Here is a 57671-nt window from a genome sequence, read left to right on the forward strand (position 1 = left end):
TGGCGGAAGCGCATGGCCGCCAGGGTATTCAGCTCGCCGGCTGGAGAAACCCCCAGCAAGTGCCCGATGCCGACCAGGTCGAGGTGGGCTTCGGCGTGCTGCGAGGTGGGATTGCCGAAATAGGTGGGCAGGTTGTCCATGCGGGCGGCGCGGATGTTTTCCCAGCTCGAATCAGTCAGCAGCACGCGGCTGCCGAGGCTCTTCAGGGCCTTGCCGATGGCGCGCCCGACCGGATTGGCGCCGACGATCAGGTAGCCGCTGGGCGAGGGCTCGGCGACCTTCAGCAGGCGCGCCAGGGGGCGGGCGGTGGCGCTTTGCAGGACCACCGTGCCGATGATCACCAGAAAGGTCAGCGGCACCAGCAGCGCCGCCTGGGCATGGCCTTCGGCGCTCAGGCGGATGGCGAAGATCGCCGAGACCGCCGCGGCGACGATCCCGCGCGGGGCGATCCAGCTGAGCAGGGCGCGCTCGCGCCAGCTCAGCGGCGAACCCCAGGTCGACAGCGCCACGTTCAGCGGCCGGGCGACGAACTGGATCAGCAGCAGCACCAGCAGCGCCGCCGGGCCCAGGCCGAGCAGGGCATTGATGTCCAGGCGCGCGGCCAGGAGGATGAACAGGCCGGAAATCAGCAGGACGCTGAGGTTTTCCTTGAAGTGCAGGATCTGCCGTACGTCGACGCCCTTCATGTTGGCCAGGCCCATTCCCATCAGGGTGACGGCGAGCAGTCCGGATTCGTGCATCACCCGGTTCGAGGCGATGAATACGCCCAGCACCGCGGCCAGCGTCGCCAGGTTGTGCAGGTAGTCCGGCAGCCAGTGGCGGCGCAGGACGATGCCCAGCGCCCAGCCGCCGAGGATGCCGAACAGGCTGCCGCAGAGGATCACTCCACCGAAGGTCTGCAGGCTGTGTAGCCAGCCATCGCCTTCGCCGCTGGAGATGATGAAGCTGTACACCACTACCGCCAGCAGGGCGCCGATGGGATCGATGACGATGCCTTCCCAGCGCAGGATGTTCGCCACCGCGACCTTGGGCCGGACCACCCGCAGCATCGGAACGATCACCGTGGGCCCGGTGACCAGGGTCAGGGTGCCGAACAGCAGGGCCATTTCCCAGCTGAAGTCGAGCAGGTAGTGGGCGGCCAGGGCGATCACGCCCCAGGTCGAGAGCGCGCCGATGGTCACCATTCGGTGCACCACGGTGCCGATTTCCTTCCATTCGCTGAAATGCAGGGTCAGGCTGCCCTCGAAGAGGATCAGCGCCACTGCCAGGGATACCAGTGGGAACAGCAGGGGGCCGAACATCTCGTCCGGATCGAGCCAGCCGAGTAGCGGGCCGGCGACGATCCCGGATAGCAGCAGGAAAAGAATGGCTGGCAGGCGCAGGCGCCAGGCCAGCCATTGACTGAGCAGGGCGGCGGCACCGATGCCGCCGAGGGCGAGCAGGATAGCGTTCTGGTCCATCGAGGATTCCTTGTCAGCGTCGCTCCGCTCGTCCTGAGCCGGGGCGAACCATCGAGCCACATGGCTCCGCTTTTTCCCGCGGGCACGGGAAGCCGGCCGACCTCCTGTCGACCGGCCTGACTAACCATTACGTGGCGATGACGGCCAACGCTCGCGATAGCGCCCAGGCTATGAAAGACTAGCCGCGCTTTCATTTGGTTCGCAGCCTTCATCCATGAGTACCCTCGAACATCCCCTGATCGACCGTTTCCTCGATGCCCTGTGGCTGGAAAAAGGCCTTGCCGACAACACCCGCGAGTCTTATCGCAACGACCTCCAGCAGTTCAACGCCTGGCTCGATGGTCGCGGGCTGCGCCTGGAGGGCATCGGCCGCGACGCGATCCTCGATCACCTGGCCTGGCGCCTGGAGCAGGGCTACAAGGCCCGCTCGACCGCGCGCTTCCTCTCCGGCCTGCGTGGCTTCTATCGCTATTGCCTGCGCGACGGCCTGATCGCCGAGGATCCCACCTTGCAGGTGGACCTGCCGCAACTGGGCAAGCCGTTGCCGAAATCCCTCTCCGAAGCGGACGTCGAGGCATTGCTGGCGGCGCCGGAAGTCGACGACCCGCTGGGCCTGCGCGATCGCACCATGCTCGAAGTGCTGTATGCCTGCGGCCTGCGGGTCAGCGAACTGGTCGGCCTGACCCTGGAGCAGGTCAACCTGCGCCAGGGCGTGGTCAAGGTGTTCGGCAAGGGCAGCAAGGAGCGCCTGGTGCCGCTCGGCGAGGAAGCCATCGGCTGGCTCGAACGCTACCTGCGCGAGGCCCGCGGCGACCTGCTCGGCGGGCGGCCCAGCGACGTGCTGTTCCCCAGCCTGCGCGGCGAACAGATGACCCGCCAGACCTTCTGGCATCGCATCAAGCATCACGCGCAGGTGGCGGCGATCGGCACGTCGATTTCGCCGCACACCCTGCGCCACGCCTTCGCCACCCACCTGCTCAACCATGGCGCCGACCTGCGGGTGGTGCAGATGCTGCTCGGCCACAGCGACCTGTCGACCACCCAGATCTATACCCATATCGCCCGGGCCCGCCTCCAGGATCTGCACGCACGCCACCACCCGCGAGGCTGACGCTTTGTCCGAAAAATCCGTACCTACCCGAAAAGAGGCGCTTTCGTAGCGTTCTGCGACAAGCGTCGGGCCCGTCGGGATAGCGGTCTATGGTAGGCTTCGCCGACCGCACGACAGGAGTGACACATGCGCGTGACCCGTTTTCTGGCTGCTGCCGCCCTCGGCCTGATGAGTACCCTGGCCCTGGCAGACAATGCCGATCAGAACATCCGCAAGACCCTGCAGGCCCTGCAACCGGACCTGCCCATCGACTCCATCGCCAGCAGCCCGCTGCAGGGGCTCTACCAGGTGCAGCTGAAGGGCGGCCGGGTGCTCTACGCCAGCGCCGACGGCCAGTTCGTCATGCAGGGCTACCTCTACCAGGTGAAGGACGGCAAGCCGGTCAACCTGACCGAGAAGGCCGAGAGCCAGGCGATCGCCAAGGCGATCAACGGCGTGCCCGCCAGCGAGATGGTGGTGTATCCGGCCAAGGGCCAGGCCAAGGCGCACATCACGGTGTTCACCGATACCACCTGCCCGTACTGCCAGAAGCTGCATGCCGAGGTGCCGGACCTGACCGAGCAGGGGATCGAGGTGCGCTACATGGCGTTCCCGCGCCAGGGGCTGCAGTCGGCGGGCGACAAGCAACTGCAGGCGGTCTGGTGTGCGAAGGAGCCGACCAAGGCGATGGACGCCATGATGAACGGCAAGGAGATCAAGTCTTCCGAGTGCAAGAACCCGGTCGACAAGCAGTTCCAGATGGGCCAGATGGTCGGGGTGCAGGGAACGCCGGCGATCGTCCTTGCCAACGGCCAGTTGCTCCCCGGCTACCAGCCGGCCAAGCAGTTGGCCAAGCTGGCGCTGGAGGCCAAATAGCGCCGGGTCTGCCGAACAATTGACTAATAAAGAGCCGCTTCGTAATGTGCGGCTCTTTTGTTTTCATCATTGGCGATTTCCGCCGCCCGCTGGCGGAATCCATCGCCAGGATGTGTCGTGGCCCGTACAGTGGTCGCGTCAACCTCGATTCGCTCGGGGAACCATAGCAGGCCGGCGCGTCCGGCCGTCGTAGGTGAGATGGGGAGTTCCAGCGTGAAACCGGTCAAAGTAGGCATCTGTGGGTTGGGGACCGTCGGTGGCGGTACCTTCAATGTACTCAAACGCAACGCCGAGGAGATTGCCCGCCGTGCCGGGCGCGGTATCGAGGTTGCGCAGATCGCCGCCCGCCGGCCGAACCCGAAGTGCGATACCGGTGCGACCCCCATCACCGCCGATATCTTCGACGTAGCGTGCAATCCCGAGATCGACGTGGTCGTCGAGTTGATCGGCGGCTACACCCTGGCCCACGAGCTGGTGCTCAAGGCCATCGAGAACGGCAAGCACGTGGTCACCGCGAACAAGGCGCTGATCGCCGTGCACGGCAACGAGATCTTCGCCAAGGCCCGCGAGAAGGGCGTGATCGTCGCCTTCGAGGCCGCTGTCGCCGGCGGCATCCCGGTGATCAAGGCGATCCGCGAGGGGCTGTCGGCCAACCGCATCAACTGGCTGGCCGGGATCATCAACGGTACCGGCAACTTCATCCTCAGCGAAATGCGCGAGAAGGGCCGTACCTTCCCCGACGTGCTCGCCGAGGCCCAGGCCCTGGGCTATGCCGAGGCCGACCCGACCTTCGACGTGGAAGGCATCGACGCCGCCCACAAGCTGACCATCCTCGCCTCGATCGCCTTCGGCATTCCGCTGCAGTTCGACAAGGCCTACACCGAAGGCATCTCGAAACTGACCAGCGCCGACGTCAACTACGCCGACGCCCTCGGCTATCGCATCAAGCACCTGGGCGTGGCGCGTCGCACCGAGAGCGGCTTCGAGCTGCGCGTGCACCCGACCCTGATTCCCTCGGATCGCCTGATCGCCAACGTCAACGGCGTGATGAACGCGGTGATGGTCAACGGCGACGCCGTCGGCTCGACCCTCTACTACGGCGCCGGTGCCGGAATGGAGCCGACCGCTTCCTCGGTGGTGGCCGACCTCGTCGACGTGGTCCGCGCCATGACCTCCGATCCGGAGAACCGCGTACCGCACCTGGCGTTCCAGCCGGACGCGCTGTCCGACCACCCGATCCTGCCGATCGAAGCCTGCGAAAGCGCCTACTACCTGCGCATCCAGGCCAAGGACCACCCGGGCGTACTGGCCCAGGTGGCCACCATCCTGTCCGAGCGCGGCATCAACATCGAATCGATCATGCAGAAGGAGGCCGAGGAACAGGACGGCCTGGTGCCGATGATCCTGGTTACCCACCGGGTCATCGAACAACGCATCAACGATGCCATCGCCGCCCTGGAAGCGCTGGAAGGCGTGTCCGGGCCGGTGGTCCGCATCCGTGTCGAACAACTGAATTGATCGAACGCCGGGCGCCGCTCGCGGGCCCGCGTCAACAGCGAAGGTTTTGAACATGCGTTACATCAGCACCCGCGGCCAAGCGCCCGCCCTGAACTTCGAAGATGTCCTCCTCGCCGGCCTGGCCAGCGACGGCGGCCTCTACGTCCCGGAAAACCTGCCACGCTTCACCCTCGAGGAGATCGCCTCCTGGGTCGGCCTGCCCTACCACGAGCTGGCCTTCCGGGTGATGCGCCCGTTCGTCGCCGGCAGCATCGCCGATGCCGACTTCAAGAAGATCCTCGAGGAAACCTATGGCGTCTTCGCCCATGACGCAGTGGCGCCGCTGCGCCAGTTGAACGGCAACGAATGGGTGCTGGAGCTGTTCCACGGCCCGACCCTGGCCTTCAAGGACTTCGCCCTGCAACTGCTCGGCCGCCTGCTCGACCATGTGCTGGCCAAGCGCGGCGAGCGCGTGGTGATCATGGGGGCCACCTCCGGCGATACCGGCTCCGCGGCCATCGAAGGCTGCCGCCGTTGCGACAACGTCGACATCTTCATCATGCACCCGCACAACCGCGTGTCCGAGGTGCAGCGCCGGCAGATGACCACCATCCTCGGCGACAACATCCACAACATCGCCATCGAAGGCAACTTCGACGACTGCCAGGAGATGGTCAAGGCCAGCTTCGCCGACCAGGGCTTCCTCAAGGGTACCCGCCTGGTAGCGGTGAACTCGATCAACTGGGCGCGGATCATGGCCCAGATCGTCTACTACTTCCATGCCGCGCTGCAGCTCGGCGCGCCGCATCGCTCGGTGGCGTTCTCGGTGCCGACCGGCAACTTCGGCGACATCTTCGCCGGCTACCTGGCGCGCAACATGGGCCTGCCGGTCAGCCAGCTGATCGTCGCGACCAACCGCAACGACATCCTGCACCGCTTCATGAGCGGTAATCGCTACGACAAGGACACCCTGCATCCCTCGCTGTCGCCGTCGATGGATATCATGGTCTCGTCCAACTTCGAACGCCTGCTGTTCGACCTGCACGGCCGCAACGGCAAGGCCGTCGCCGAACTGCTGGATGCCTTCAAGGCCAGCGGCAAGCTGTCGGTGGAAGACCAGCGCTGGACCGAGGCGCGCAAGCTGTTCGACTCCCTGGCGGTCAGCGACGAGCAGACCTGCGAGACCATCGCCGAGGTATACCGCTCCAGTGGCGAGTTGCTCGACCCGCACACCGCCATTGGCGTGCGTGCCGCCCGCGAATGCCGGCGCAGCCTGAGCGTGCCGATGGTGACCCTGGGTACTGCGCATCCGGTCAAGTTCCCCGAAGCGGTGGAGAAGGCCGGCATCGGCCAGGCACCGGCGCTGCCTGCGCACCTCGCCGACCTGTTCGAGCGCGAGGAGCGCTGCACCGTATTGCCGAACGAGCTGGCCAAGGTACAGGCCTTCGTCAGCCAGCACGGCAATCGCGGCAAGCCGCTCTGAGCCTGTCGTGAAAGGAAGAAGCCCGCCTTGATGGCGGGCTTTTTCATGTCTTCTCAAAGGGCAGCGGCGAGTTTGTTGCGCGAGGGGCGGAGCAGCCTCAGTGGATCGTTGAACTGGATGTCGCTGGCCAGCTTGTAGTAGCGCCCGACGAAATAGTCGCGGGCCTGGGCATCGTTCTTTCCCTGGTACAGCACCCAGGCGACGCTGATGCCGGCGAACTCGTTGTACTCGATCTGTCGCAGCGGGCTGAAGTGGGTCGCCGTGGTGGCCGTGGCGCCCCAGGCGGGCACGTCGCGGATCAACGGGCCCTGCCAGAGGATCGGCCAACTGAGCGGCGGCACGACCACATCGGCCAGTCCGGTCAGCAGCAGGGTCGGGGTCTTTACCGTGGAACCGATGGCCAGGGGGCCTGGCTCGATCGGCAGGGCGCCGACCAGCTTCAACCGTGGCTCGATGAATTGCAGGGCTTGGGCAGAGAGGCTGGCGCTCTGCAGTGTGGCCTGGCCGCCGGCGGAGTGCCCGGCGACCAGCGTCCGGGAAAAGTCGGCCCGGTCATGCAGGGCCGAGCTCGGGTCCCTGTCCAGTTTCGCGACCTCAAGGATGCCGAGGGCGTGCATCAGCGGGAAGGAATTGATGAAGTCGGAGGAGATCACCACGATGAAGCCGTGGCTGGCCCACAGTTTCATCAGTTCGTGATAGTTGCCGGCGTTGGAAAGTATGCCGCCGACGAAAGTGATGACCGGAAGCTTGGCGTCGGACGCGGCGATGTCCGCCGGATAGTAGACGCTGGTACTGATCGGGCTGGCGAAGCCATAGGGAAAAGCCTCGTTGCAGCGGATCGAGCCGTCCAGCAGGACGATCCTGGCGATGGTCCCGACGAAGCCACGACAATCGGCGAGCACGGCGGTGCTGGCGATCTCGGTGTCGGCGACCGGACGCGCGTACTGGTCGTTGGCCAGGCCCACGGCGCCGAACAGCAGCGAGCCCTGTGCCGTGCCGGCGGCGAATGCCAGCGCGAGGATGAAGGCGCGCCAGGCGCCGCGGGGGGATGCGAAGGCAGTCATGAGATCCTCGCTGTTCGATGCGCAGGGGGAAGTCTCGTTGTTACTGCCTGACGGACGCGCCGGATACTGCAATTTCAAGCAGGTGAAGGTGTTGCGCGAGGGTGGGATGGTTGGAGTTTTTCCCGGTGCTTCCCTTATAGCGGGCTGATCGTTGCGTTGGCCTGGTTCGGCTCGAATGGCTATTTGCGCCGGCACGTGGCCTTTCGCCAGATGCTGCCGTTAGTCCGGTAAATGCTTGCATCGACGAACCCTATTCGCGTTTTTTCGGTCTTTGACGAGTCTTATTCGTCGAAACAGGAGACCTGATTTGGACAGCCTGAAGCAACGACTGGCCGATGCCTTCGCTCCCCATCCCTTCACCCTCAGCCAGCCCCGGCCCGATGGCGGACGGGTGGTCACGCTGGTCGATCCGCAGGGGGAAACCCTGTTGCAGCGGGTCATCGCCAAGGTGCAGTTGAACGACGAAAGCTATCTCGAGGATGCCGTGCAGACCATTCGCCGGGAATTGCAGGTGCTGGTCGGGCGGATGGAGGAAGACGTGCTGGCGACCTTCCGCGAGCGGGATCACGTGCTGCTGTATTCGTCGCGCTAGCACCGTCTCGTTCGAGGGCGCGTTGCGCATCGGGCGGTCAGGCCGAAGGCGCGCGCCGGTGCAGCGGCTCTTGCCGGATGGCGCCATGCTCGTGGAAGCGTGCGGATAACCCCCTCTCCCTGGCTGGATAGGGGAGAGGGGCCGCCCTGTCCGCGGAGCACCGATGAAGGGCTCCGCGTACCGTTCAGATGGCGCCTTCCCGGCGCAGGGCGGCGATGCCCTCGCTGTCGTAGCCCAGCTCGGCGAGCAGGGCATCGGTATGCTCGCCCAGTTCCGGGCCTACCCAATCCGCCGAGCCTGGCGTGGCGGACAGCTTGGGCACGATGCCAGGCATGCGGAATGGCTTGCCGTCCGGCAAGCGTGCCGAGAGGAACATCTCGCGGGCAAGGAATTGCGGATCGCGGAACATGTCTTCGGCGGAGTAGATGCGGCTGGCCGGGACTTCGGCTCGCGCCAGCACCGCCAGCACTTCCTCCAGGGACTGCGAGGCGACCCAGCGGTCGATAACCCCATAGAGTTCGTCGCGGCGCGCATCGCGCCCGTCGTTGCTGGCCAGTTGCGGGTCGCTGGCCAGGTCGTCGCGGCCGATGGCCTGCATGAAGCGGCGGAAGATCGCGTCGCCGTTGGCGCCGATCTGTACGTGGCGGCCATCGGCGCTGGTGTGGATGGAGGAGGGGGTGATGCCCGGCATGATGTTGCCGGTGCGCTCGCGGATGAAACCGAACACGTCGAATTCCGGAACCATGCTTTCCATCATGGCGAAGATCGCCTCGTAGAGGGCGACGTCGACCATCTGTCCCTCGCCGCCGTTGACCTCGCGGTGTCGCAGCGCCATCAGCGCGCCGATCACGCCCCACAGGGCGGCGATCGAGTCGCCGATGGAAATCCCGGTGCGAACCGGCGGGCGGTCCTCGAAGCCGGTAATGTAGCGCAGTCCGCCCATCGACTCGCCGACCGCGCCGAAGCCCGGCTGGTCCTTGTAGGGGCCGGTCTGGCCGAAGCCCGACAGGCGCACCATCACCAGGCGCGGGTTCAGCGCGTGGAGGACATCCCAGCCCAGGCCGAGCTTTTCCAGTACGCCGGGGCGGAAGTTCTCGATCAGGATGTCGGCATCGCCGAGCAGGCGTTTCAGGATCGCCTGGCCTTCGGCGTGCTTGAGATTGAGGGTCAGGGATTTCTTGTTGCGTGCCTGAACGAGCCACCACAGCGAGGTGCCTTCGTAGAGCTTGCGCCACTTGCGCAGTGGATCGCCGCCGTCGGGCGACTCGATCTTGATCACTTCGGCGCCGAACTCGGCGCAGATCCGCGAGGCGAAAGGGCCGGCGATCAGGGTGCCGAGCTCGACCACCTTCAGGCCGGCCAGCGGTTTGGGCGAATGTTCCATGCGGTGTCCGTCAGGCTGCAGTGTGCGCATAGCCTAGAGCATTTGCCGGCGGTGCGGGCGGGTGCCGCGGTAGGGTGAGACGTTTCCCGTTTTTTCCCGATATGCCCGGCGGTCCTTCAATTCCTTTTGCATAGAGGGTTTAATGCGGGAGTCGATACAGGATGTAGCGCGCCAGACACCGAGCCAGGGAGGCCCCTCGTGCCATTTCTTTCTCTCTTTCCTCCCCGTGTTTCTTTTCCATGCTCCGGCCGGCCCGGCGTAGATATGCGCGTGCGTTGGTTTTTATTACATGTGATCTGTTGAAATCTTACATGTGATCTCGTAGTGTGAGTCCATGCAACGGAAATCATCAGCCCATTATCAGCGTGTCTTTCGCCAGCGCCTGCGCGAGCAGGGCCTGGTGAAGAAGGAAGTCTGGATCTTGCCGGAGAACGCCGCGGCGCTCGCCGGCATCGAGCGGATGCTGCGTCGCCCGGCTGCCGGAGCGGCTCATTTGGAGAAGGAGGAAGACATGACGGAAGCCCGGGTATGGAACGCTCGCTCGCTGGCCGAGGCCCTGAGCGGCACCGAGCTGTTCAGCAGCGGCGAGGCCCAGATCGAGCTGATCGAGGGGGCGGAAGCGAGTCTCTACGTGATCATGCGCGAATACGGCGACCTGCCGGTGTTCGTCGCGCCCCAGGGCGAGCAGATCATCGTCGAGGCGCTGCTCTGGCCGGAAAGCGACGTTACCGACGCGACCGCCTTCAACGAAGAGGTCCTGCTCAGCCGGCAACTGTTCCCGCTGTCGAGCATCGGCCTGCTCAACCTGCCGGGCGAGGAGCGCTGCTACAGCATGTTCGGCGCGTTGAGCACGACTTCGTCGCTGGCCAGCGTGCTGCACGAAATCGAAACCCTGGCCGGCAACGTGATCCGCGCCACGGAAGTCTACGCCGGCTACCTGAAAGCCCGGGCCTGAGGGAGGACACCATCATGACGGTATGGAGCAAGCTGCTGAGCGCCCTGCGCGGCGGAGCCAACGAGGTTGGCGAGGCGATCGTCGACAGCCAGGCGCTGCGCATCCTCGACCAGGAGATCCGCGACGCCGACGTCGAACTGCGCAAGTCGCGGGAAGCGCTGGCCTCGATCATGGCCCGCCACCGCCTGGCCCAGGAGCGCGTCGAGAAGGGCGCGGCCCAGGTCGCCGAGTACGAGCAATACGCGATCAAGGCACTGGAGGCCGGCAACGAGGAGCTGGCCCGGGAGGTCGCGGAGAAGATCGCGACCCTGGAGAACCAGCTCGAGGGCGAGCGTGCCCAGGTCGCGGAATTCGCCGCCAGCGTAGCCCAGTTGCGCAAGTCGGTGAGCCAGGCCGAAGGCAACATCCGCCAACTCAAGCAACAGGTGGATACGGTCAAGGCCACCGAGAGCGTGCAGAAGGCGCAGATGGCCGTTGCCCAGCGCTACGGCAACTCGAAGAGCAAGCTGCAGACCGCGGTGGACTCCCTGGAGCGGATCAAGCAGCGCCAGGCCGAACGCGCGGCGACCATGGATGCCGCGGCCGAACTGGCCAGCGCGGCGGCGCCGGACGATGCGCTGGACGCCAAGCTGCGCGCGGCCGGGATCAAGGCCTCGGGCAACAGCGTGGATGGCGTGCTGGCGCGCCTGAAGGAAAAGGGCAAGGCCTGATAGGCCCGCGGCCCGGCGAAGGCGTCCGGGCCCGTTTTTCAGGGATAGAGCGACAATGGAAGGTTTCCTGCAGACGGCGCTGTCGTTCCCGACCGTGCTGTTCAGCTTTCTTCTGATCCTCGCGATCATCTACTGGGGCATCGTCGCCCTGGGCATGGTCGAGATCGATGTGCTCGATCTCGACGCCGAGTCGGTCGTCGATGGCGCCGGCCAGGCCGAAGGCCTCGCCGCGCTGCTGGCGAAGCTGAAACTCAACGGCGTACCGGTCACCCTGGTGCTGACCCTGCTGTCCTTCTTCGCCTGGTTCCTCTGCTACTTCGTCCAGCTGTGGCTGCTCAGCGCATTGCCGCTCGGCTGGCTGCGCTACCCGTTGGGCGCCGTGGTGGCGGTGGGCGCGCTGTTCCTGGCGGCGCCGCTGGCGGCCACGCTGTGCCGGCCGTTGCGGCCGCTGTTCCGCAAGCTGGAAAGCACCAGCAGCAAGTCGGTGCTGGGCCAGGTCGCGGTGGTGCGCAGCGGGCGGGTCACCCTGCAACATGGCGAGGCGTTGCTGGAAGACGGCGGCGCCGGGCTGATCCTGAAAGTTCGTGCGGAAGAAAACAAAGGCTTCAAGCGCGGCGATCGCGTCGTGCTGCTGGAGTACCTGGAGGCGGAGCACGCCTATCGGGTCGTTACCGAGGAAGAGTTCCGCGGTATCTGACCCGGGCTCGGTGAGAATCAAGGAGAACTGCTGCTATGGATATGACGTCGCTGATGCCCCTCCTGCTGGGAGTGGGCCTGGTTGTTCTGCTGGTCGTGGGCCTGCTGGCCCTGTTCAAGGCCTTCTACATCAAGGTCCCGCAAGGCACCGCGCTGATCGTCAACGACATGTCGTCGACGCCCAAGGTGCATTTCACCGGTGCGCTGGTCTATCCGGTGATCCACCTGAAGGAGTTCATGCGCATCTCGCTGATCACCCTGGAGGTCGACCGGCGCGGCAAGGACGGCCTGATCTGCCGCGACAACATGCGCGCGGACATCACCGTTGCCTTCTACCTGCGGGTCAACGAGACCCAGGACGACGTGCTCAAGGTGGCCAAGGCCATCGGCGTCGACCGTGCTTCCGACCGTTCGGCGGTGAACGAGCTGTTCAATGCCAAGTTCTCCGAGGCGCTGAAGACCGTCGGCAAGCAGTTCGACTTCGTCCAGCTGTTCGAGAATCGCCAGGACTTCCGTGACCGCATCATCGAGGTGATCGGCAACGACCTGAACGGCTACGTCCTGGAAGACGTCGCCATCGACTACCTGGAGCAGACCGCGAAGAACTCGCTGGACCCGAGCAACATCCTTGATGCCGAGGGCATCCGCAAGATCACCGAGCTGACCGCCACCCAGAACGTCATCACCAACGAACTGGAGCGCAACGAAGAGCTGGCGATCAAGAAGAAGAACGTCGAGACCCGCGAGGCGGCCCTGGCCCTGGAGCGCCAGCAGGCTGACGCCGAGGCCCGGCAGAAGCGCGAGATCGAGACCATCCGTGCCCGCGAGGAAGCGGAAACCGCGCGGGTCAAGGAAGAGGAGCGGCTGAAGGCCGAGCAGGCGCGGATCCAGGCGCAGCAGGAAATCGACGTGCGCACCGAGAACCACCAGCGCGAGGTCGAGGTGGCGCAGCAGAACCGCCAGCGCGCGGTGGTCATCGAGGTGGAGAAGGTCACCCGCGCCAAGGACCTGGAGATCGTCGCCCGCGAGCGTGAGGTGGAGCTGCAGAAGATCGAGAAGGAAAAGGCGCTGGAAGAGCAGCGCAAGAACATTGCCAATGTGATTCGCGAGCGCGTCGCGGTGGAAAAGACCGTGGCCCAGGAGGAGGAGCGGATCAAGGAGGTGCGCGAGGTTTCCGAGGCCGAGCGGGTCAAGCAGGTGATACTGCTGCAGGCCCAGGCGGAAGCCGAGCAGGAGCTGGTACGCCAGGTCAAGCAGGCGGAAGCCGACGAGGCCCGCTCCAAGCACAAGGCGGTGGAAATCAACACCATGGCGCAGGCCGAGCTGGAGGCGGCGTCGAAGCAGGCCGAGGCGAAGAAGCGTCTGGCCGAGGGCATCGAGGCCGAGCGCGCAGCGCCGGGCCTGGCCGATGCGCGGGTGCTGGAAGTCACCGCCGCGGCGAAGGAAAAGGATGGCTTGGCAGCGGCGCGGGTACGTGCCGAACAACTGATCGCCGAAGCCAGGGGCGACGAAGAGCGCGGCCTGGCCGACGCCCGGGTGCTCGAGGCGCAGGCCGCGGCCAAGGAGAAGGACGGCCTGGCCGAAGCCAAGGTGCTGGCCGAGAAGCTCGGCGCCCAGGCGCGCGGCGAGGAGCAGCTCGGCGCGGCCAAGGCCAAGGCCACCAAGGACCAGGGCAGCGCGGAAGCGGAAGTACTGCTGCAGCGCCTGAATGCCGAGGCCGAGGGGCTTGGCAAGAAGTTCGGCGCCCTGGATGCCCTCAGCGACAGCGCTCGCCAGCACGAAGAGTTCCGCATGCAGCTGGAGAAGAGCTTCGAGGAGGCCATGGCGGCCATCGCCGCGAACAAGGACATCGCCAAGGACCAGGCCGAGGTGCTCGCCACCGCGCTGGGCAAGGCGAACATCGAGATCGTCGGCGGCGAGGGCGACTTCTTCAACTCCTTCGCCAAGTCGCTGTCGGTGGGCAAGGCCATCGAAGGTGTGGTCGGCAAGAGCCCGGTGGTGCAGGACGTCCTCGCCCGCCTGCTCAACGGCCGTGGCGCAGCCGCTGCGGTGATGCCGGAACGCAAGAGCGGCCACGAGAACGAGCCGGCGGCGGAAGTCTGAGTCGACCCGCAGCCTCCTCCGCCAACTGCGGAGGCGTTCCGCCCGCGCCCTGAGCGGCGCAGCCCCTGGCGTGGCCTGTTGGCTGCGCCCGGGGCAGGCCGCTCGGGCCGGTTTCCATCGATGACCGCCGTAGACCCAGGAAGACCAGGATGTCGGACACTCAAGCCGCAACTCCCGCGCAGGACGTATTGGACAAGGCCGTTGCCGAGGGCGGCGCCTACGAGGTGCTGCACAAGCGCCTGCTGGAGCAGGGCCTGCGCCTGCGGCAGACCGCCGAAAGGCTCAACGCCAGTCGCCTGGAGGAGTTCGGCGACAGCCAGATGGATGTGATCGGCCGGGTCCGCATCCGTACCGAGAACAACTGCATCGCCCGCGATATCGTCCAGGTCGGCGATTGCCTGCTGTTCGGCTACAACGTGTTCATCGGCCTGCGCAAGGAAACCGGCGTGGCCGACGTGTTCTCCCTCTACCGCCTGGTGGAGGGCAGCGAAGGCTACGAGGCGGAGCCTGTGCCACTGGGGGACAGCTTTCTCGCCGCGCCGGGCTTCGTCAACGACTTCAACGAGCTTTACACCTACTACAAGAACACCCGCCTGCTGCAACTGGCGATCCGCGACGGCAAGCTGCTGGCCAGCTTCCAGATCGGCGAGCGGATCACCGACATCCGCGTGTTCCGCTGGTCGATCTCCAGCGACGGCAGCGAAGTCCGCTACATCGACAACCGCGGCGAGCGCGACATCGCCTTGCCGGCACCGTTCGACTTCGAATGGCAGCGGGCTACCCGCGAGATGGTGGTGGAGGGCCGCTTCCCGCATCTGAACATCCTCGACACCCTGTTCGTCGAGACCATTGGCGGCGACCTGACCATCAAGGTCGAGAACAACACCGAGGTCGGCCTGGGCATCTATCGCGAAGAGGTGATGGACAAGACCCAGTCGCTGGACGACGCGCAGGTTGAGTTCGCCCGCCTCGGCAGCCTGCTGCTGCTCAAGGTCCTGCCCTATCGCGAGGAGCAGTGGCGCTACCTGGTGTTCAACAGCCTGACCGGCAAGGTCGAGCGCATCGACGCCATCGGCCTGGCCTGCATCCAGTTGCCGGAGGACCACGGGATCATCTTCCCCGGCGGCTACTACCTGCAGAACGGCGAGTACCGCACCTTCGAGCAATCCATGGAAGGCATGCGCTTCAAGCGCTCGGTACGCTCGCCCAACGGCGAGGACGTGCAGTACGTTTTCTACCATCCCGAGCAGGGGCGGAACGTGCTGCTCACCTACAACCTGATCAACCGCCAGTTGCAGAATCCGCTGTTCGGCCACGGCTACGCGCGCTTGGAGGACGGGCGCATGGTGATCTTCGCCGCCGAAGGCGAGGAACCGACCCGCATCCATCCGATGCAGGTCTGGCAGACGCCGTTCTGCACCGAGGAGTACGCGGCCCGCCAACCGGCGCGTAGCGGTTTTCTCGGGCGGATCGGCAATGCCGAGCTGGTGCGCGGCGTCTCCGACCTCTACGACCTGTGCCGGGAGATCGAGACCCCGGCGGTTTCGATCCAGCGCTACTCGCTGCTGTGCCAGAACACCCAGCGCCTGTTCGACGTCTACCACTGGCTCGGCAGCGACCAACTGGACGGCTTGGCGCCGCTGTTGCGCGAAGTGGCGGCGACCGCCGAGCTGGTGCTCGACGAGTACGAGAAGGTCGAAAGTATCCGCCGCCAGTCGGCCCAGGCGATGATCGACGCGGAGGAGCGGCACAAGGCGCTGCTCTCCGGCTTGCTGCCCGACGGCTGGGACCGGGTGCAGCAGTTCGTCGACGGGCTCAATGGCATCACCGCCCAGCGTGGGTTGCTGCTGACCATCCGCGAGTACCGCTACATCGACGTGGCGCGACTCGACGCCATGGAGGCCGAACTGCTCGCGGCCCACGAGCGGGTGGCCGCCGCCACCGCGACCTTCCTCGCCAGCGAACAGGCCCTGCAGCCCTTGCTGGAGCGCCTGCAGAGCCTCGATGGCGAGGCGCAGAAAGCCGAGACCGTGGCCCAGCTCGGCGAGCCGCTGGCGGCCTTGGAGGCGATGGCCGGCGACCTCGACATGCTGTCCTCGCTGATGGCTTCGCTGCGCATCGACGACGCGACCCAGCGGACCCGCATCATCGAGTCGATCTCGGAGATCTACGCCCGCCTGAACCAGGCCAAGGCGCGCGCCGAGCAGCGGCGCAAGGGACTCGGTTCGAGCGAGACCGTGGCCCAGTTCGGCGCCCAGTTCAAACTGTTTGGCCAGGGCATCACCAACGCCCTGGCCCAGGCCCAGGACCCCGAGCGCTGCGACGAGCAACTGTCGCGCCTGCTGGTGCAACTGGAGGAACTGGAAAGCCAGTTCGGCGACCATGAGCAGTTCCTCGGCGACATCCTGGCCAAGCGCGAGGAGCTGCTGGAAACCTTCGAAGCGCACAAGCAGACCCTGCTCGACGAGCGCCAGCGCAAGGCCCAGGGACTGCTCGACGCCGCCCGGCGAATTCTCGACAGCCTGCAACGACGCACCGCGCGCTTCACCCAGGCGGAGGAACTGAACGCGTTCTTCGCCGCCGACCCGCTGATCCTCAAGTTGCGCGAACTGGCCGAACGTCTTCGCGAATTGAAGGACAGCGTCAAGGCCGACGACGTCGAGGCGCGCCTGAAGGCCGCGCGCGACCAGGCGGTCCGCGCATTGCGCGACAAGAGCGAGCTGTTCGAGGAGGGCGGCGACGTCATCCGCCTGGGCCCGCGCCACCGCTTCAGCGTCAACACCCAGGAACTCGACCTGACCCTGATGCCGCGCGGCGACGCGCTGTACCTGCACCTGACCGGCACCGATTTCCTCGAACCGCTGCAGGACCCGCGGCTCAATGAGTTGCGCGAGTTCTGGCAGGTGAACCTGGAATCCGAATCGGAGACGCTGTACCGCGCCGAATATCTCGCCGGCGAAGTGCTCGCCGCCGCCGACGCGGGCTGCGATGGCTTCAGCCTGGAGCGCTTGCAGGCGCTGCTGGCGCAGCCGGACGAGCTGGCGCGGGCGATCCGCGATTTCGCCGCACCGCGCTACAAGGAGGGCTACGAGAAAGGCATTCACGACCACGATGCGGCGGCGATCCTGGTTCGCCTGCTGCCGTTGCGCGAGAGCGCCGGACTGCTACGCTACGCACCCTCGGCGCGGGCCTTCGCCAGCCTGTTCTGGAGCCGCCGGCGCGAGGAGCGGGAAGTCGCCGGCTGGCCCGAGCGGGCACGCAGCAGCCGCAGCATCCAGCAGATGTTCGGTCGTGACGACGGCCTGCTCGCCCTTCGCGGCGAAGTGGCCGTGGCGATGCGTGCGCTGCTCGCCGAACAGCCCATCGCGCTGGACCCGCAGCATATCGACGAGGCGGCCGAGTACCTGGTCTGGGAATTGTCCGCCGAGCGTCCCGAATTCACCTTCAGCAAATATGCCCGGCAATTGCAGGAAGGACTCAAGCTGCGCCTGCAAGGCGCGCGTCTATGGGACGACTACCGGCAGACCCTGGAGCGTCTCGGCGAGCGGCCCGCCGCCCAGTGGGAATTGGCCGGCAACTGGCTGCGCGGACTATGTGGCGACGCCGAGTTCCAGCCGCTGGCGGCCTACCTGGACGAGGCGGTGGCGCTCTCGTTGCTGGACGAGGAGATGCCACGACGGATCACCGAGGTCGACCTGCGCTTCCAGGTCGACGGCCTGATGGGCGAGCATCCGCGCATCTTCGAACGCGGCCTGGCGCTGGCGGTGGACGACTTCTTCGGCCGCCTGCGTCGCCATCGCCAGCAATTCCTGCCGGGGCTGCGGCGCTACCAGGCGCTGCGCCAGGAGATCGTCGAACACGAGCGCGAGGCATTGCGCCTGGCCGAGTTCAAGCCGCGACCGCTGTCCTCGTTCGTTCGCAACAAGCTGATCAATGACGTCTACCTGGGTGTCATCGGCGACAACCTGGCCAAGCAGATGGGGACGGTGGGCGAGAACAAGCGCACCGACCTGATGGGCCTGCTGATGCTGATCTCCCCGCCAGGCTACGGCAAGACCACCCTGATGGAGTACGTGGCGCACCGCCTGGGGCTGATCTTCATGAAGATCAACGGTCCTGCCCTCGGCCACGAGGTGCGCTCGCTCGACCCCGGGCAGGCGCCGGACGCGACTTCGCGGCAGGAACTGGAGAAGCTCAACCTGGCGCTGGAGATGGGCAACAACGTGATGCTCTATGTCGACGACATCCAGCACACCCATCCGGAGTTCCTGCAGAAGTTCATCTCCCTCTGCGACGGCACGCGCCGGGTGGAAGGGGTGTGGAAGGGCCGGACCAAGACCTACGACATGCGTGGGCGGAAGTTCTGCGTGGTGATGGCGGGCAACCCCTACACCGAGTCCGGCGAGGTCTTCCGCATTCCCGACATGCTCGCCAACCGCGCCGACATCTACAACCTCGGCGACACCCTCAGCGGCATGCAGGAGGCGTTCTCCCTCAGCTACATCGAGAACGCCCTGACCTCCAACCCGGTTCTCGCGCCGCTGGCCACCCGCGACATGGCCGACGTCTATCGCTTCGTCGCCAAGGCCGAGGGCAAGCCGTTCTCCAGCAACGAGCTGGCCCACGGCTACAGCGGTGCCGAGATCAACGAGATCAGCAGCACCCTGCAACGCCTCATGCAGGTGCGCGACGTGGTGCTCAAGGTCAACCAGCAGTACATCGCCAGCGCCGCCCAGGCCGACCAGTACCGCAGCGAGCCGCCGTTCAAGCTGCAGGGCAGCTACCGCAACATGAACAAGATGGCGGAGAAGATCTCCGCGGTGATGAACGATGCCGAGCTGCTGCAACTGATCGCCGACCACTACCAGGGCGAGTCGCAACTGCTGACCACCGGAGCCGAGGAGAACCTGCTGAAGCTCGCCGAACTGCGCGGCAACCAGAGCCCCGAGCAGGCCGAGCGCTGGGCGCAGATCAAGCGTGACTTCCTGCGCAACAAGTCCATGGGCGGCAGCGACGCCGACGTCGGCGGACGGCTGGTTGCGCAGCTCAACGACCTTGTGGAAAGCGTCCGTGGCCTGGCTCGCGAACCCCAGCCGGTACAACCGGCGCCCTGGGACGAGTTGTTGGCTGGATTGCGCCAGCTCGGCCAGGGTGCGCCGGCGCTGAACGTCGAGGTGACGGCGCCTGCGCAGCCGGGCGTGCAGCAGGTGCTGGAGAGCCTTGCCGCCTGCCTGCAGGACAGTTTCCTGCCGCTGATCAAGGTGATGGACCGCAAGATCGACGTCGACCTGCGCACGCACAACCGCATCAACGAGATATCCAGCCGCCTCGACGAACTGGGCCGGTTGCTGGGCGGCGAGCAGAGGCCGCTGGAGAACGATCAACCCTGAGGACACGAGGAGCGGGAAATGGACTTCGACGGATTGGACCGCCAGCTGCGCGACAGCCTGGCCGATCTGAAACTGAGCAACGAGGAGCGGGACGAACTGCGCCAACTGGGCAGCGAGCTGGCACCCGACCAAGTGCGTTTCCTGCGCAACCGTGCCTTCGACCTGGTGCGTGAGCTGGTCCTCCTGGAGGAGCAGGGCGAACGGATAGCCGCTCTGAAGTGGCTGGAGCAGGTGGTGCGCACCCTGGAGGTTACCGCGGCGCCGCCGCGCAGCCGCGCCAGCGCCTATTTCAGTCCCGGCGAGGAGTGTCGGCGGAAGATCCGCGAACTGTGCCGGCAGGCCAGGCAGAGCCTGGACATCTGCGTGTTCACCATCTCCGACGACCAGCTCAGTGCGGAAATCCTGGCCTGCCATCGGCGCGGCGTTCCGGTGCGGATCATCAGCGACGATGACAAGCAGTTCGACGAAGGCAGCGACATCCATGCGCTGCGCGAGGCCGGCGTGCCGCTGCGAATCGACGACAGTCCCTTCCACATGCACCACAAGTTCGCCCTGGTGGATGGCGCCTGGCTGCTCAACGGCAGTTTCAACTGGACCCGCAGCGCCAGCGTCAACAACGAAGAGAACCTGCTGGTAACCGACGACGCCGTGCTGATCGGCGCCTATCGGCGCGAGTTCGAGGAACTCTGGGGCCGCTACGCCCCGCGCTGAGCGGCAGCGACGCGAGAAAGGCAGGGCAGGCGGTCGGCCGGCGGACCGCACGCGGGCGGGTTTCAGGTTAGACTTGCGCCCTTTCGCTTCCCACGCCGGTATTCCCATGGCCCTGCAATCCACGCCCTATAAAGCCGATATTTCCCTCACCGACCTGGACCGCGGGGTCTACGAGACGTTGCGCCTGACCGTGGCCCGGCACCCCTCCGAGACCGAGGAGCGCCTGGCCGTGCGCTTGCTGGCCTATGTGCTGTGGTACGGCGAGCAGATCGCCTTCGGGCGTGGCCTGTCGGACGTGGACGAACCGGCGCTCTGGGAAAAGAGCCTGGACGGCCGGGTCCTGCACTGGATCGAAGTCGGCCAGCCGGACGCCGAGCGCATCACCTGGTGCTCGCGTCGCTGCGAGCGCTTCAGCCTGCTCGCCTATGGCAACCTGCGGGTCTGGCAGACCAAGGTGCTGGACAGCGTGCGCAGCCTGAAGAACATCAACGTCGCGGCAGTGCCCCAGGAACCCCTGGAGAGCCTGTCCCGCGACCTGCCGCGTTCGATCAACTGGACCGTGATGATCAGCGAGGGCACCCTGTTCGTCACCGACGAGAACGGCCAGCACGAGTTGCAGCTGGAGTGGCTGCAGGGCGAGCGTTGATCGCCGCCGCCGTTTCCTTCCGTCGAGCCGAACGAGTGACCTGATGCGTATCGAACCCCGCCCCCTGCCCGAAACCCTGCCCGATCTCGGCGACCTTCCGCCATTGCTGGCGCGCCTGTACGCGGCTCGTGGCGTGCGTTGCGCCGAGGAGCTGGACAAGGGCCTGGCGCGGCTGATTCCCTACCAGCGGCTGAAAGGCATCGAGGAGGGCGTGGCGCTGCTGGTGGACGCCCTGGAGGGCGGCCAGCGGATTCTCATCGTCGGCGACTTCGACGCCGACGGCGCCACCGCCAGCAGCGTCGGCGTGCTGGCCCTGCGCATGCTCGGCGCGGCCTGGGTCGATTACCTGGTGCCGAACCGCTTCGAGTACGGCTACGGCCTGACCCCGGAGATCGTCGGCGTGGCCCTGGAGAAGCGTCCCGACCTGCTGGTGACGGTGGACAACGGCATCTCCAGCGTGGACGGCGTCCAGGCGGCGAAAGCCGCGGGGCTCAAGGTGCTGGTCACCGACCACCACCTGCCTGGCCCGGAACTGCCGGCGGCGGATGCGATCATCAACCCCAACCAGCCGGGCTGCGAATTCCCCAGCAAGGCCATGGCCGGGGTCGGGGTGATCTTCTATGTGATGCTGGCGTTGCGGGCGCGCCTGCGCGAGCTGGACTGGTTCGCCCGGCGCGGGCTGAAGGAACCGAACCTCGCCGAGCTGCTCGACCTGGTGGCGCTGGGCAGCGTCGCCGATGTGGTGCCGCTCGATGCCAACAACCGCATCCTGGTCCACCAGGGCCTCGCGCGCATCCGCGCCGGCCGCGCCCGGCCGGGCTTGCGCGCGCTGCTGGAGGTGGCCGGGCGGCCTCCGGTACGGATCACCTCCACCGACCTGGGTTTCATCCTCGGTCCGCGCCTGAACGCGGCGGGTCGGCTCGACGACATGTCCCTCGGCATCGAATGCCTGCTCTGCGACGACGAAGCGCTGGCCCGCGACATGGCGGTGCAGCTCGACCAGTTGAACCAGGACCGCAAGGCCATCGAGCAGGGTATGCAGCGCGAGGCGCTGGCGCAGCTCAAGGAGCTGAGCCTGGAGCAACTGCCGTTCGGCTTGTGCCTGTTCGACGCCGACTGGCACCAGGGCGTGATCGGAATCCTCGCCTCGCGCCTGAAGGAGCGCTACCACCGGCCGACCATCGCCTTCGCCGATGCCGGCGACGGCAGCCTGAAAGGCTCGGCACGGTCGATTCCCGGCTTCCACATCCGCGACGCGCTGGACGCGGTAGCCGCCCGTCATCCCGGGCTGATCAGCAAGTTCGGCGGCCACGCGATGGCTGCCGGACTATCGTTGCCGCAGGAAAACTTCGGCGCTTTCTCCGCCGCCTTCGATGCCGAAGTACGCCGCCAACTGGCCGAGGAGGACCTGGCCGGGCGCCTGCTCTCCGATGGCCAGTTGAGCATCCAGGAGTTCCACCTGGAGCTGGCGCGCGCGTTGCGCCAGGCCGGTCCCTGGGGCCAGCACTTTCCCGAGCCGATGTTCCACGGGGTGTTCCAGCTGGTGCAGCAGCGGATCGTCGGCGAGCGTCACCTGAAGCTGGTGCTGAAAAGCGAATGCGGCTCGCTGCAACTGGATGGCATTGCCTTCAACATCGACCGCGAGCAGTGGCCCAACCCTACCGTGCGCTGGGCCGAGCTGGCCTACAAGCTCGACGTCAACGAATTCCGCGGCCAGGAAAGCGTGCAACTGATGATCGTCCACATGGCCCCTCGCTGAGCGCGTCCCGGAGCTGGGGGCAACCTAGCTGCCACCTGCTTTTCTGCTAGCTATTCCAGCGAAAACATACAGATTTCCGGCGAAATCAAGGCTACCTGCCAGTTCTGGCAGGTTTGGCCGCGGGTTCTTTTTGGTACACGAAAGCACCGTCGAAAACGGGACCGAGCCAGGGGAGTGCAGTTCCTTCTACCCGAAGGACTGATACGGCTGTTCCGATCAGCCCACAAGGCGGCGGTAAGCGTCGGCCGAGTACTTCGGCCTGAAAAAACCAGGAGAACTGAACAAGATGAAGAAGGTTTCTACGCTTGACCTGTTGTTCGTTGCGATCATGGGTGTTTCGCCGGCCGCTTTTGCCGCCGACCTGATCGACGTGTCCAAACTCCCCAGCAAGGCTGCCCAGGGCGCGCCCGGCCCGGTCACCTTGCAAGCCGCGGTCGGCGCTGGCGGTGCCGACGAACTGAAAGCGATCCGCAGCACGACCCTGCCCAACGGCAAGCAGGTCACCCGCTACGAGCAATTCCACAACGGCGTACGGGTGGTCGGCGAAGCCATCACCGAAGTCAAGGGTCCCGGCAAGAGCGTGGCGGCGCAGCGCAGCGGCCATTTCGTCGCCAACATCGCTGCCGACCTGCCGGGCAGCACCACCGCGGCGGTATCCGCCGAGCAGGTGCTGGCCCAGGCCAAGAGCCTGAAGGCCCAGGGCCGCAAGACCGAGAATGACAAAGTGGAACTGGTGATCCGCCTGGGCGAGAACAACATCGCCCAACTGGTCTACAACGTCTCCTACCTGATTCCCGGCGAGGGACTGTCGCGGCCGCATTTCGTCATCGACGCCAAGACCGGCGAAGTGCTCGATCAGTGGGAAGGCCTGGCCCACGCCGAGGCGGGCGGCCCCGGCGGCAACCAGAAGATCGGCAAGTACACCTACGGTAGCGACTACGGTCCGCTGATCGTCAACGACCGCTGCGAGATGGACGACGGCAACGTCATCACCGTCGACATGAACGGCAGCACCGACGACAGCAAGACCACGCCGTTCCGCTTCGCCTGCCCGACCAACACCTACAAGCAGGTCAACGGCGCCTATTCGCCGCTGAACGACGCGCATTTCTTCGGCGGCGTGGTGTTCAAACTGTACCGGGACTGGTTCGGCACCAGCCCGCTGACCCACAAGCTGTACATGAAGGTGCACTACGGGCGCAGCGTGGAGAACGCCTACTGGGACGGCACGGCGATGCTCTTCGGCGACGGCGCCACCATGTTCTATCCGCTGGTGTCGCTGGACGTGGCGGCCCACGAGGTCAGCCACGGCTTTACCGAGCAGAACTCCGGGCTGATCTACCGCGGGCAATCAGGCGGAATGAACGAAGCGTTCTCCGACATGGCCGGCGAGGCAGCCGAGTTCTACATGCGCGGCAAGAACGACTTCCTGATCGGCTACGACATCAAGAAGGGCAGCGGTGCGCTGCGCTACATGGACCAGCCCAGCCGCGACGGGCGATCCATCGACAACGCGTCGCAGTACTACAACGGCATCGACGTGCACCACTCCAGCGGCGTGTACAACCGTGCGTTCTACCTGTTGGCCAATTCGCCGGGCTGGGATACCCGCAAGGCCTTCGAGGTGTTCGTCGACGCCAACCGCTACTACTGGACCGCCACCAGCAACTACAACAGCGGCGCCTGCGGGGTGATTCGCTCGGCGCAGAACCGCAACTACTCGGCGGCTGACGTCACCCGGGCGTTCAGCACCGTCGGCGTGACCTGCCCGAGCGCGTTGTAAGCTCGGTGGTCCCGGCCGGCACTCCAGGAAGGAATGCCGGTCGGGGTCGCTCAAGCCGTCTTCCGCCAGGAGGGCGGCTGCTTTATGTCGCTTGGGCCGTTGGCCTCCGCGAACCCGGTCTAAAGTTCAGGTGTGAGCACTTATTCCAAGACCGACCGGGAGTCCTGCCATGAGTCTGCTGTTCGAGCCTCTTAGCCTGCGTCAAATCACCTTGCCCAACCGCATCGCCGTATCGCCCATGTGCCAGTACTCGGCGCAGGAGGGCCTGGCCAACGACTGGCATCTCGTGCACCTGGGCAGCCGCGCGGTGGGCGGCGCCGGCCTGGTGATAGTCGAAGCCACCGCGGTGTTGCCCGAGGGGCGCATCACCGCTGACGACCTCGGCATCTGGAGCGACGCGCATGTCGAGCCGTTGCATCGCATCACCCGTTTCATCGAGTCCCAGGGCGCGGTCGCCGGGGTCCAGCTGGCCCACGCCGGGCGCAAGGCGAGTACCTGGCGGCCGTGGCTGGGCAAGCACGGCAGCGTGCCGATCGGCGACGGCGGCTGGATACCGGTGGCGCCGTCGGCGATCCCGTTCGATCCCCAGCACACGACCCCCGAGGCCCTGAGCGAGGCGCAGATCGAGGCGCTGGTGCAGGCCTTCGTACGCGCCGCCGAGCGCTCCCTGGCTGCCGGCTTCAAGGTCGCGGAGGTGCATGCGGCCCACGGCTACCTGTTGCATCAGTTCCTCTCGCCGCTGTCGAACCAGCGTCGCGACCAGTACGGCGGCTGCTTCGAGAACCGCATCCGCCTGCTTCTGCAGGTCACCGCCGCGGTGCGCAAGGCCTGGCCGCAAGAGTTGCCGCTATTCGTGCGGCTGTCCGCCACCGACTGGGTGGAGGATGGCTGGAACCCCGACGAGACCGTGGAACTGGCCCGGCACCTGAAGGACCTGGGCGTGGACCTGATCGACGTGTCTTCCGGCGGTACCGCGGCAAATGCGGAAATCCCGGTAGGACCGGGCTACCAGACCGAGTTCGCCGAACGGGTGAAGAAGGAGGCCGGCATCGCCAGCGGCACGGTGGGCATGATCACCGAGCCGGTGCAGGCCGAGCATATCCTGCGCACCGGTCAGGCCGACCTGATCCTGCTTGCCCGTGAACTGCTGCGCGATCCGTACTGGCCGTTGCACGCCGCCGACGAACTGCGCAACGAGCAGATGCCCTGGCCGCCGCAGTACCTGCGAGCCGCTCATCGCAGCACGCCGCCGCGCAAATCCCTGGAAATGCAGTGAGCCGTCGGGGCCGTCGGCGCGGCGAGGCGCTGGCGGCCCACCTGATGGAAACCTTTGCCGACCTTGGCGGTCTGCCTGGCATCAGGAAATCAACCTGAGCGTTTCGTGGGAGATATTGCGTAATGGCAATATGATGTTATTCTCCCGCGACGTTCGCTCCGGACCGCACTTCGAGAAAGGATGCTCGCATGCACGCCAACGCCGGTTCTCCCCACGCCTCCCTGCCTGACAGCGATGTCGCCCTGCTGGCCAATATCCTGGTCCTGGCGACACGCAACATGAACAACATGACCACCATGCTGGCGCACCTTTCGGTGGAGCTCAGCCAGAGCGAAGAGCCACGCCTGCAACGGGTCGGTCATCGGGTCCTGAACGAACTCTCGGAGCTGGGGGCCGCCCTGGAGACCCAGTGGGACCTGATCGGCGCGCTGGCGCGTTTCTCACCCCTGCTCGAACGTACCCTGCCGCGCCAGGAACCCCTGGTCACCGAGATCCACCTCACCGAACTGCCGGGCCAGGCGCTGCCGCCCTCCGCCTGATCGGCGCGTCGCTCAGCCCTGCGCGGGGCGCTGCGACAGGTGTTCCAGGTAGCAGGCGATGATGTCCACCGACAGCTTGAGGCGGGTTTCCAGCAGCGCCATGGTCGGCTGGAAGTCGGCCACGCTGAGGGCCTTGAGGAACAGGTCGGCCTTGAGCATCTCGAGAAACTGGCAGGCCACCGCGTAGAGCGTTTCCTCGTCCATGTGGGGAGCGACCGCGGCCAGTCGCTCGCTGAGCAGCAGATAGCTCTGCTGCGGCCCCTGCTCGTAGAAGGACTTGCCGATCGCCGGAAACCGCGGGGATTCCGCCACCACCAGGCGATAGAGGCTCTGGCAGCGGGGATCGAGCAGGCTGGTGAGAAAGCGCCGGCCGAAATGCTCGAGGGTGGCGCTCAGCGTGGCGGCGGGGCGCGGCTGATCGGCGCTGTCGTCGAAGATTTCCTCGATCATGTGGGCGATCACCGCGGCGAACAGGCCCTCCTTGCCGCCGAAGGAGCTGTACAGGGTCCCCCGTGAACCACCGGCCCGTTCTATCACCATGTCCAGGGTGGTGCCTTCGAAACCGTGTTCGAGAAAGGCCTGGGTAGCGGCGTCGAGCATGGCGCGGCGGCGTTGCCTGCCGCGTTCGGTCAGACGGGGAGAAGCATCGTTCATGAGCGGTATCGGGCCTCGCGGGGTGGCGGTCGGAAGGTGCGCATGGTGGGCCGTCGGGACGGTCCGTTCAAGCCTCCAGGCGGTTTGCTGAGAGCGTTTCTCGTTAGGGTTGACGCTGGTCATTTAAGAACTGTATCGTACAGTACTGTTTTGGCAAGCACTTCCGCTCATTCCTCCGCCTTGCCTCCCCGCAGGAGTCCCCCCATGAATGCCCCCGCTAAGAGCCTGTTGGATATCGATGCCTTTCCCTTGGTCCAGGTCCGCGAGATGCCCCGCGAGCTGGCCGATGTCGAGCGCTGGTTGGAGGAGGTCGAGGCGCTGCTGGCCGTCGAGCGCGATTTCGCCCTGGTCTATCCGCCGCTCCCGCAGGAAACAGCTGAAGGCGACCAGCAGGCGCGCAAGCGCCTGGTGTTGTGGCTCAAGGAAAATCGCCAGCGCTTCGTCGAGCATTGCCGGGGCATCCTGCTCAGTGCTAACGGCCAGCCGGACAACCTCGCCGACCTGCAGCAACTGGCGCCGGTGCTGCAGGCTGTCTACGGCCCGCCGGTGAGCGTGGCGCCGGACCTGGCGTCCGCCCGCGGCATGGCGAAGGCACTGCTGAGCGGGCCGGCGACGGGGATGAACTGGTGACGCCGCCATGTCCCTGAACACTCCGCGCAACAAACCGTCCCGCACCGAGACCGAAGCTGTCGCTGCCAGCTCGGGACGATCCGCCGTCGGCCGGCGGGATTACACCGAGCAGCTGCGCCGGGCAGCCCGGCGCAATGCCTGGGACCTCTACGGCGAGCACTTCTACTGAGCGGGCGTGCCGGATTGCCATTGGTGCGGGCGATGGAACACATCGTTTGATTCCTGGGCTCTTTACCTCAAGTTAACTTGAGCTATCAGAATCCGCGCAGAGCGTCTGGCGATCTTGCCGGGCGCCACTCCATGCCCGGAGGCAACGATGGATAGCCCGTCCACTCTCGCTCGTCCGCACCCCCAGGCCAGCCCGCGATGGCTGGCAGTTGCCAATGTGATCTTCGCCGGCATCGCCGCTGCCCTGCATGTCGGCAAGGCGACCATCGCCCTGCCGTCGCTGCAACGGAGCTTCGGCGGCGACCTCGCCGCGCTGAGCTGGATCATGTCCGCCTTTCCGTTCGTCGGCGTATTCGGCGGCATCGCCGCCGGCCTCCTGGTGCGTCGCTGGGGAGATCGCCGGCTGCTGACCGGTGGGCTGGCGATTCTCGGCGGGGCGAGCCTCCTCGGTGCGTCGATGCAGGACTTCGCCTGGTTGCTTGCCACTCGCTTCGTCGAGGGGCTCGGTTTCCTCATCGTGGTAGTGGCGGCGCCCGCCGTGTTGCACAGGATCACCAGCGAGACGCGGCGCAGCGTGGTGTTCGGTCTGTGGAGCACCTTCATGGCAGGCGGAATCGCCCTCTCGATGCTGTTCGGGCCGCTGCTCGCGGACTGGCGTGCCGACTGGCAACTGAGCGCACTGCTGGTACTGGTCGCGGCGCTGCTGCTGCCGCTCAGCGTCCCTGCCGACGATGGGTGCAGGGCGGCAGGCGTGAGGCCGGCCGGTCTTGGCACGTTGCTCAAGGTTCCGGCGATCACCCTGCTGGCGCTCGGCTTCACCACCTACAACCTGCAGTTCTTCGCCCTGATGACGTTCCTCCCCGTGTTCCTCATGCAGCGCCTGGGTGTCGCCCTGGAGACTGCGGGACTCATCGGCGCGGCCATCGTCGCGGCGAACGCCCTGGGCAATGTCGCGGCGGGTTTCATCCTTTCCCGCGGCATACGTCCCGGCGCCTTGCTGGCGAGCACCGCGATCCTGATGGGACTCACCGGTGCGGCGTTCTTCCATGCCGCGATGCCGGGGCTCCTGGCGATTGCGCTGGGGTTCGTCTTCTCGGCGGTCGCCGGCATGCTCCCCACCACCGTGCTGGCGACCGCGCCGCTGGCCTCGCCCGCGCCTTCGCTGACGCCACTGGCCATCGGCTGGGTAATGCAGGGCAACTACCTGGGGCAGGTGATCGGCCCCTTGCTGATCGGCCTGATCGTCAGCCGTTTCGACTGGTCGGGCGCGATCGGCCTGATGCTGGTCGCGGGCGCGGCGGGGGCCGTCCTGGGGTTCTGCCTGCTGCGTGCGCTGGACGGCCTGCCTCGCGCCATTGCCACGGGTTCCGCGGCTCGGCCCGCGGATTAGAAGAGAAACCGGCTTCGTGCAGGGCGGATAGTCGAGCGACTATTCGTCCTGCGCATGGCGGCCAGAGGCCGCCGCCGTCCCTCGGCTCAGTCGTCGCGGGTGAGCACTTCCAGCAGTTCGATCTCGAACAGCAGGTTGGAATGGGGCTTGATGTGCGCGCCGACCTGCCGTTCGCCGTAGGCCAGGTGGGAAGGGACGAACAGCCGTCGCTTGCCGCCGACCTTCATGCCCATCAGGCCCTGGTCCCAACCCTTGATCACTCGTCCGGTGCCGATCACGCACTGGAATGGCCGGCCGCGCTCGTAGGAGGAGTCGAACAGCGTGCCGTCTTCCAGGGTGCCCTTGTACTGGGTGGTGATCAGCGCACCCTTCACTACCTCCTTGCCGTCGCCCAGGAGGAGGTCTTCGATCTGCAGTCGGTCGTTCATGGGGCGGTACCTGCGCGGTTTGCGGAAAGCCGCGATTCTGCCAGCAAGCGCGCCGCCTGTCGCCGAGCCGACGGATCAGGGCATTGCCAGGCGGTCCGCGGCACGGGCATCATGCCCGCGCCTTTCCGTCGGGAAGGCTACCGCGTTCCGCGATGTCGCGCGCATCGCGGCTGGACACATATCTCAGGGATCATACGAGAACATATCCGCATGCAAAGACTGTCGCGTATCGGCCGCAACACCCTCGCCGTCTCCGTTTCCACCTTGCTCCTCAGCGCCTGCAACCAGGGCGACGATGCGCCGAAGCCTGCGGCGGTCGCGCCGCAACCGGCCGCACCGAGCATGGCTGCACTGAGCATCCCGCTATGCCTCAACGGCCAGTGCGCGGTGATCGACCAGGACGCCAAGCTGCTCGTGCCGTTCGACAACGACTACGACAATATCGTCGCCAGCGCCTACCAGGGCACCCTGATGGCGGCGCGCGAGGAGCGCTGGAACCTGATCCAGGCGAAGGACGGCAAGGTGTTGCGCGACGATATCGGCGAAGCCCTGTCGCTGCTCACCCCCAACCTCTATGGCTTCGTCCGCGATGGCAAGTACGGCGTGGTCGACGGCCAGGGCAAGGAAGTCCAGGCGCCGCGTTTCGACGACATCTACCCCAACAGTGCCAACGAATTCATCATCTACGAGATCGATGGCAAGCGCGGCATCCTCGATGCCAAGGGCAAGCAGCTCACCGAGGCGCTCTACGACACCACCCTGGTCAACGGCAGCGTCGCCGAACACGGCGGCTTGATCAGCGCCGAGCGTGGCGAGGAGAAGTGGATCATCAACCTCGCTACCGGCGAACAGAAGGCCGTGGCCTACGAGAGCCTGGGCGACCTCCACGACGGCGTGATGAGCGCCAGCGTCATCGGCAAGGGCTCCCAACTGGTGGATGCCAAGGGCGACGTGGTCGGTGACGGCAAGAGCTACGATTACCTGGGCACCCCGGCCAACGGCCTGGTCGCGTTCCGCGAGAAGTACGACAGCCCCTGTGGCTACCTCGACTACCAGGGCAAGGTGGCGATCGCCGCCCAGTTCGCCGGTTGCGGCGCCTTCGGCAAGCAGGGCGGGCTGGCCCAGCAGCGCATGGAAGATGGCTCGTCGGGCAAGTACGGCCTGATCGATCGCAGCGGCGCCTGGAAGGTGCAGCCGCAGTACGATTCGGCCGACAGCGCCGGCCTCACCGCGCTTGGCTACACCGTCGACGTGCCCGGCCTGGCTGCCGTCGGCGTGAGCACCGGCCTGTTCAGCGCCGACTTCGGCATCTTCAACCTCGACGAAGGCAGCGAGTGGGTGAAGCCGGGTTATGCGCAGATCGGCGCGCTGGGCAACGACCTGTTCGTCGTGGCGAAGAAGGGCGGGCCGCAGAAGACCGTCAGCTTCATGGGTTCGGAAAGCCAGGTGCCGGTGGTGGGCCTGATGGACCGCAGCGGCAAGATGCTGCTGGAGCCGGGCGAACTGATCAGCATCCAGTCTGCGTATGACGGTCGTTTCCTGGAAGGTCTCGACGGTATGGACAACGCTGCCCACACCGTGTTGCTCGATCGCCAGGGACGCACGCTGGTTCCAGCGCTCTGGCAGAAGCTGGAGGTGAATCCGCAGCAGGGTTACATCCTGGGCTACGAAGTCAGCGGCACTGGCGACGAGGCGACGGAAACCTTGCGCGCACTGTACGACCTGAACGGCAAGCCGCGCTTCACCGTGGCCACCACCGATTGCGGCGCCGAACAGTTGCTCGACGGCAATGGCAAGGCGATCTGGCCGCAGGACCCGACCCCGTATTGCCAGTCGGACGACGAGCAGGACGACGAAGGCGAGCCGGAGCAGGAGCCGGCGCCCGTCGAAGAGAGCGAGGAAACCAGCGAGAGCTGAGTTCCCCGAGCGCGTCCGTCCCTTGCGGCGGGCGCGCGGTTCCGCTGTTTCGCCGTGGCTGCTGGCCACGGTCTCCCCTCACTGGCGGTGCCAGAAGTCCGAATACTCCTCGAACGGGTAGCGCTCGCCGTCATAGCGCAGCGTGCGCTTCACCGTGCGCAAGGGTTTGCCGTTCTCCGTTTCGCCGTCGCTGACCCGCGAGGTGATGACCAGGTCGGCAAAGCCGTTGGAGCGTCCGCGGCCGAGTTCCAGGGTCAGGTGCGAGACTTCCTGTTCGAACCCGGGCTCGGCGGAGCAGACCGAGCCTTTCAGCGTCCTCCACTGGTCCAGGTAGGTATTGAGCACCGGCCGCAGCTTGCCTTCGCCGGCCGGCACCACCAGGGTCAGCAGGTTGTCGAAGCCGGCTTCCGGACAACTGGCGCCACGCGCCACGCTATGGAATACCACGCCGAAGGCGCGCACCGTCGGGCTCAGGCGATAGCGTGCGGTGTCCAGCCAGAGGCTGTCGCTGCCGACGGCGACGGACGCGTCTTCTTCGAAGTCGCTGTCGTAGCGTTCGAGCAGCCTGCCGCTGCGGCTGTCGGCCTTGGCCAATAGCAGATGCGGGTGGCGTTCGCCTTCCACGGCGGTGTCGCCCGGATCCAGGTAGGCCATGGCGATCACCGTCTGCGCGGGGTCGTCCGGCCAGGGCTTGCAGGCCACGGCGAGGAACGGACCGGAAGATTCGTACGAAGGGGCTATCCAGCCATCGTGGCCGACCTGCCTGGCTACGGCGTCAAGCAGTCGCGACGCGCAGGGCTGCGGTTCGCGGGCTTCGGCCTGGCTGGCGAGTCCCAGCAGCAGGAGGCAGAGTCGGGCGGAGAGGCGGCGGTTACGGTCCATGTGAAAAGAGTCCTTTGGTGGAGGCGGGCACGGAAGACGCCCGGCGCTGCGGGACATTCTAGCGGCTGCGCGGACCTTGCGAAGTGGGCTGGCGGGGCGGACATATCGCGGCCGCGCTGCTCAGGCCAGGCCGTTTTCCCGGATGTAGATAAAGAGTCCGGCATTGCTGTCCAGGCCAAGCTTGCGCATGGCGCTGCTCTTTTGCGCGCTGATGGTCTGCTTGCTGCGGCACAGTCGGATGGCGATTTCCCCGACCGCCAGGCCGCTGCCGTACAGGCGCAGCACTTCCACTTCGCGCGGGGTGAGTTGTTCGAGGCTGGCCAGCGGCTTGCCGTGCTCGGCTTCGCCCACTTCCAGCAGGTGTGCGATGGAGCGCGAGATGAATGGTCGACGGCCGGCGTGGCGGATCGCCTTGGGCAGATCGTCGAGCATGCCGCGTTTGCTCACCAGGCCGTGAATGCCCAGCTTGAGCAGGGATGAAACGAGTGCCGGGTTGCCGAGCATGGTGACGACGATGATCGGCAGGTCCGGATAGCGCCGCCGGACCTTCTGCACCAGGCGCAAGCCGTCGGCCTGCTGGCTGCCGGGCATCATCAGGTCGGTGATCAGCAGGTCGCAGGGGTGCGCTTCGAGCTGCGCCAGCAAGCCATCGGCGTCCTGGGCCTGGGCGACGATCCGCAGGTCGTCGTACGCACTCAGCAGATAGCGCATGCCGATCAGGGTGAGGGCGTGGTCGTCGACGAGGATGACGCGTGTTTTCATGAAATCGAACCCGATCGAGGTGGGGGTTTCCGCAGCGGCTACCGGCAACGCCGGCAGGCGGATAATCCGCCAGGAGGCAGCTCCGGACGGGCTCGAATTCTAGCGATGGTGTCTGTCGGTTTAATCAGGACTTTTCTGAATGCTAGTAGGAAATTTCCTATGTGTTTTCCCTAGGTTATTTCGAGGGGAGGCCGAGAAACATAGGGTCTTTGAACGGCTTTCGTGGAGTAGGGGTTGAAATCGCTGTCAGTACATTTCTGTCAGTCTTGCTGGACATCGGAAGGGCGCGACGGCAGCGCGGGTTCCGCTGCCGTCGCCGTCCTTCAACCCAGTTCGCGGACTGCCCGCACCGCCTGGTCGATGGCGGCATGGGCGTAGGCATCCCAGGCCGCATCCGAGTTGGCGATGGCGACATTGCCGACCTTGCTTCGCGCCAGTTCCATCAGCGCTTCGCTTTCCGCCTCGTCGTCGTAGAGGGTATTCATGAAGTAGGAGTAGCCGTGCGACCAGCGGTTCACGGTGATGCCGGTGATGTCGCGGCGGTGGTCGAAGCCCGCCGGGCCGAGCATGGCCTGGAGCTGGTCGCGGATGTCCTTTTCCAGTTGCTCGAAGCTCATCGCGTAGAGCTTGCTGCGGCCTACGCGAGCCTGGGTGCGGGCGTCCATGCCGGCGTTCGGGGTGGTCGGCACGTAGACCATGTGCACGCCGATCGGCTGCCGCGGGTCGCGTGGATGCCGGTAGCTGCCGAGGTCGACCGGGAAGTCCAGCTTGATCCGCGAGTAGGGCAGGGTCGGCGCGTAGATCTCGTGGATGCCGAGGGTCTTCCAGGCCTGCCAGTTGCGCAGCAATACCTTGGTGTACACCAGCGGGAACTTGACGTTCTGGCTCAGCGCGTGGGCCTGCTCCTCGGAGAGGTCGCGCAGCAGGTACGGCACCATCATGTTGTAGCAGGCCATCACGCAGTGCTTGCCGCGTACCCGGTGCAGGCGGCCGGCGCGGCTGTAGCCGACATCGACGCCGCCGGCGCGGTTGCGCACGCTGACGGCGGTGCTGTTCAGGCGCAGGCGCACCGGGTGCCCGGCGAGGTCCAGCTTCGAGTAGTCGAAGCGGGCCATGACGATGTCCTCCATGCCTCGGCCCGGCGCCACCGCGGGGATCAGGTCGCGCACCATGAGCCGAGCCAGCGAGGCGTTGCCGTCGGGGAAATGGTAGATGTACGGCTCGTCCATTTCCGCCTGGGCCTCCTCGCTGGGTTGCGGCAGGCCGAGGGCGTCGAAGCCGGGGAAGCCGGCGGCGTATGCGTCGGCCGCCGGCAGGGCGTCGGCGCCGAGGGCAGAGAAGTCGTTGCTGCGGCCCTGGAAGTACTTCACCGAGGTTTCCGAGAGCCCGACGTTCTTGAGCAGGTAGTCGCGGTAGCTGGTCTTCGCCAGGTAGGTTTCCTTCTCTTCCACGCTCTTGCCGGCAAGATAGTCGCGAGGTGACTCGTACAGCGCGATGAGCGCCTCCCGGTCTTCGCGGCTCAGCGGGAAGTCGCCGATGAAGGCGCGCCAGGAGCGGGCATTGAGACGATCGCGGGGGACCTCGTCGGCAACCATCGGCGTCGGGTCGCCGCTGACCAGCTTGTCCACGCCGAAGCTGGCCTTGTCGAAGAACACCGCGCGGGACAGGCGCAGGCCGGGGTAGAAGTCGGTGTCGAAGGCTGTCTCGAAGCGCTTGAGCTCGACGCCCAGGCGTTTCAGCAGGTGTTTGGCGTCTTCGCTATAGAGGGCGTTCGGCGATTGCAGCGACTCGCTGCCGCCGTAGCCGAGGATAGTGCGCCCGCCGGCCTGGAATTCGTTGCGCTTGGCATGGCCGCCGAAGTCGTCGTGGTTCTCGATGACCAGGATGCGCGCCGCGGGGTGCCGTTCGCGATAGAACCAGGCGGCGGCGAGGCCGCTGATGCCGCCGCCGACCACCACCAGGTCGTATTCCTCTTCGATCGGCAGGTGGTCGACATCGAAGGTCTTCTTCTCCCAGCCCATCTGGTGTGCGACTTCGAAGGCGCCCGGATGGCTACCGCGCAGGCCGGTGAGCGCGGGCGGATAGTAGCGGCCGCCGGGGGCGGCGCGGAGGATCTCGGCGGGGGTCAGGCCTGCGGCGATGGTCAGGGCTACGCCGTTCAGGAAGTCGCGGCGGGAGATGGTCATGGGAAGTCCTTTGCGAGGCAGTGGGTGGCTCGGGGGAGCCATGTTCACAGATTGCTGTTGCGAATGCGCGCGGAGCGGCTGGCGTCGGACGCCGACCCGCAGTCGCGGGCGGGCGCGGAGTTTAGAGGGCCATGCCGGCGCGTCGAAGGGCTTTCTGCTGGCACTAGGCCTCTGTCTGGAGAAATGTGACATGTGTCGCGCTTTGCCACGGTGTCCGGGGAGGCCGGCAATATCTCGAAGCAAACTCCCGGCGGGCAGCGCGGACGCGAAGGGCTAGAGTCGGTCGAATCCGGTTGTTACCGAACGTCCTGGAGGTTCCTCATGAATACCCGTGGTTTGCTCGACCAATTGCTCAAGTCCGGGCAGGAAATGTTGCAGAACAAGTCCGGCGGCAAGCCCGGCGCCAGCGGCGGCGGACAGCTCGGCAGCCTGCTTTCCGGCGCTGGCGGCGGAGCCCTGGCGGCCGGCGCCATCGGCCTGCTGCTGGGAAACAAGAAGGCGCGCAAGTTCGGCGGCAAGGCGATCACCTACGGCGGCCTCGCCGCGCTCGGGGTGATCGCCTACAAGGCCTACAACAACTGGCAGCAGCAACAGAACGGCGCCGCGCCGCAGGCGCAGCCGCAGACCGTCGACCGCCTGCCGGAAGCCCAGGCCGAAGTGCATAGCCACGCGATCCTCCAGGCCATCGTCGGTGCGGCCAAGGCCGACGGCCACATCGACGAGCGCGAACGGCAGATGATCGAAGGCGAGGTGGCCAAGCTGACCAGCGACCGCGAGGTGCAGGGCTGGCTGGAGCGCGAGCTGAACAAGCCGCTGGACCCGGCCGAGATCGCCCGTGCCGCGAGCACCCCGGAGATCGCCGCGGAGATGTACCTGGCCAGCCTGCTGATGGTCGACGAGGAAAGCTTCATGGAGCGCTCCTACCTCGAGGAGCTGGCGCGGCAGCTGCGCCTGGAGCCCTCGTTCAAGCTGGAGCTGGAGAACCAGGCCAGACAGGCGCTGCAACGCCTGGCCTGAGACGGCGGAGTGTCGTTCCGCGGATAACCGCCGCCATCAGGGCGGCGGCGTTGCCGAAGGGCCGAGCAGAACCTCTCGCTCGCGCTGGCACAGCTCCAGCAGGAAGTCCCAGACCACCCGCAGGCGCACCGAGCGGTGCAACTCCCGCCGAGTGCTCATCCAGTACTCGCGCTGGATGCTTTCCTCGGGCAGCACCGGTACCAGCAACGGATCGCGGCTACCCATGAAGTGCGGCAGGATCGCCAGGCCGATGCCGGCCTGTGCCGCCTGCTGCTGGGCGACCACGCTGGTGCTGCGGAACACGACCTGCGGGTGGCGGCAGAAACTGTGGTGGAACATCAGTTCCTGGCTGAACAGCAGGTCGTCGACGTAGCCGATCCACTGGTGCCTGCCGAGGTCGTCGCGGTCGCGCAGCGGCGGCGCCTGTTCCAGGTAGGCGGGGCTGGCGAACAACGCCAGGCGATAGCGGGTCAGCAGGCGGGTGATCACCAGGTCGGCGCTCGGCCGGTCGAGGGAGATGGCGATGTCCGCTTCGCGGTTGGTGATGCTGACGAAGCGCGGCACCGAGACCAGCTCGACCTCCAGGCCCGGGTAGTGGCGCATCAATTGCGCCAGGCGCGGAGCGAGGAAGACGCTGCCGAGGCCTTCGGTGACGCCGATGCGGATCTGCCCCAGCGGCGAGATGCTCTGGCTCATTTCTTCCTGGGCGAGCAGCGCGGTGTTCTCCATCGCCTCGGCGTGCTTGAGCAGCGCCTGGCCGGCCGGAGTCAACTGGTAGCCGCCGGTGTGCTGGGCGAACAGTTGGGTGCCGAGGTCGCGCTCGATGTTCTCGATGTGCCGGGCCACCGTGGCGTGAGTGGTGCCGAGACGCTTGGCGGCGGTCAGCAGGCGACCGCTGCGCTGCAACTCGAGGAAGAAACGCAGGTCATTCCAGTCGAACATGGGGAGCGCCTTCTGCCGGGCCGAGGGGGGGGCTGTTAGAAAACGAACAATAGCTGCCCCGAAACGTTTGTTTTTTTATCGCGAATGAACGACTAGCCTCAAGCCGTTCGAGACTTGCCGGTCATCCGCAGGTCCGACGGCCCATCACAAGAACGACAAGACGAGGCTCGCCATGCCCGAGGTACTGGATACCTACGACTACCTCATCGTTGGCGCCGGACCTGCCGGCTGCCTGCTGGCCAACCGGCTTTCCGCCGACCCTGCCAACCGTGTCCTGCTGCTGGAAGCCGGCGGCCCGGACAACTATCCCTGGATCCACATTCCCGTCGGCTACCTCTACTGCATCGGCAACCCGCGTACCGACTGGTGCTTCGACACCGACGAGGTCCCCGGGCTCAACGGTCGTTCCCTGAAGTACCCGCGCGGCAAGGTGCTCGGAGGATGCTCCTCGATCAATGGCATGATCTACATGCGTGGCCAGGCCCGCGACTACGACCAGTGGGTGGCCGAAGGCAATCCGGGCTGGAGCTGGAGAGAGCTGCTGCCGCTGTTCCGCAGGATGGAGGACCATTTCGCCGGGACCAGCGAAATGCACGGCGCCGGCGGCGAATGGCGGGTAGAACGCCAGCGGCTCTCCTGGAAGCTGCTCGATGCCTTCCAGCAGGCGGCGGCGCAGACCGGCATCGCCAGCGTCGAGGATTTCAACGGTGGCGACAACGAAGGCTGCGGCTACTTCCAGGTCAACCAGCGCGGCGGGGTGCGCTGGAATGCCTCGAAAGGCTTCCTGCGCGGCATCGCCCAGCGCGCCAACCTGACGGTTCTGACCCATGCCGAAGTCCAGCGAGTGCTCCTCGAGGACGGCCGCGCCAGGGCCCTGTCGGTCCGTTGGCAGGGCCGCGAGCAGCGCTTCGAGGCGCGCCGCGAGATCGTCCTGAGCGCCGGCGCGATCGGTTCGCCGTGCCTGCTGCAACGCTCCGGGATCGGCCCGCGGGACCTGCTGGAGCGGCTCGGCGCCGGGGTCGTCCACGAGTTGCCCGGGGTCGGTGGCAATCTCCAGGATCACCTGCAGCTGCGCATGATCTACAAGGTCGACGGCGTTCCCACCCTCAACCAGATCGCCGGCAGCCTATGGGGCAAGCTGGGCATGGGCCTGCGCTACCTGGCGAGCCGCAGCGGGCCGTTGTCGATGGCGCCGAGCCAACTGGGCGCCTTCGCCCGCTCCGATCCGCAGCAGCCCTCGGCCAACCTCGAATACCATGTCCAGCCGCTCTCGCTGGATCGCTTCGGCGAGCCGCTGCATGCCTTCCCTGCGTTCACCGCGTCGGTCTGCGACCTGCGCCCGCACAGCCGGGGGACGGTGCGCATCCGCTCGCTCGACCCGGGCGAGGCGCCGTCGATCCAGCCCAACTACCTGAGCGATCCGCGCGACCTGAAGGTCGCCGCCGACGCCATACGCCTGACCCGCCGCATCGCCGCCGCACCGGCGCTGGCCGCCTTCCGTCCGCAGGAATACAAGCCCGGCCCGGAATACCGCAGCGAAGAGGATCTGCAGCGCGCTGCGGCGGAGATCGGCACCACCATCTTCCACCCTGCCGGCACCTGCCGCATGGGCCAGGGGCCGCAAGCGGTGGTGGATGCGCAATTGAGGGTGCACGGAATCCCCGGCCTGCGCATCGCCGATGCCTCGATCATGCCCAGCCTGACCTCCGGCAACACCTGTTCGCCGGTGCTGGTAATCGCCGAGAAGGCGGCGCAGATGATTCTCGCCGAGCGCCGCCGCGAGGCCGCGCCGCAGGTCGTCGAAAGCGCCATGGCGGCCGGCGGCAAGGAGGCGGTGGAGGCCTGAGGATCGCTACACCCCGTATCGCGTGGCGCCCGGCGCCGCAGCGGTCGACGCTGAAAACGGAAATGGCAGACAACAATAAGAGCCCCCACAAGGGGCGGGAGAGCCGCAATGACCGAGTACGCAACGACCCCTTCCTACACAGTGCCTGCGACCACGCCCCAGGAGGAGCGCAAGGTGATCTTCGCCTCCTCGCTGGGCACGGTCTTCGAGTGGTACGACTTCTTCCTCTACGGCGCCCTGGCGGCGGTGATCAGCAAGCAGTTCTTCGCCGGCGTCAACGACACCACGGCCTTCATCTTCGCCCTGATGGCCTTCGCCGCCGGCTTCCTGGTGCGGCCCTTCGGCGCGCTGGTGTTCGGCCGCCTGGGCGACATGATCGGGCGCAAGTACACCTTCCTGGTGACCATCCTGTTGATGGGGTTGTCGACCTTCGCTGTCGGCCTGCTGCCCACCTATGCCTCGATCGGGGTCGCCGCGCCGATCATCCTGGTCACCTTGCGCATGCTCCAGGGCCTGGCCCTGGGCGGCGAGTACGGCGGCGCGGCGATCTATGTCGCCGAGCACGCCCCGGCGAACAAGCGCGGTAGCTACACCAGTTGGATCCAGTCCACCGCGACCCTCGGCCTGTTGCTCTCGCTGCTGGTGATCCTGGCCTGTCGCCAGTTGACCGGCGACGAGTTCGAGACCTGGGGCTGGCGCCTGCCATTCCTGCTGTCCATCGTCCTGCTGGGCATCTCCACCTGGATCCGCCTGTCCATGCGCGAGTCGCCAGCGTTCCTCAAGATGAAGGCCGAGGGCAAGGTCAGCAAGGCGCCGCTGCGCGAGTCCTTCACCCAGTGGGGCAACCTGAAGGTGGTGCTGACCGCGCTGTTCAGCATCAATGCCGGCCAGGCGGTGACCTTCTACACGGCGCAGTTCTACGTGCTGTTCTTCCTTACCCAGGTGCTCAAGGTCGATGGCGGCACCGCCAACGGTCTGCTGATCGTCGCCCTGGTGCTTGGCGCGCCGTTCTTCATCGTCGCCGGCTGGCTGTCCGACCGCATCGGCCGCAAGCCGGTGCTGCTGGCCGGCCTGTTGCTCGCCACGCTGTTCTACTTCCCGCTGTTCAAGGGCCTGACCCACTACGCCAACCCGGCCATCGACCAGGCCAGCCGGCAGTCGCCGATCAGCGTGGTGGCCGACCCGGCGACCTGCACTTTCCAGTTCGACCCGGTAGGCAAGGCGACCTTCGACAGCCCCTGCGACAAGGTCAAGACCTTCCTGGTCAAGGCCGGCCTGCCCTACTCGACGGTGGCGGCGCCCGCCGGCAGCGACGTCAGGGTGCGGATCGGCGAGACCGAGATCGCCGGCTTCGACGCCGAAGCGATGGCGGCCGCGGTGAAGACGGCAGGCTATCCGCAGCAGGCCGACGGCAGCCAGGTGAACAAGCCGATGGTGATCGCCATCATCTTCGCCCTGGTACTGATCTCCACCCTCTGCTACGGCCCGCTGGCGGCGCTGATGGTCGAACTGTTCCCGACCCGCATCCGCTATTCCTCGCTGTCCCTGCCGTACCACATCGGCAATGGCTGGTTCGGCGGCTTCCTGCCCACGGTCTCGTTCGCCCTGGTGGTGTACACCGGCGACATCTTCTACGGCCTCTGGTATCCGGTGCTGATCACCGGCGGTAGCCTGGTCTGCGCCTTGCTGTTCCTCCGCGAAACCCGCCATACCGACATCCACCGGTGAAATCGCGCCCCGTTCCCGGCATGGGGACGGGGCGCACATTCCCTCCGTGATGAGCCTGTCTTCTCAGAAAAGTCTGGCATGCCAGTTTTCTTTCTTTCTCTTTCTGCCACACTTCTGGCGTCAAAAAACGCCTTTCCAGCGCCTACAATAGCGGGAAAACCCTATGGCGCTGCTTGCCGGTGCCGGGGACGGCCTATACAGTCCGCGCGATTGACGGGCCGTTGTGGCGGCAGGAACGAATCCGGACTCGAGTCTTGGGGAAAAATGTGAAGAACTGGACTGTTCGCCAGCGAATCCTGGCAAGTTTCGCCGTGATCATCGCGATCATGCTGCTGATGGCCGCTACTGCGTACGTGAAGATGTTGACGGTGGAAAAGGGCGCCTACCGTGTCCAGGACGACGCCATGCCGGGGATGTACTTCATCACGCTGGTACGCAGTTCGTGGACCGACAACTACTTGCAGACCCAGGAACTGTTCGGCATCACCGACGACCACGAGCTGAGCAAGGCCGAGGCCGACAGTATCCTCGCCAGCGAGGAGCGCCTGGACCAGCAGATCGCCTCCTACCAGAAGACCATGAACCCGGACGAGGCCCGCGACCACGAGTTGCTCGCCGGTTTCCAGGCCGTGCGCAAGAACTACCTGGAGCAGCACGACAAGGTGCTCGAGCTTTACCGCGAGAAGCGCTTCGAGGAAGCCGGCAAGCTCGTCGCCGGCCCGTTGACCGAGCACTGGCGCGAGGGCCGCAAGTACCTCAACGAGATGATCGAGCTGAACAAGGACATCGCCGACCGCGCCTCGGACAACATCGTAAACGCGGTGGACGATGCCGAACTGAGCATGCTGGTGACCCTGCTGCTGGCGGTGGTGGTAGCCGGCATCTGCGGTTTCCTGCTGTTGCGGGCGATCACCCAGCCGATCCAGAAGATCGTCCGCAGCCTCGACCTGATGGCCGGTGGCGACCTCACCGCACGCCTGAACCTCGGCCGGCGTGACGAATTCGGCGCCATCGAGACCGGTTTCAACGGCATGGCCGAAGAGCTCAAGGGCCTGGTGTCGCAGGCCCAGCGTTCTTCGGTGCAGGTCACCACCTCAGTCACCGAGATCGCCGCGACCTCCAAGCAGCAGCAGGCCACCGCCACCGAAACCGCCGCGACCACCACGGAGATCGGCGCCACTTCTCGCGAGATCGCCGCCACCTCGCGCGACCTGGTGCGGACCATGAGCGAAGTCTCCGGCGCCGCCGAGCAGACGTCGACCCTGGCCGGTTCCGGCCAGTTGGGCCTGGCGCGCATGGAGGAAACCATGCACCACGTGATGGGCGCGGCCGACCTGGTCAACGCCAAGCTGGCGATCCTCAACGAGAAGGCCGGCAACATCAACCAGGTGGTCACCACCATCGTCAAGGTCGCCGACCAGACCAACCTGCTCTCGCTGAACGCCGCCATCGAGGCGGAGAAAGCCGGCGAGTACGGCCGCGGGTTCGCCGTGGTGGCCACCGAGGTGCGCCGGCTGGCGGACCAAACCGCGGTCGCCACCTACGACATCGAGCAGATGGTGCGCGAGATCCAGTCGGCGGTATCGGCCGGGGTGATGGGCATGGACAAGTTCTCCGAGGAGGTCCGCCGCGGTATCGCCGAGGTCGGCCAGGTCGGCGAGCAACTGTCGCAGATCATTCAGCAGGTGCAGGCGCTGGCGCCGCGGGTGCAGATGGTCAACGAGGGTATGCAGGCCCAGGCTACCGGTGCCGAGCAGATCAACCAGGCGCTGGTGCAACTGGGCGAGGCCACCGGGCAGACCGTGGAGTCGCTGCGCCAGGCCAGCTTCGCCATCGATGAGCTGAACCTGGTGGCGAACGGGCTGCGCAACGGCGTATCCCGCTTCAAAGTCTGAGGCTGTGACCGTGTCCCGCTCCACCGGCGATCATCGACGCACCAGCAAGCTGTTCCTGCTGTTCCGCATGGAAGGCGACCGCTATGCCCTGGATGCCCGCGAAGTGGTCGAAGTGCTGCCGCTGCTGCGCCTGAAGCGCATTCCGGAGGCGCCGGAATGGGTCGCCGGGGTGTTCTCCCATCGCGGCGTCCTGGTCCCGGTGCTCGACCTCTGCGCAATGGCCTTCGGCCGCGCGGCGCTGGCACGCACCAGCACGCGCATCGTGCTGGTCGAATACCGCGCCCGCCAGGACCGGGAGCCGGTCTGGCTCGGACTGATCCTCGAACAGGCCACCGATACCCTGCGTTGCGAACCGTCGGCGTTCCGCGACTATGGCCTGGACAACGGCGGGGCCCGCTATCTCGGTCCGGTCTATGAAGGACCACGGGGACTGGTGCAATGGGTGCGGGTCGAGGCATTGCTGCCCGACGAAGTGCGCGCCCTGCTGTTCCCGCCGGAGTGCGGCGAGGGGACGGCATGAACGATCGCTTCGAACGCCTGCTCAAGAGCAGGATCGGCCTGGATGCCAGCTCGGTGGGCAGCGCGGTGATCGAGCGCGCGGTACGCCAGCGCATGAGCGGCCTCGCGCTGCACGACGAGGACGAATACTGGATGCGCCTGAACGGCTCGCCGGGCGAGGTGCAGGCGCTGATCGAAGCGGTGGTGGTGCCGGAGACCTGGTTCTTCCGCTACCCGGAGTCGTTCACCACCCTCGCCAGGCTGGCCTTCGAGCGCCTGCCGAGCCTGGGCGGCGGACGCGCGCTAAGGATCCTCAGCCTGCCCTGTTCCACCGGCGAGGAGCCGTATTCCATCGTCATGGCCTTGCTCGATGCCGGGCTCTCCGAGTACCTGTTCGAGGTCGACGCCCTCGACGTCAGCGCTCGGGTGATCGAGCGCGCCAGCCTCGGGGTGTACGGCAGGAATTCCTTTCGCGGCGACGAACTGGGGTTTCGCGACCGCCATTTCAGCGAGGTTGCCGAGGGCTACCAGTTGGCCGAGCAGGTTCGCCGCAAGGTGCGCTTCCGCTGCGGCAATTTGCTCGATCCCGGGCTACTGGCGGGCGAGGCACCCTACGATTTCGTGTTCTGTCGCAACCTGCTGATCTATTTCGACCGCCCGACCCAGAGCGAGGTGGTCGAGGTGCTCAAGCGCCTGTTGCGGTCGGACGGCGCGATGTTCATCGGTCCGGCCGAGGCGAGCCTGCTCAGCCAGCACGGCATGCAGCCGATCGGCGTGCCGCTGTCTTTCGTGTTCCGCCGGACCAGCGAGGCGCCCCGCGGCGCGCGGCCCAAGGCGGTGAGCGACGGAGCGCGCCCGGTCGTTGCCGCCGCCGTGGAGCGTGCGAGTATTCGGCCTTCGCCGCCGCCACCGGCGAAACCGCGCCAGCGGCTGTCCAGCCTGGTTCCGCCAGCCAGCGGCCAGCCCCTCGCCAGTCCCGTCGGCGAGTTCGACGAAATCGCCCGCCTGGCGGATGCCGGCCAGCACCGCGAGGCGCGCGCCGCCTGCGAGCGCCAACTGGCCGCGCGTGGGCCGTCGGCCACGGTCTTCTACTGGCTCGGGCTGCTCAGCGATGTCGCCGGGCAGGAGCAGGAAGCCCAGGATTTCTACCGCAAGGCCCTGTACCTGGAGCCGCAGCACGCCGAGGCGCTGGCGCACCTGGCGGCGCTGCTCGCCGCTCGCGGCGACCATGCCGGCGCCCGGCGCCTGCAGCAACGTGCGGCCCGTGGAGTGAACAAAGATGGTTGAGGCGAGCCTGACCTTGCTCGATACCCAACAGGTGGATGACTGCTGGAACCGCATCGGCGTGCATGGCGACAAGTCCTGCGAACGCCTGGCCGAGCATGTCCATTGCCGCAACTGCGAGGTTTACGCTGCCGCGGCGACCTACTTGCTGGACCGCATCGCCCTGCGCCAGGACCAGCTCGACAGCGCCGAAACGATGGACAGCCAGCGCGAACAGAGCGACCTCGGCGAGACGCGTTCGATCCTGGTGTTCCGCCTGGGCGAAGAGTGGTTCGGCCTGGCCACCGGCAGCCTGGTGGAAGTGGCGCCGATGAATCCTATCCATTCCCTGCCGCACCAGCGCTCGCGCGCCCTGCAAGGGGTGACCAACGTGCGCGGCGCGCTGGTCGCCTGCCTTTCCCTCGGCGAACTGCTGGATCTCGAACCCGGCGCCGCGCCGGTCAGCGAGCGCCGGGTGGTTCCGCGCATGCTGATCATTTCCGCCGCCGGCGGTCCGGTGGTGGCGCCGGTGGAGGAAGTCGACGGCATCCATGCGATTCCGCTGGCGCGGATACTGCCGCCCAACCACGCCGACGGCCAGGCCTCGCGCCGGCACGTGGCCGGCGTGCTGCAATGGCGCGAGCGGAGCATCACCCTGCTCGACGAAGGCCCTCTCCTGCAAGCCGTAGCGCGGAGCCTGGCATGACCCCGGACCAGATGAGAGACGCGTCGCTGCTCGAGCTGTTCCGGCTCGAGGCGGAGGCCCAGACCCAGGTGCTCAACGCCGGCCTGATGGCGCTGGAGCGCAGCCCGACCCAGGCCGACCAACTGGAAGCCTGCATGCGCGCCGCGCACTCGCTGAAAGGCGCGGCGCGTATCGTCGGGCTGGACGCCGGCGTGCGCGTGGCGCACGTCATGGAGGATTGCCTGGTGGAGGCGCAGGACGGACGCCTGCTCCTGCAATCGGAACATATCGATGCGTTGCTCCAGGGCTGCGACCTGTTGCTGCGTATCGGCACCCCGCCAGCCGGCGACGCAGGCTGGGCCGAAGGCGCCGGGCGGGAAGAGATCGACGGCCTGGTGCTGCGCCTCGAAGGCCTGGTGCGCAGCGGCCTGCCGCTGGCCCGCGCGGAGCTGCCGGCGACGACTCCCGGTCTGCCGGAAGCGGTCCCCGAGGCGCCGCCAGCGGCGTCAGCGGCCGCCAGCGACGACAACGACGAGGAGCCCGCCGGGCAGGCGGGCGGCGAACAGGCCGAGGAGCGCCGCAGCCGGGTCCTGCGGGTCACCGCCGAACGCCTGGACCGGCTGCTGGATATCTCCAGCAAGTCGCTGGTGGAGTTCCAGCGCATCAAGCCGCTGGCCGATTCCCTGCAACGCCTGCGTCGCCTGCAGTCCAGCGCCAGCCGCGCGCTCGACGTGGTACGCGAGACGGTCCAGGAAACCGCCCTCGACCCGCAGGCCCAGGCCATGCTCGGCGAGGCGCGGCAACTGATTGGCGAATGCCAGCAGATGCTGGTGCAGCACATCGCCGATCTCGACGAGTTCGCCTGGCAGGGCGGCCAGCGTGCCCAGGTGCTCTACGACGCGGCGCTGGCCTCGCGGATGCGGCCATTCGCCGACGTCCTTAGCGGCCAGGCGCGGATGGTTCGCGACCTGGGCCGCTCGCTGGGCAAGCAGGTGCGCCTGCTGGTCGAGGGCGAAAGCACCCAGGTCGACCGGGATGTCCTGGAAAAACTCGAAGCGCCGCTCACCCACCTGCTACGCAATGCCGTCGATCACGGTATCGAGGCGCCGGAAACCCGCCTCGCCGCCGGCAAGCCGGCCGAGGGCAGGATCACCATCCGCGCCCGCCACCACGCCGGCATGCTGGTCCTGGAACTGAGCGACGACGGCGGCGGCATCGATCTGCAGCGCCTGCGCGAGACCGTGCTCAATCGCCAGTTCGCCACCGCCGAGACCGTGGCGCAACTGAGCGAGGAGGAACTCCTGGCGTTTCTCTTCCTGCCCGGCTTCAGCATGCGCGAGCAGGTCACCGAGGTGTCCGGTCGCGGCGTCGGACTGGACGCCGTGCAGCACATGGTCCGCCAGTTGCGCGGCGGCGTGCGCATGGAGCAACGCCAGGGGCAGGGAGCGCTGTTTCACGTCGAGGTGCCGCTGACCCTGTCCGTGGTGCGCAGCCTGGTGGTGGAGATCGGCGAGGAGGCCTACGCCTTCCCGCTGGCGCACATCGAGCGCATGTGCGAGCTGGAAGCGGAGGAGATCGTCCAGCTCGAAGGTCGCCAGCACTTCTGGTACGAGGGTCGCCATGTCGGCCTGGTCTCGGCTGCGCAACTGCTGCAACGGCCCGAGAGCAGCCGCACCGAAGGGGCCATCCCGGTAGTGGTGGTGCGCGACCGCGATGCGGTCTACGGCGTCGCCGTGGAGCGTTTCGTCGGCGAGCGTACCCTGGTGGTGATGCCTCTCGATCCGCGCCTGGGCAAGGTGCGCGACGTTTCCGCCGGCGCCTTGCTGGATGACGGTTCGCCGGTGCTGATCCTGGACGTCGAGGACCTCCTGCATTCGGTCGGCAAGCTGCTCAGCAGCGGCCGCCTGGAGCGCATCGATCGCAGCCGGCGGCAGGCCGGCGGGGCGCAACGCAAGCGCATCCTGGTGGTCGACGACTCGCTCACGGTGCGTGAGCTGGAACGCAAGCTCCTGCTCGGCCGCGGCTACGACGTGGCAGTGGCGGTGGATGGCATGGACGGCTGGAACGCCCTGCGCTCGGAGCATTTCGACCTGCTCATCACCGATATCGACATGCCGCGCATGGACGGTATCGAACTGGTCACCCTGGTGCGTCGCGACAGCCGCCTGCAGTCGCTGCCGGTGATGGTGGTGTCGTACAAGGATCGTGAGGAGGACCGTCGGCGCGGTCTCGACGCCGGCGCCGACTATTATCTGGCGAAGGCCAGTTTCCACGATGAGGCCTTGCTGGATGCCGTCGTCGTCCTGATCGGAGAAGCACAGGGTTGAGGATCGGAATCGTCAATGACATGCCGTTGGCCGTCGAGGCGCTGCGCCGCGCGCTGGCCTTCGAGCCGCAGCACCAGATCGTCTGGGTCGCCAGCAACGGTGCCGAGGCGGTGACCCAGTGCGCCGCCGATACGCCCGACGTGGTGCTGATGGACCTGCTCATGCCGGTGATGGACGGCGTCGAGGCAACTCGTCGGATCATGGCGGAAAGTCCTTGCGCGATCGTGATTGTTACCGTCGATATCGAGCAGAATGTGCACCGGGTTTTCGAAGCGATGGGATATGGGGCGCTCGATGCGGTGAACACGCCGGCGCTGGGCATCGGCAACCCGCAAACGGCGGCGGCGCCGTTGTTACGCAAGATTCAGAACGTCGGCTGGCTGATCGGCCAGCGCGATAACCGTGGCAAGGTCCAGGTGGTGCCGCCGAAGGCCGGCGGGGCGCGCCAGCGTCTGGTGGCGATCGGCGCCTCGGCTGGCGGTCCGGCGTCGCTCGCGGTGTTGCTCAAGCAACTGCCGGCCAGTTTCAATGCCGCAGTGGTGCTGGTGCAGCATGTCGACGAGGTATTCGCCGCCGGCATGGCCGAATGGCTGGCCAGCGAATCGAAGCTGCCGGTGCGCCTGGCGCGCGATGGCGAGCCGCCGATACCGGGGCAGATCCTGCTGGCGGGGACCAACAATCACATCCGCCTGCTGCGCAACGGTTCGCTGGTGTACACCGCCGAACCGCGTTCTTTCGTCTACCGGCCGTCCATCGACGTGTTTTTCGAGAGCGTGGCGAATTATTGGCGTGGCGATGCCGTGGGCGTGCTGCTGACCGGCATGGGCCGCGACGGCGCCCAGGGCCTCAAGCAGATGCGCGAGCGCGGTTTCCTCACCATCGCCCAGGACCAGGCCAGTTGCGCGGTCTACGGGATGCCGAAGGCCGCGGCGGCGATCGATGCAGCGGTGCAGATCCTTTCCCTGGAAAAGATCGCCCCGCGCCTGGCGGAGGTATTCGATTAGCCGGGTTCGACTCCGGCCAGGCGCCAGGGTAGGCGCCGGCGCCCGCCGCGGCGGTGCGTGGAACAGCATTCAATTTGATACGAGGGGCCCCGGTCCCGGAGAGAAACATGCACAACCCTCATGAGAGCAAGACCGACCTGGGCGCCCCTCTGGACGGCGCGGTCATGGTACTGCTTGTCGATGATCAGGCCATGATCGGAGAGGCTGTGCGTCGCTCACTGGCGAGCGAGGCGGGCATCGACTTCCATTTCTGTTCCGATCCGCAGCAGGCGGTGGCGGTGGCCAACCAGATCAAGCCGACGGTGATCCTCCAGGACCTGGTGATGCCCGGCGTCGACGGCCTCACGCTGCTCGCTGCCTACCGCGGCAACCCGGCGACCCGCGACATCCCGATCATCGTCCTGTCGACCAAGGAAGAGCCGACGGTGAAGAGCGCGGCGTTCGCCGCCGGCGCCAACGACTACCTGGTCAAGCTGCCTGACGCCATCGAGCTGGTGGCGCGGATCCGCTACCACTCGCGTTCGTACATCGCCCTGCAGCAACGCGACGAGGCCTATCGGGCGCTGCGCGAGAGCCAGCAGCAGTTGCTGGAGACCAACCTGGTGCTGCAGCGGCTGATGAACTCCGACGGCCTGACCGGGCTCTCCAACCGTCGTCACTTCGACGAATACCTGGAGATGGAGTGGCGCCGCTCGCTGCGCGAGCAGTCGCAACTGTCGCTGCTGATGATCGACGTGGACTATTTCAAGAGCTACAACGACACCTTCGGCCACGTCGCCGGCGACGAGGCCCTGCGCCAGGTCGCCGGGGCCATCCGCGAGGGCTGCAGTCGCTCCTCGGACCTGGCGGCTCGGTACGGCGGCGAGGAGTTCGCCATGGTCCTGCCGGGCACCTCGCCGGGCGGCGCACGGTTGCTGGCGGAGAAGGTCCGGCGCACGGTGGAGAGCTTGCAGATCAGCCACGACCAGCCACGTCCGGGCTCGCACCTGACCGTCAGCATCGGCGTCAGCACCCTGGTGCCGGGCGGCGGCGGGCAAACCTTCCGGGTTCTCATCGAGATGGCCGACCAGGCGCTCTACCAGGCCAAGAACAATGGCCGCAACCAGGTCGGCCTGATGGAACAGCCGGTGCCGCCGGCCCCGGCGGGCTGAGCGGCGCGCGGCGGCCATGCGTCGCCGGCCGGCATTAAATAGAGGCCGGCGTACTGCCTGTGGGGCGCAAGTGCAGTATACTTCGCAGCTTTTCGACGTTTTCCCGCGAGTGAGCGCCAGCCATGGAAATCAACCCGATCCTCAACAGCATCAAGGACCTCTCCGAGCGCACCCAGACCATTCGGGGGTATCTTTGACTACGATCAGAAGCATGATCGCCTGGTCGAAGTAAACCGCGAGCTCGAAGACCCCAACGTCTGGAACAACCCCGAATACGCCCAGAACCTCGGCCGCGAGCGCGCCCAGCTGGCGCAGGTGGTGGAAACCCTGGACGACCTGACCAGCGGCCTGGCCGACTCCCGCGACCTGCTGGACATGGCGGTCGAGGAAGACGACGAGGGCGCCGTCGACGACGTTGCCAACGAAGTCGAGCGTCTGCGCGAGATCCTCGAGAAGCTGGAGTTCCGCCGCATGTTCAGCGGCGAGATGGACCCGAACAACGCCTACCTGGACATCCAGGCCGGCTCCGGCGGCACCGAGGCCCAGGACTGGGCCAACATGCTGCTGCGCATGTACCTGCGCTGGGCCGACAAGCACGGCTTCGACGCCACTATCATCGAGCTGTCCGAGGGCGAGGTCGCCGGCATCAAGGGCGCCACCGTGCACATCAAGGGCGAGTACGCCTTCGGCTGGCTGCGCACCGAGATCGGCGTGCACCGCCTGGTGCGCAAGAGTCCGTTCGACTCCGGCAACCGTCGCCACACCTCGTTCACCGCGGTGTTCGTATCGCCGGAAATCGACGACAACATCGAGATCGAGATCAACCCGGCCGACCTGCGCATCGATACCTACCGCTCCTCCGGCGCGGGCGGTCAGCACGTGAACACCACCGATTCGGCGGTGCGGATCACCCACGTGCCGACCAATACCGTGGTGGCGTGCCAGAACGAACGCTCCCAGCACGCCAACAAGGACACCGCGATGAAGATGCTGCGGGCCAAGTTGTACGAGCTGGAAATGCAAAAGCGTACCGCCGCGTCCCAGGCCCTGGAGGACTCCAAGTCCGACATCGGCTGGGGCCACCAGATCCGCTCCTACGTGCTCGACCAGTCGCGGATCAAGGACCTGCGTACCGGTATCGAGCGCAGCGACTGCGACAAGGTGCTCGACGGCGATCTAGACGAATACCTCGAAGCCAGCCTCAAACAGGGGCTGTAAAGCTGCTGCGCCTGGCCAGGCCGCGTTGGAAAATGGTTCGGACTGCTCGTTTTTTTATGATCGTGAACTCCGTGTCCTCGCCATTTCCCGCCTTGCCTGGCCGGCGTTCGCTACGCTTTTCGCCCCTGTTGCGCAATCCGTTTCCACAGGCAAGAGAGCCTAACCAGGAACCACCAAGACCATGAGCGACCAACAACTCGACCAGCACGAACTGCAACAGGAAGAAAACAAGCTGATCGCCCAGCGCAAGGAAAAACTTGCCGCCGTGCGCGAAGCCCGGGCCATCGCCTTCCCCAACGACTTCCGCCGCGACGCCTACTTCGCGGACCTGCAGAAACAGTACGCCGACAAGACCAAGGAAGAGCTGGAAGCCGCAGCGATCCCGGTCAAGGTGGCCGGTCGGATCATGCTCAACCGCGGTTCCTTCATCGTCCTCCAGGACAGCAGCGAGCGCCTGCAGGTCTACGTCAACCGCAAGACCCTGCCGGAAGAAACCCTGGCCGAGATCAAGACCTGGGACCTGGGCGACATCATCGGCGCCGAAGGCGTGCTGGCCCGCTCGGGCAAGGGCGACCTGTACGTCGACATGACCAGCGTGCGCCTGCTGACCAAGTCGCTGCGTCCGCTGCCGGACAAGCACCATGGCCTGACCGACACCGAGCAGCGCTACCGCCAGCGCTACGTCGACCTGATGGTCAACGAGGAAACCCGCCACACCTTCCGCGTGCGTTCCCAGGTCATCGCCCACATCCGCCGTTTCCTCAGCGAGCGCGGTTTCCTCGAAGTGGAGACCCCGATGCTGCAGACCATCCCCGGCGGCGCCGCGGCCAAGCCGTTCGAGACCCATCACAACGCGCTGGACATGGCCATGTTCCTGCGCATCGCCCCGGAGCTGTACCTCAAGCGCCTGGTGGTCGGCGGTTTCGAGAAGGTCTTCGAGATCAACCGCAACTTCCGTAACGAAGGCGTCTCGACCCGGCACAACCCCGAGTTCACCATGCTCGAGTTCTACCAGGCCTACGCCGACTACGAAGACAACATGGACCTGACCGAGGAACTGTTCCGCGAACTGGCCCAGGCGGTACTCGGTACCACCGACGTGCCCTACGGCGACAAGGTCTTCCACTTCGGCGAGCCGTTCGTGCGCCTGTCGGTGTTCGATTCGATCCTCAAGTACAACCCGGAGATCACCGCCGCCGACCTCAACGACGTCGAGAAGGCGCGGGCCATCGCCAAGAAGGCCGGCGCCAAGGTCCTCGGCCACGAAGGCCTGGGCAAGCTGCAGGTGATGATTTTCGAGGAACTGGTGGAGCACAAGCTGGAGCAGCCGCACTTCATCACCCGCTACCCCTTCGAGGTTTCGCCGCTGGCCCGCCGCAACGACGAAGACCCGAGCGTCACCGACCGCTTCGAGCTGTTCATCGGCGGCCGCGAGATCGCCAATGCCTATTCCGAGCTGAACGACGCCGAGGACCAGGCCGAGCGCTTCATGTTGCAGGTCAAGGAGAAGGACGCCGGCGACGACGAGGCGATGCACTACGACGCCGACTTCATCAATGCCCTGGAATACGGCATGCCGCCGACCGCCGGCGAAGGCATCGGCATCGACCGCCTGGTGATGCTGCTGACCAACTCGCCGTCGATCCGCGACGTGATCCTGTTCCCGCACATGCGCCCGCAGGCCTGAGCGCCGCAACAGTCCATGGAAAAGCCGCCTTCGGGCGGTTTTTTCATGGCCGCGCGGTGTCCCGGCCGCCGGGCCAGGGGCCGATAGCCGCCGATCCGCCGGCTGACCACGGAAGGTGCGGGTGGGATCGGAGCTTCCCCGATAGCGGCCGATTGATTCCACGCGAAAAAGTCCGAACAATGCCCCATCGTCCGCGAGCGGAGGAAACACCGTGTCCCGAGTAGCTCCCAGAGACAGCGCCGCGCAGGCCGCCAGCGCGGTAGCCGAAAGCGTTCGTTACCAGGGCCGCAAGGCCAGCCGCCAGGGCAGCGAGCAGCGGCGCCAGGCGATTCTCGATGCCGCCATGCGCCTGATCGTCCGCGACGGCGTACGGGCCGTGCGCCACCGCGCGGTGGCCGCCGAGGCCCAGGTGCCGTTGTCGGCCACCACCTACTACTTCAAGGACATCGACGATCTCATCACCGACACCTTCGGCCTCTTCGTCGAGCGCAACGCAGAGGCGCTGTCGGCGTTCTGGAGCAGCGTGGAGGGCGACCTCCAGGAGATGGCCGCGGTGCTGGCCGACGACCCCGGCGCCCGTGGCTCGCTGGTGGAACGGATCGTCGAGCTGGCCGTGCAGTATGTCCAGGTCCAGCTCACCGAGCGCCGCGAGCACCTGCTGGCCGAACAGGCCTTCCGCCAGGAGGCGTTGCTCAACCCGCGCCTGCGCGAACTGGCCGATGCCCACCAGCGGATTCTCTCCCTCGGCGCCGTGCATTTCTTCCAGGTGCTCGGTTCCGGGCAGCCCGAGCAGGACGCCAAGGTGTTGACGTCGATTATTCTGCAGATGGAATATCAGGGCCTCGTGGACGGGGTCGAGCAACTGGCCGTGGACGAAATGCGCGCCATACTCAGACGGTACCTGAATCTGGTCATGGGCCTGTGACCTGAGCGTCAACCCCGCCATGGCGGGGTTTTTCATACCCGAACCTTCCCTCGGCCAGCCGGTCGCAGGTTGCGGAGGGTTCCTAAGGAGCGTGTGATGAAAGCCTGGCGTTGCCTGGTGGTCCTGAGTTTCCTGCTGTTGGGCGGTTGCCTGGTCACCTTCAAGGAGCCGATACCGCCGCGCGAGGCGGCGCCGAGCCATCTGCTCGGGACCTGGAGCCGCGAGAACGAGTGGAAGGAAGAACAATTCCTGGAGATCACCCGTTCCGGCAGCAATGTCTACCGTGCGCTCAGCTACGTGGACAGCAAGGACAATACCGAGAGCCTGGAAGACTACGGCTTCACCGTCTCCCACCAGGGCAAGCGCTGGTACCTGTCGGCCGGCCTGCCGAAGAGCCTGGGCGGCAACTTCATCGTCGCCGGCTTCGAGATCACCGACGGTGACGAGCTGGTGATCTACAACCTCGACGTCGAGCGCATCGTCGAGGACCTCGGCGCCGGCCAGCTCGACGGCGAGACCGTCGATAGCGATCAGGGCAAGGGCGCGCTGGTGCGCAGCCCGTTGGCGAAGGTCTTCGCCTACCTGAACGATCCCGCCAATTCCGACGTGTTCGTCGAGGCCGCCCGCTTCCAGCGGGTCACCCAATGAGATTGCCGATGAGCCAGCGCAAGGCGCAGAACGACTACCAGAAGATCATCCGCTCCCTGTCCGATCGCATCGTCGAGGCGCAGACGCCGATCCGCGTGCTGGATGCGATCAAATGGGACGACGGGATCCGCCAGGACTTCCTCAAGGGCCGCGGCAAGCATGCGCCGAAGGTCGACCGCGGCTACTACGACAGCCGCCCGCTGGCCTTCGACGCCAGCGCCAAGAAGCAGGAATTCCAGAACATCGAGCGCGACATCACCCGCCAGTTGGGCCAGTTCAACCCGGTCGGGCAGATCATGCGGCGGATGTGCAAGGAATACCGAATGGTCATTCGCATGCTCGAGGCGCGCGGCACCCCGGACCTCGGGCTGATCTCCCAGGAACTCTACGGCTCGGCCTCGGACGCCTTCCATGCCGGCGATCCGACCCTGGCCGACCTCGGCCTGATGCTCTCCGACTACCTGAACAACATCGCCGACCGCGGCGATCTCAAGGACGAACCCAAGACCCTGACCGCCAAGGAGGTCGTACCGATCCTCCAGGCGCGGCTGAACACCGTGTTCGGCGAGGAGGAGGGCACCATCCGCGTGTTCGAGTCCGACGGCATCGTCGCCGACGCGGCGGCCGGCGCCGACTACATCAAGGTACGCGCCGACGCCCTGTTCAACGAGCGCGACGTGCGCGCGCTGGAGGTCCACGAGGGCCTGGTGCACGTCGGCACCACCCTGAACGGCCTGAGCCAGCCGATCTGCACCTTCCTCGCCAAGGGACCGCCGTCCTCCACCGTGACCCAGGAAGGCCTGGCGATCCTGATGGAGGTGATCGCCTTCGCCTCCTACCCGACCCGCCTGCGCAAGCTGACCAATCGCACCCGGGCGATCCACATGGCCGAGGAGGGCGCCGATTTCCTCGACGTGTTCCACTTCTACCGCGAGCAGGGCTACAGCCTGGAGGACAGCTACCAGAACGCCAGCCGGGTCTTCCGCGGCTCGACCCCGGATGGCCTGCCGTTCACCAAGGACCTGTCCTACCTGAAGGGCTTCATCCTCATCTATAACTACATCCAGCTCGCCGTGCGCAAGGGCAAGCTCGAACAGATCCCCCTGCTGTTCTGCGGCAAGACCACCCTGGAAGACATGCGCACCCTGCGCCAACTGGTGGACGAGGGCCTGGTGGCGCCGCCGAAGTACCTGCCGCCGCAGTTCCGCGACCTCAACGCGCTGTCGGCCTGGATGTGCTTCTCGAACTTCCTCAACCACCTCAGCCTGGACCGCATCGAAGCGGATTACGCGAACATCCTCTGACCGTTCCCCGCCGTGCCGGTCTTTCCCGGTGCGCGCGGGCGGTCGGCCGGCAAGCAAGGAGAACGGCGATGGCCAGCCACGAACTCGACTACCGCATCCTCGGCGAATCCATGCAGACCGTGGAGATCGAACTCGACCCCGGGGAAACCGTGATCGCCGAGGCCGGGGCAATGAACTACATGACCGGCGACATCCGCTTCACCGCGCGGATGGGCGACGGCTCCGACGGCAGCCTGCTGGGCAAGCTGTGGAGCGCCGGCAAGCGCAAGCTCGGTGGCGAGTCGGTGTTCATGACCCACTTCACCAACGAAGGCCAGGGCAAGCAGCACGTGGCCTTTGCCGCGCCCTATCCGGGCAGCGTGGTGGCGGTGGACCTGGACGATGTCGGCGGGCGCCTGTTCTGCCAGAAGGACTCGTTCCTCTGCGCAGCCTATGGCACCCGGGTCGGCATCGCCTTCACCAAGCGCCTGGGCGCCGGTTTCTTCGGCGGCGAGGGCTTCATCCTGCAGAAGCTCGAGGGCGATGGCCTGGTCTTCGTCCACGCCGGCGGCACGCTGATCCGCCGCCAGTTGAATGGCGAGACGCTGCGGGTCGACACCGGTTGCCTGGTGGCCTTCACCGACGGTATCGACTACGACGTGCAACTGGCCGGCGGCCTGAAGAGCATGCTGTTCGGCGGCGAAGGATTGCTGCTGACCACCCTCAAGGGCAGCGGCACCGTCTGGCTGCAGAGCCTGCCGTTCTCGCGCCTGGCCGGGCGCATCTACGACGCCACCTTTCGCGCCCGCGAAGAGGTAAGGACCAACAACGGATGAAGCGCCTGCTGATCCCGCTGCTGGTACTCGGCGCGCTGTTCCTCGGTGGCTGCAGTTCGCTGCTGTTCTATCCCGAGCCGGTGGTGCAGATCACTCCGGCGCGCGCCGGGCTGGAGTACCGCGACGTCACCCTGACCACCGCCGACGGCGTGCGCCTGCGCGCCTGGTGGCTGCCGGCGAAGAAAGGCGTGCCGGTGAAAGGCACTGTGCTCTACCTGCACGGCAACGGCGGCAACCTGTCCTGGCACCTCGGCGGCACGTGGTGGCTGCCCGCCGAGGGCTACCAGGTGCTGATGCTCGACTATCGCGGCTACGGCCAGTCGGAGGGCCAGCCGGGACTGCCGGAGGTCTACCGCGACATCGACGCGGCGTTCGCCTGGCTCGACCAGGCGCCGGAGGTGAAGGGCACCGAGCGCGTGCTGCTGGGGCAGAGTCTCGGCGGCGCGCTGGCGATCCACTACCTGGTCGAGCATCCGCAGCGCCAGGGCCAGTTCAAGGCGCTGGTGTTCGACGGGGTACCGGCGAGCTACCGCGGCATCGCCCGGCACATGCTGGACGGTTCCTGGCTGACCTGGCCGCTGCAGGTGCCGCTGTCCTGGCTGGTGCCCGACGACGACAGCGCCATCCATTCGGTGGCGCGGCTTTCTGGCGCACCCATGCTGTTCTTTCACAGCATCGACGATACCATTGTGCCCCTCGAGAACGGCATCGCCCTGTACCGCCAGGCGCGGCCGCCGAAGGTCCTGCAACTGACCCGAGGCGGCCACGTGCAGACCTTCGCCGAAGCGACCTGGCAGGAAGTGATGCTGCGCTTCCTCGACGACCCCCATGGCTTCACCGGCCTGCGCCGGCTGGCCGAAATCCCGAACCGCGAATCCGCGAAACCCGAAGGCAATCCATGAGCGACCGTAACGTACTCCCCTGCATCCTGACCGGCATCGGTACCATCTTCGTCACCGTCGGCGTGCTCTGGTACTACGGCTACCTGCATTTCGCCAAGCCGCAGGACGCCCTGTTGCTGGCCGACTTCACCATGCTGAAGAGCCTGCCCGGCGAAGATGTGAAGCTGTCCCTGGAGCCGGCCAAGCAGGTCGCGCAGTGCATCGATGGCGTCCTGGTGCTGTTCGACACCGAGCAGAAGGGCCTTTCCGGCGTGCTGGTGGACAACAGGAAGCACGCCGTGCGCTGCGCCGGACAGGAAGTCCCGCAGGAAGTGAAATGACCGAGGTCCGCGTCTGGCAGGGAGACATCACCCGTCTTGCGGTGGATGCCATCGTCAACGCGGCGAACTCCTCGCTGCTCGGTGGGGGCGGTGTCGACGGCGCCATCCACCGCGCCGCCGGTGCCGAACTGGTGGCGGCCTGCCGCCTGCTGCACGGTTGCAAGACCGGCGAGGCGAAGATCACCCGTGGGTTCCGTCTGCCGGCGGCCCACGTGATCCACACCGTCGGCCCGGTCTGGCGCGGCGGCGACAACGGCGAAGCGGAGCTGCTGGCCAGCTGCTACCGGCGCAGCCTGGCGCTGGCCGAGCAGGCCGGGGCGGCCAGCGTCGCGTTCCCCGCCATCAGCTGCGGCATCTACGGCTATCCCGTGGAGCAGGCCGCGGCCATTGCCGTCGAAGAGGTCTGCCGGCAACGCCCGGCGCACAGCAGCCTGGAGGAAATCGTCCTGGTTGCCTTCGATAGCT

General features: G+C 66.4%; 48 protein-coding genes (2 of these 48 only partly in view). 39 read left to right on the top strand and 9 right to left on the bottom strand.

Annotation, left to right across the window (positions count from 1 at the left end):
- Positions 1-1460: the 5' portion of a cation:proton antiporter gene (locus ACYAF3_RS17570; RefSeq protein ID WP_121377840.1), read on the bottom strand. The gene continues 376 nt to the left of window position 1, outside the view; the window shows 1460 of its 1836 coding nt (coding positions 1-1460); the start codon lies at positions 1458-1460; the stop codon falls past the left edge of the window.
- A gap of 214 nt (positions 1461-1674) precedes the next feature.
- Between ACYAF3_RS17570 and xerD the strand changes: the two genes are divergently transcribed.
- The 4 genes from xerD to thrC all read left to right on the top strand — a co-directional run bounded on the left by xerD (position 1675) and on the right by thrC (position 6406).
- Entirely contained in the window at positions 1675-2571 is an 897-nt protein-coding gene (gene xerD, locus ACYAF3_RS17575; RefSeq protein ID WP_121377841.1) for a site-specific tyrosine recombinase XerD, read from the top strand.
- Positions 2572-2697: 126 nt separating this feature from the next.
- Positions 2698-3426 carry a bifunctional protein-disulfide isomerase/oxidoreductase DsbC gene (gene dsbC / locus ACYAF3_RS17580; protein WP_121377842.1) on the top strand — a complete coding sequence of 243 codons (729 nt, stop codon included), beginning with the start codon at positions 2698-2700 and terminating at the stop codon, positions 3424-3426.
- Positions 3427-3639: 213 nt separating this feature from the next.
- Positions 3640-4944 (top strand): homoserine dehydrogenase, encoded by a 1305-nt coding sequence (locus ACYAF3_RS17585; RefSeq protein ID WP_003100657.1) that lies wholly within the window; start codon positions 3640-3642, stop codon positions 4942-4944.
- A gap of 52 nt (positions 4945-4996) precedes the next feature.
- The gene (thrC, locus tag ACYAF3_RS17590; RefSeq protein ID WP_003113831.1) at positions 4997-6406 is read left to right on the top strand and encodes a threonine synthase; all 1410 of its coding nucleotides are present in this window, start codon (positions 4997-4999) and stop codon (positions 6404-6406) included.
- Between the two features lie 53 nt (positions 6407-6459).
- Here the strand turns inward: thrC and ACYAF3_RS17595 are convergent, their stop codons facing one another.
- Complete coding sequence (locus ACYAF3_RS17595; RefSeq protein WP_128669560.1) at positions 6460-7665, bottom strand: poly(ethylene terephthalate) hydrolase family protein; 1206 nt, start codon at positions 7663-7665, stop codon at positions 6460-6462.
- Positions 7666-7777: 112 nt separating this feature from the next.
- On the opposite strand from ACYAF3_RS17595, the gene ACYAF3_RS17600 reads away from it, so the two are divergent.
- Positions 7778-8062: a DUF3509 domain-containing protein gene (locus ACYAF3_RS17600; protein ID WP_003092618.1), complete on the top strand. Its 285-nt coding sequence runs from the start codon at positions 7778-7780 to the stop codon at positions 8060-8062.
- Positions 8063-8246: 184 nt separating this feature from the next.
- Here the strand turns inward: ACYAF3_RS17600 and ACYAF3_RS17605 are convergent, their stop codons facing one another.
- Positions 8247-9476, bottom strand: coding sequence for a CaiB/BaiF CoA transferase family protein (locus ACYAF3_RS17605; RefSeq protein ID WP_079759783.1), 1230 nt, complete (start codon positions 9474-9476; stop codon positions 8247-8249).
- 304 nt (positions 9477-9780) lie between these two features.
- Between ACYAF3_RS17605 and bacA the strand changes: the two genes are divergently transcribed.
- The 11 genes from bacA to ACYAF3_RS17660 all read left to right on the top strand — a co-directional run bounded on the left by bacA (position 9781) and on the right by ACYAF3_RS17660 (position 26014).
- Entirely contained in the window at positions 9781-10401 is a 621-nt protein-coding gene (bacA, locus tag ACYAF3_RS17610; RefSeq protein ID WP_003092612.1) for a biofilm formation regulator BacA, read from the top strand.
- Between the two features lie 14 nt (positions 10402-10415).
- Positions 10416-11111, top strand: coding sequence for a PspA/IM30 family protein (locus tag ACYAF3_RS17615; RefSeq protein WP_003092609.1), 696 nt, complete (start codon positions 10416-10418; stop codon positions 11109-11111).
- 55 nt (positions 11112-11166) lie between these two features.
- The gene (locus tag ACYAF3_RS17620; RefSeq protein WP_003100672.1) at positions 11167-11808 is read left to right on the top strand and encodes a hypothetical protein; all 642 of its coding nucleotides are present in this window, start codon (positions 11167-11169) and stop codon (positions 11806-11808) included.
- A gap of 35 nt (positions 11809-11843) precedes the next feature.
- On the top strand, positions 11844-13910 hold the full coding sequence (locus ACYAF3_RS17625; RefSeq protein ID WP_003113833.1) for a flotillin family protein: 2067 nt from the start codon (positions 11844-11846) through the stop codon (positions 13908-13910).
- Positions 13911-14059: 149 nt separating this feature from the next.
- On the top strand, positions 14060-19300 hold the full coding sequence (locus ACYAF3_RS17630; protein WP_128669562.1) for a DNA repair ATPase: 5241 nt from the start codon (positions 14060-14062) through the stop codon (positions 19298-19300).
- Positions 19301-19318: 18 nt separating this feature from the next.
- The gene (locus tag ACYAF3_RS17635; RefSeq protein ID WP_003100680.1) at positions 19319-20011 is read left to right on the top strand and encodes a phospholipase D-like domain-containing protein; all 693 of its coding nucleotides are present in this window, start codon (positions 19319-19321) and stop codon (positions 20009-20011) included.
- Positions 20012-20117: 106 nt separating this feature from the next.
- Positions 20118-20657 (top strand): YaeQ family protein, encoded by a 540-nt coding sequence (locus ACYAF3_RS17640; protein WP_003092594.1) that lies wholly within the window; start codon positions 20118-20120, stop codon positions 20655-20657.
- 43 nt (positions 20658-20700) lie between these two features.
- Positions 20701-22416: a single-stranded-DNA-specific exonuclease RecJ gene (gene recJ, locus ACYAF3_RS17645; RefSeq protein WP_003100681.1), complete on the top strand. Its 1716-nt coding sequence runs from the start codon at positions 20701-20703 to the stop codon at positions 22414-22416.
- Between the two features lie 286 nt (positions 22417-22702).
- Positions 22703-24199: a M4 family elastase LasB gene (lasB, locus tag ACYAF3_RS17650; protein ID WP_003100682.1), complete on the top strand. Its 1497-nt coding sequence runs from the start codon at positions 22703-22705 to the stop codon at positions 24197-24199.
- 169 nt (positions 24200-24368) lie between these two features.
- The gene (locus ACYAF3_RS17655) at positions 24369-25475 is read left to right on the top strand and encodes an NADH:flavin oxidoreductase/NADH oxidase (protein WP_003113836.1); all 1107 of its coding nucleotides are present in this window, start codon (positions 24369-24371) and stop codon (positions 25473-25475) included.
- A 188-nt stretch (positions 25476-25663) separates the two neighbouring features.
- Positions 25664-26014, top strand: coding sequence for a hypothetical protein (locus ACYAF3_RS17660; protein WP_003100685.1), 351 nt, complete (start codon positions 25664-25666; stop codon positions 26012-26014).
- 12 nt (positions 26015-26026) lie between these two features.
- On the opposite strand, the gene nalC is transcribed toward ACYAF3_RS17660, so the two are convergent.
- Positions 26027-26668, bottom strand: coding sequence for an efflux system transcriptional repressor NalC (nalC, locus tag ACYAF3_RS17665; protein ID WP_003109635.1), 642 nt, complete (start codon positions 26666-26668; stop codon positions 26027-26029).
- A gap of 204 nt (positions 26669-26872) precedes the next feature.
- Here nalC and ACYAF3_RS17670 point away from each other — a divergent pair, with 204 nt between their 5' ends.
- The 3 genes from ACYAF3_RS17670 (at position 26873) to ACYAF3_RS17680 (ending at position 28856) form a co-directional block, all read left to right on the top strand.
- Positions 26873-27298, top strand: coding sequence for a hypothetical protein (locus ACYAF3_RS17670; RefSeq protein WP_003100688.1), 426 nt, complete (start codon positions 26873-26875; stop codon positions 27296-27298).
- A 7-nt stretch (positions 27299-27305) separates the two neighbouring features.
- Positions 27306-27467, top strand: coding sequence for a MexR antirepressor ArmR (gene armR, locus ACYAF3_RS17675; RefSeq protein WP_003100689.1), 162 nt, complete (start codon positions 27306-27308; stop codon positions 27465-27467).
- 147 nt (positions 27468-27614) lie between these two features.
- The gene (locus tag ACYAF3_RS17680) at positions 27615-28856 is read left to right on the top strand and encodes an MFS transporter (protein ID WP_010793373.1); all 1242 of its coding nucleotides are present in this window, start codon (positions 27615-27617) and stop codon (positions 28854-28856) included.
- Positions 28857-28942: 86 nt separating this feature from the next.
- Here ACYAF3_RS17680 and ACYAF3_RS17685 read toward each other — a convergent pair whose 3' ends face one another.
- Positions 28943-29284, bottom strand: a complete 342-nt coding sequence (locus tag ACYAF3_RS17685) for an FKBP-type peptidyl-prolyl cis-trans isomerase (protein WP_003092567.1) — start codon at positions 29282-29284, stop codon at positions 28943-28945.
- Positions 29285-29494: 210 nt separating this feature from the next.
- Here ACYAF3_RS17685 and ACYAF3_RS17690 point away from each other — a divergent pair, with 210 nt between their 5' ends.
- Positions 29495-31201 carry a WG repeat-containing protein gene (locus ACYAF3_RS17690; RefSeq protein WP_003100693.1) on the top strand — a complete coding sequence of 569 codons (1707 nt, stop codon included), beginning with the start codon at positions 29495-29497 and terminating at the stop codon, positions 31199-31201.
- 78 nt (positions 31202-31279) lie between these two features.
- Here ACYAF3_RS17690 and ACYAF3_RS17695 read toward each other — a convergent pair whose 3' ends face one another.
- From ACYAF3_RS17695 to ACYAF3_RS17705, 3 genes are all read right to left on the bottom strand, one after another.
- Positions 31280-32083: a PA3715 family protein gene (locus ACYAF3_RS17695; RefSeq protein ID WP_003113840.1), complete on the bottom strand. Its 804-nt coding sequence runs from the start codon at positions 32081-32083 to the stop codon at positions 31280-31282.
- Between the two features lie 120 nt (positions 32084-32203).
- Positions 32204-32845 (bottom strand): two-component system response regulator TtsR, encoded by a 642-nt coding sequence (ttsR, locus tag ACYAF3_RS17700; protein WP_003092560.1) that lies wholly within the window; start codon positions 32843-32845, stop codon positions 32204-32206.
- A gap of 323 nt (positions 32846-33168) precedes the next feature.
- A complete protein-coding gene (locus ACYAF3_RS17705) occupies positions 33169-35031 on the bottom strand; it encodes a flavin monoamine oxidase family protein (protein ID WP_474725845.1) in 1863 nt (620 codons plus the stop codon).
- A gap of 321 nt (positions 35032-35352) precedes the next feature.
- On the opposite strand from ACYAF3_RS17705, the gene ACYAF3_RS17710 reads away from it, so the two are divergent.
- Entirely contained in the window at positions 35353-36048 is a 696-nt protein-coding gene (locus ACYAF3_RS17710; protein ID WP_003106298.1) for a tellurite resistance TerB family protein, read from the top strand.
- A 36-nt stretch (positions 36049-36084) separates the two neighbouring features.
- Here the strand turns inward: ACYAF3_RS17710 and ACYAF3_RS17715 are convergent, their stop codons facing one another.
- Entirely contained in the window at positions 36085-36990 is a 906-nt protein-coding gene (locus tag ACYAF3_RS17715; RefSeq protein ID WP_003092552.1) for a LysR family transcriptional regulator, read from the bottom strand.
- Between the two features lie 172 nt (positions 36991-37162).
- On the opposite strand from ACYAF3_RS17715, the gene ACYAF3_RS17720 reads away from it, so the two are divergent.
- The 18 genes from ACYAF3_RS17720 to ACYAF3_RS17805 all read left to right on the top strand — a co-directional run.
- Positions 37163-38836, top strand: coding sequence for a GMC family oxidoreductase (locus tag ACYAF3_RS17720; RefSeq protein ID WP_003159433.1), 1674 nt, complete (start codon positions 37163-37165; stop codon positions 38834-38836).
- Positions 38837-38944: 108 nt separating this feature from the next.
- A complete protein-coding gene (locus ACYAF3_RS17725) occupies positions 38945-40564 on the top strand; it encodes an MFS transporter (RefSeq protein WP_003106293.1) in 1620 nt (539 codons plus the stop codon).
- A 266-nt stretch (positions 40565-40830) separates the two neighbouring features.
- A complete protein-coding gene (gene wspA, locus ACYAF3_RS17730; protein WP_003106291.1) occupies positions 40831-42459 on the top strand; it encodes a Wsp signal transduction system chemoreceptor WspA in 1629 nt (542 codons plus the stop codon).
- 4 nt (positions 42460-42463) lie between these two features.
- A complete protein-coding gene (locus tag ACYAF3_RS17735) occupies positions 42464-42979 on the top strand; it encodes a chemotaxis protein CheW (RefSeq protein WP_003106290.1) in 516 nt (171 codons plus the stop codon).
- Positions 42976-44244, top strand: coding sequence for a CheR family methyltransferase (locus ACYAF3_RS17740; protein ID WP_003122132.1), 1269 nt, complete (start codon positions 42976-42978; stop codon positions 44242-44244). Before ACYAF3_RS17735 ends, ACYAF3_RS17740 begins: the two co-directional genes overlap by 4 nt.
- Positions 44237-44926 (top strand): chemotaxis protein CheW, encoded by a 690-nt coding sequence (locus ACYAF3_RS17745; protein ID WP_003103738.1) that lies wholly within the window; start codon positions 44237-44239, stop codon positions 44924-44926. The genes ACYAF3_RS17740 and ACYAF3_RS17745 overlap by 8 nt, the downstream gene beginning before the upstream one ends.
- Positions 44923-47232 (top strand): Wsp signal transduction system sensor histidine kinase WspE, encoded by a 2310-nt coding sequence (wspE, locus tag ACYAF3_RS17750; RefSeq protein WP_003103736.1) that lies wholly within the window; start codon positions 44923-44925, stop codon positions 47230-47232. Before ACYAF3_RS17745 ends, wspE begins: the two co-directional genes overlap by 4 nt.
- Entirely contained in the window at positions 47229-48236 is a 1008-nt protein-coding gene (wspF, locus tag ACYAF3_RS17755; RefSeq protein ID WP_003092534.1) for a Wsp signal transduction system protein-glutamate methylesterase WspF, read from the top strand. Before wspE ends, wspF begins: the two co-directional genes overlap by 4 nt.
- A 107-nt stretch (positions 48237-48343) precedes the next feature.
- Complete coding sequence (wspR, locus tag ACYAF3_RS17760) at positions 48344-49387, top strand: Wsp signal transduction system regulator diguanylate cyclase WspR (protein WP_003103734.1); 1044 nt, start codon at positions 48344-48346, stop codon at positions 49385-49387.
- A 122-nt stretch (positions 49388-49509) separates the two neighbouring features.
- Positions 49510-50605 (top strand): peptide chain release factor 2 gene (gene prfB, locus ACYAF3_RS17765; protein ID WP_010895661.1). Its coding sequence is split into 2 segments (ribosomal slippage): positions 49510-49581 and positions 49583-50605, totalling 1095 coding nucleotides; the frame shifts between segments, so codons are not numbered across the junction.
- A 181-nt stretch (positions 50606-50786) separates the two neighbouring features.
- The gene (gene lysS / locus ACYAF3_RS17770; protein WP_003103728.1) at positions 50787-52292 is read left to right on the top strand and encodes a lysine--tRNA ligase; all 1506 of its coding nucleotides are present in this window, start codon (positions 50787-50789) and stop codon (positions 52290-52292) included.
- A 211-nt stretch (positions 52293-52503) separates the two neighbouring features.
- Positions 52504-53217, top strand: a complete 714-nt coding sequence (locus ACYAF3_RS17775) for a TetR/AcrR family transcriptional regulator (protein WP_128669564.1) — start codon at positions 52504-52506, stop codon at positions 53215-53217.
- A 96-nt stretch (positions 53218-53313) separates the two neighbouring features.
- Complete coding sequence (locus ACYAF3_RS17780) at positions 53314-53865, top strand: hypothetical protein (RefSeq protein WP_003143212.1); 552 nt, start codon at positions 53314-53316, stop codon at positions 53863-53865.
- Positions 53866-53873: 8 nt separating this feature from the next.
- Positions 53874-55169 (top strand): flavohemoglobin expression-modulating QEGLA motif protein, encoded by a 1296-nt coding sequence (locus ACYAF3_RS17785; protein WP_003092515.1) that lies wholly within the window; start codon positions 53874-53876, stop codon positions 55167-55169.
- Between the two features lie 68 nt (positions 55170-55237).
- Positions 55238-55984, top strand: coding sequence for a TIGR00266 family protein (locus ACYAF3_RS17790; RefSeq protein WP_003113847.1), 747 nt, complete (start codon positions 55238-55240; stop codon positions 55982-55984).
- Positions 55981-56886, top strand: coding sequence for an alpha/beta hydrolase (locus tag ACYAF3_RS17795; protein ID WP_003122133.1), 906 nt, complete (start codon positions 55981-55983; stop codon positions 56884-56886). The genes ACYAF3_RS17790 and ACYAF3_RS17795 overlap by 4 nt, the downstream gene beginning before the upstream one ends.
- On the top strand, positions 56883-57206 hold the full coding sequence (locus tag ACYAF3_RS17800) for a PA3694 family proteiin (RefSeq protein WP_003092509.1): 324 nt from the start codon (positions 56883-56885) through the stop codon (positions 57204-57206). The genes ACYAF3_RS17795 and ACYAF3_RS17800 overlap by 4 nt, the downstream gene beginning before the upstream one ends.
- On the top strand, positions 57203-57671 hold the 5' portion of the coding sequence (locus tag ACYAF3_RS17805) for an O-acetyl-ADP-ribose deacetylase (protein WP_105579088.1). It continues 53 nt past the right edge of the window; only the first 469 of its 522 coding nucleotides appear in the window; its start codon is at positions 57203-57205; the stop codon falls past the right edge of the window. Before ACYAF3_RS17800 ends, ACYAF3_RS17805 begins: the two co-directional genes overlap by 4 nt.

It is taken from the genome of Pseudomonas sp. TZ252, from assembly GCF_056110345.1.

Excerpts from the sequence above, each read along its gene's own strand:
- ACYAF3_RS17670 (WP_003100688.1), top strand. The coding sequence starts at position 26,873 with ATGAATGCCCCCGCTAAGAGCCTGTTGGATATCGATGCCTTTCCCTTG.
- ACYAF3_RS17745 (WP_003103738.1), top strand. The coding sequence starts at position 44,237 with ATGGTTGAGGCGAGCCTGACCTTGCTCGATACCCAACAGGTGGATGAC.
- ttsR (WP_003092560.1), bottom strand. The coding sequence starts at position 32,845 with ATGAAAACACGCGTCATCCTCGTCGACGACCACGCCCTCACCCTGATC.
- ACYAF3_RS17625 (WP_003113833.1), top strand. The coding sequence starts at position 11,844 with ATGGATATGACGTCGCTGATGCCCCTCCTGCTGGGAGTGGGCCTGGTT.
- ACYAF3_RS17635 (WP_003100680.1), top strand. The coding sequence starts at position 19,319 with ATGGACTTCGACGGATTGGACCGCCAGCTGCGCGACAGCCTGGCCGAT.
- ACYAF3_RS17720 (WP_003159433.1), top strand. The coding sequence starts at position 37,163 with ATGCCCGAGGTACTGGATACCTACGACTACCTCATCGTTGGCGCCGGA.
- ACYAF3_RS17780 (WP_003143212.1), top strand. The coding sequence starts at position 53,314 with ATGAAAGCCTGGCGTTGCCTGGTGGTCCTGAGTTTCCTGCTGTTGGGC.
- ACYAF3_RS17655 (WP_003113836.1), top strand. The coding sequence starts at position 24,369 with ATGAGTCTGCTGTTCGAGCCTCTTAGCCTGCGTCAAATCACCTTGCCC.
- nalC (WP_003109635.1), bottom strand. The coding sequence starts at position 26,668 with ATGAACGATGCTTCTCCCCGTCTGACCGAACGCGGCAGGCAACGCCGC.
- recJ (WP_003100681.1), top strand. The coding sequence starts at position 20,701 with ATGCGTATCGAACCCCGCCCCCTGCCCGAAACCCTGCCCGATCTCGGC.
- thrC (WP_003113831.1), top strand. The coding sequence starts at position 4,997 with ATGCGTTACATCAGCACCCGCGGCCAAGCGCCCGCCCTGAACTTCGAA.
- ACYAF3_RS17715 (WP_003092552.1), bottom strand. The coding sequence starts at position 36,990 with ATGTTCGACTGGAATGACCTGCGTTTCTTCCTCGAGTTGCAGCGCAGC.
- lasB (WP_003100682.1), top strand. The coding sequence starts at position 22,703 with ATGAAGAAGGTTTCTACGCTTGACCTGTTGTTCGTTGCGATCATGGGT.
- ACYAF3_RS17785 (WP_003092515.1), top strand. The coding sequence starts at position 53,874 with ATGAGCCAGCGCAAGGCGCAGAACGACTACCAGAAGATCATCCGCTCC.
- ACYAF3_RS17705 (WP_474725845.1), bottom strand. The coding sequence starts at position 35,031 with ATGACCATCTCCCGCCGCGACTTCCTGAACGGCGTAGCCCTGACCATC.
- dsbC (WP_121377842.1), top strand. The coding sequence starts at position 2,698 with ATGCGCGTGACCCGTTTTCTGGCTGCTGCCGCCCTCGGCCTGATGAGT.
- ACYAF3_RS17680 (WP_010793373.1), top strand. The coding sequence starts at position 27,615 with ATGGATAGCCCGTCCACTCTCGCTCGTCCGCACCCCCAGGCCAGCCCG.
- armR (WP_003100689.1), top strand. The coding sequence starts at position 27,306 with ATGTCCCTGAACACTCCGCGCAACAAACCGTCCCGCACCGAGACCGAA.
- ACYAF3_RS17790 (WP_003113847.1), top strand. The coding sequence starts at position 55,238 with ATGGCCAGCCACGAACTCGACTACCGCATCCTCGGCGAATCCATGCAG.
- ACYAF3_RS17740 (WP_003122132.1), top strand. The coding sequence starts at position 42,976 with ATGAACGATCGCTTCGAACGCCTGCTCAAGAGCAGGATCGGCCTGGAT.
- ACYAF3_RS17690 (WP_003100693.1), top strand. The coding sequence starts at position 29,495 with ATGCAAAGACTGTCGCGTATCGGCCGCAACACCCTCGCCGTCTCCGTT.
- ACYAF3_RS17725 (WP_003106293.1), top strand. The coding sequence starts at position 38,945 with ATGACCGAGTACGCAACGACCCCTTCCTACACAGTGCCTGCGACCACG.
- ACYAF3_RS17605 (WP_079759783.1), bottom strand. The coding sequence starts at position 9,476 with ATGCGCACACTGCAGCCTGACGGACACCGCATGGAACATTCGCCCAAA.
- ACYAF3_RS17710 (WP_003106298.1), top strand. The coding sequence starts at position 35,353 with ATGAATACCCGTGGTTTGCTCGACCAATTGCTCAAGTCCGGGCAGGAA.
- wspE (WP_003103736.1), top strand. The coding sequence starts at position 44,923 with ATGACCCCGGACCAGATGAGAGACGCGTCGCTGCTCGAGCTGTTCCGG.
- ACYAF3_RS17620 (WP_003100672.1), top strand. The coding sequence starts at position 11,167 with ATGGAAGGTTTCCTGCAGACGGCGCTGTCGTTCCCGACCGTGCTGTTC.
- ACYAF3_RS17630 (WP_128669562.1), top strand. The coding sequence starts at position 14,060 with ATGTCGGACACTCAAGCCGCAACTCCCGCGCAGGACGTATTGGACAAG.
- ACYAF3_RS17800 (WP_003092509.1), top strand. The coding sequence starts at position 56,883 with ATGAGCGACCGTAACGTACTCCCCTGCATCCTGACCGGCATCGGTACC.
- lysS (WP_003103728.1), top strand. The coding sequence starts at position 50,787 with ATGAGCGACCAACAACTCGACCAGCACGAACTGCAACAGGAAGAAAAC.
- ACYAF3_RS17640 (WP_003092594.1), top strand. The coding sequence starts at position 20,118 with ATGGCCCTGCAATCCACGCCCTATAAAGCCGATATTTCCCTCACCGAC.
- wspR (WP_003103734.1), top strand. The coding sequence starts at position 48,344 with ATGCACAACCCTCATGAGAGCAAGACCGACCTGGGCGCCCCTCTGGAC.
- xerD (WP_121377841.1), top strand. The coding sequence starts at position 1,675 with ATGAGTACCCTCGAACATCCCCTGATCGACCGTTTCCTCGATGCCCTG.
- ACYAF3_RS17695 (WP_003113840.1), bottom strand. The coding sequence starts at position 32,083 with ATGGACCGTAACCGCCGCCTCTCCGCCCGACTCTGCCTCCTGCTGCTG.
- ACYAF3_RS17795 (WP_003122133.1), top strand. The coding sequence starts at position 55,981 with ATGAAGCGCCTGCTGATCCCGCTGCTGGTACTCGGCGCGCTGTTCCTC.
- ACYAF3_RS17615 (WP_003092609.1), top strand. The coding sequence starts at position 10,416 with ATGACGGTATGGAGCAAGCTGCTGAGCGCCCTGCGCGGCGGAGCCAAC.
- ACYAF3_RS17685 (WP_003092567.1), bottom strand. The coding sequence starts at position 29,284 with ATGAACGACCGACTGCAGATCGAAGACCTCCTCCTGGGCGACGGCAAG.
- ACYAF3_RS17660 (WP_003100685.1), top strand. The coding sequence starts at position 25,664 with ATGCACGCCAACGCCGGTTCTCCCCACGCCTCCCTGCCTGACAGCGAT.
- bacA (WP_003092612.1), top strand. The coding sequence starts at position 9,781 with ATGCAACGGAAATCATCAGCCCATTATCAGCGTGTCTTTCGCCAGCGC.